Raw genomic sequence first — 51,292 nt, 5'->3', positions numbered from 1 at the left:
ATCTTTAGTTTACTAGACTAAAGATATATAAATAATTTTTTTTAACTTATATACTTGACATTAATAAACTAAAGTTGTATAATCTGCTTAGCAATTAAAAAGAAAGAGTGCTAAAAGTGAGTAAAACAAATAAACGCGATTTGATACTAAACTCTATTATTGAAGCTTATTTGCAAGATAATATGCCAATTGGCTCAAATGAGCTAGGCTCTCGGATGAGTGTGGCTATACCAGCTTCAACAATACGTGTTTATTTTAAAAAGCTCTCAGATGAAGGCGAGATTACAAAGCTTCATATTAGTGGCGGAAGGATCCCAACTATCTCTACAATGAGAAGATACTGGAGCGAAATTTTTGCTTTAAGTGATATAAATTTAGAGATAAATGATCCTGATAGTTTAAAGATGTTGTGTGATAAATTTGAGCTTTATTGTATGATTTTTGGCACAATAGATAAAGAGTTGCTAGAAATTTTAAATTTAAATGATAGGTATTTGGTTTTAAATTTTGGAGAAGATGAGATTGTCATCAAATTTGATGCCAGAATGTATAAATTTTTAAGCAATCTAATCGGAGTTAGTTTGGATAAGCTTGAGCTAATTTGCTCACAAGTCGGTATAGGCGAGTTAAAAAACAAGATAAGAGAGCTTAAAAGGACCAAAGTTTATTTTCAAGAAAATGAAATTTTGGCCTTTAATATGTTTAAAGATAGTCGTTTTAAGATGATTTTTGACCCTAGCTTTAGTTTGCAAATGGATGACAAGTTGGCATTTTCTCCACTGTTTGATGAAAATTTTATGGGTCTTAAATTTAATGCAAACTACCTTGGTAGCGAAGCTCAGATGATCTGTGCTGGCAGTATTTATACTGACTATGTGAAATTTATAAATCTAATAAAGGAGGCCGCGTGAGCGAGGAAGTAAAAGAACAAAACACACCGGAAACTGAATCTGTGCAAGAGCTAGCTAGTGATAGCGTAAATTTTGATGCACTTGGTGATATTTCAAAGGTGGAAAAGCTCGAAAAAGAACTTGGCGAGATCACTGATAAATATTATAGAGCAAATGCTGAGTTTGAAAACATGAAAAAGCGCTATGAAAAAGAGAAGGCAGACATTGCAAATTTTGCAAATGAGAAATTTGCCAGGGACTTGCTTCCGGTTATTGATGCGCTCGAAATGGCAGCAAATTTTGACCCAGAGGATGATGAATTTGCCAAAAAGATAAAAGAAGGTGTTTTGATAACTATAAATCAATTTAAAAAATGTTTTGAAAAGCATGGTGTGGTCGAGATCTCAACTGACACCGAGTTTGATCCAAACGTTCATAATGCGGTTTTAAGGGTCGATAGCGAGGAGAAAGAGAGTGGTCAGATCGTGCAGGCTTTGCAAAAAGGCTATTTGATAAATGGTAGGGTTTTGCGCCCAGCTATGGTCAGTGTAGCAAACTAAATTTATAAAAATAAAATCTAATAAAAAGGAAAGAGATGTCAAAAGTTATAGGTATAGACTTAGGTACAACAAACTCTTGTGTGAGCGTTTTTGAACGTGGCGAGAGTAAGGTGATCCCAAACAAAGAGGGTAAAAACACGACTCCATCGGTCGTAGCTTTTACAGACAAGGGCGAAATTTTAGTAGGTGACGTAGCAAAACGTCAAGCGGTTACGAACCCTGAGAAAACGATCTACTCGATCAAACGTATCATGGGCTTAATGAGTAGTGAGAAAAACGCTGAAGAGGCAAAAAGCCGCTTGCCATATCACGTTGTAGACAGAAATGGTGCTTGCGCAGTTGAGATCGCTGGTAAGGTTTATACTCCACAAGAAATTTCAGCAAAAATTCTTATCAAACTAAAAGAAGATGCTGAAGCATATCTTGGCGAGAAGGTAACAGATGCTGTTATTACTGTGCCAGCTTACTTTAACGATAGCCAAAGAAAAGCTACAAAAGAGGCTGGAACGATCGCTGGACTAAACGTGCTTCGTATTATCAACGAGCCAACAGCTGCAGCGCTTGCTTATGGTCTTGATAAAAAAGAGGCTGAGAAAATTTTAGTTTACGACCTAGGTGGTGGTACATTTGACGTTACAGTGCTAGAGACTGGTGATAATATCGTTGAAGTTTTGGCAACTGGCGGTAACGCATTCTTGGGCGGCGATGACTTTGATAACAAGATCATTGACTGGCTAGTAAGCGAGTTTAAAAACGAAAATGGTATCGATCTAAAAGGCGATATCATGGCACTTCAACGCTTAAAAGAAGCTGCAGAAAATGCTAAAAAAGAGCTAAGCTCAGCTCAAGAGACTGAGATAAATTTACCATTTATCACAGCTGATGCAACTGGTCCAAAACACCTTGTTAAAAAGCTAACTCGTGCTAAATTTGAAGGCATGATCGACTCACTTGTAGGCGAGACTATCACTAAGATAAATGAGGTAACAAAAGACGCTGGTTTAAATAAAAGCGACATCAAAGAGGTCGTAATGGTCGGTGGTTCAACTCGTGTGCCACTAGTTCAAGAAGAGGTTAAAAAGGCATTTGGTAAAGAGCTAAATAAGAGTGTTAATCCAGATGAAGTCGTAGCTATCGGTGCTGCTATCCAAGGTGCGGTTATAAAAGGTGACGTAAAAGATGTGCTACTTCTTGACGTAACTCCACTTAGTCTTGGTATCGAAACACTTGGCGGCGTGATGACCAAGATCATCGAAAAAGGCACAACCATACCAACTAAGAAAAGTCAAGTTTTCTCAACTGCTGAAGATAACCAAAGTGCCGTTACTATCATGGTTTTACAAGGCGAGCGTGAGTTTGCAAGGGATAATAAATCACTTGGAAATTTTAACCTCGAAGGCATCCCAGCAGCTCCAAGAGGCGTACCTCAAATCGAAGTTGAGTTTGACATCGACGCAAACGGAATTTTAACCGTTTCAGCAAAAGATAAAGCAACTGGCAAAGCCCAAAATATCACCATTTCTGGATCAAGCGGCTTAAGCGAAGAAGAGATAAACAACATGGTAAAAGACGCCGAGCTTCATAAAGAAGAGGATAAAAAACGCAAAGACGCAGTTGAGGCTAGAAACCAAGCTGACGCACTAGTTCATCAAACTGAAAAGAGCATGAGCGAGCTTGGCGAGAAGGTCCCAGCTGAGGATAGAAGCAACATCGAAGCTGCGCTAAACGATCTAAAAGAGGTCTTAAAAGATGAAAATTCTTCAAAAGAGCAAATTGATGCTAAAGTAGAAGCTCTAAGCAAAGCTAGTCACAAACTAGCAGAAGCTATGTATAAAAAAGATGAAAACGCTGGTGCAAATGGCGGAAATAATAAAAAAGACGACGACGTTATAGACGCTGAAGTCGAGTAAAACTCCTAGAGCAGGGCACTTGCCTTGCTCTTTTATAAATTTATCTTCATAAATTCTTAAAATTGATTCAAAATAAGTATTTTAAATAGTTAAAATTTATATAATGCCAAACAAAAAGGCAAAAAATGTACTTATTTTTTCTGATTACTCATTTAATTTGTGCCATTGTATTTATAGGATACGTATTTTTTGATGTTTGCATATATCCGTTTGCTAAAAAAACGGTTGATACTAAAATCCTTGAAATAGTTAAAAAGGCCTACACAAAAGGCAGTGCAAAGGTTTTTGGCACGGCATTTTTATTGCTTTTAATAAGTGGCACTTATATGGCAAAAGACTATTTTGGAGGCGAGCTTGGCTGGTGGCAAAGCAACTTTCAAAAGCTACTGCTTATAAAAATTTTTGTCTTACTCATAATGTGCCTTGTAACTTTTATATCTGTTTTTAATGTCGTTATTTTAAAAAAGCCTGATCCATTTGGTAAATTTTCACATTTAATAGCTCTAGTACTTTGCCTGATAATGGTCGTTTTAGCAAAAGTAATGTGGTGGGCTTAAAAATTTAGCTAGCAAATCTAAGCAAATCGCTAGCTAGAAGTTAAAAGTATTCTAATCGATACTCTTTAACTTATCTTTATTTAGCCCTTCTTCTATGCGCTTTATCTCTTCACTTCCATCTCTTACGACATTGTTGTCAAATTCCAAGTAGTCATTTATCTTTTTTGGATATTCAACGTGACTTAGGATAAATTTAAAGACATTTAGCCTAGCTTCTTTTTTGTTATCACTTGAGACAATGACCCATGGTGAAATGCTATTGTGAGAGGCAAGAAGCATCGAATATTTAGCGATAGAGTATTGATCCCAAAGTTCTTGTGCTTTTTGATCAACGGGTGAAATTTTAAACTGCTTTAACGGATCATTTTGCCTCTCTTTGAAGCGTTTTTTCTGCTCATCTTTTGTGATTGAAAGATAAATTTTAAAGAAAATTATGCCGGAGTTTATGATCATCTCTTCAAATTTTGGCACTTCACGTAAAAATTCCTTATGCTCTTCTTGCGTGCAAAAGCCCATCACTGGCTCAACGCCAGCTCTATTGTACCAGCTTCTATCAAAGATCACGATCTCTCCGGCACTTGGCAGATGAGTCACATATCTTTGAAAATACCACTGCGTTTTTTCGACATCACTTGGCTTAGCAAGCGCTACTATACGGCAACCCCTTGGATTTAGATGCTCGGTTAAGCGTTTTATCGTTCCTCCTTTACCGGCTGCGTCGCGCCCTTCCATTAGCATGAGCACTCTAAGGCCTTTTTCTTTTACGTAATTTTGAAATTTTAAAAGTTCAATTTGAAGCAGCCTAAGCTCTTCCTCATAGCCAAGCTTCTCGCCTTTTTGGTGTTTTTTGTCTTTTGACATCTTTACTCCTTTAAAATTTCACATATTTTCACGATTTTACAATAAAATAGAATAAATTTAGGAATTTAGACTAAAATCACCTTTTTTAATTTAGCAAGGATTAGTATGTTTTTAAAATTTCTTTTTTCGATTATTTTATTTGCAGGCTCGCTTTTTGCCGAGGTTTTAGATGTTAGTAAAGCCTTTGTTTTAACTCCAAGCGTTGATAGTCAAAATGTTGAAGTGAAGTTTAACTTTGGTGAAAATATCTATCTTTATAAAGAGAGTTTCGAGATTAAACTAGCTGGCAAAAAGATAAATGAGCTATTAAATTTGCCAAGTAGTGAAAATACGGGAGAATATGAAATCTATCCAAAAGATTTTTCTATTTTTATCCCATTAAATTTAGTAAAAGAAAATCTTTCAAATGGCAAAGCGATACTTGACATTAACTATCAAGGCTGTGCTAAAAACGGCATTTGCTACCGCCCGCAAAGTAAAATTTATGAGATAACTGACCAAGCTGGAAAATTTAGCATCGTCACTTTTAAAAAAGAGCAAAAAAACGATACCGACAGCTTTGCTGAAAAATTTTCTAGCGAGCAAGATATTGCAAATGGGCTTGGAGATAAAAATTTCTTTATCTCGCTTCTTACTTTTTTTGGTTATGGTCTCTTGCTTTCACTAACACCTTGCGTCTTTCCGATGATACCGATACTTTCAAGCATAATCGTATCAAAAGGCGCTAATTTAAATGCAAAAAAAGGCTTTTTGCTATCATTTATCTATGTTGTCGCGATGAGCCTAGCTTATGCACTAGCTGGAGTGGCAGCTAGCCTACTTGGCTTTGGTATCGCAGGAGCTTTGCAAAACATCTATGTACTTGGCACTTTTGCAGCCATTTTTGTTATTCTAAGCTTTAGTATGTTTGGATTTTATGATATAAAATTGCCAGCGAAATTTGAAAATTTGATAAGTAAAAAATCGCAAAATAGTTCAGGCTATGTTGGAATTTTTATTATGGGCTTTGCCTCAGCTCTCATCGTATCGCCTTGTGTAGCAGCACCATTAGCTGGCGCACTTCTTTATATTGCCCAAAGTGGAAATATCTTTTATGGTGGCATTATGCTTTTTGTCATGGGGCTTGGCATGGGCGTACCGCTACTTATTATCGGGCTAAGCTCTGGAAAGCTCTTACCAAAACCTGGTAGTTGGATGGATGAAGTGAAAAAAATCTTTGGTTTTTTGATGCTCATCATGGCGGTTTGGATCCTTGCACGTGTACTTGGAGAATTTTTTGAGCTATTAGGATATGGCATTATAGGCGTTTTTATAGCAGTTTATTTTGGGGCATTTGAAGTAGCAGAGCAAAGCTGGGCTAAGTTTAAAAAAGCGTTTTTTATCCTAGTTTTTATATATTCAGTTATGCTAATAGTTGGTTCATTTTTAGGCTCAAAGGAGGCTTTTTCTCCACTTTCTGGACTAAATTTGGCAAAAAGTGATAGTGCGTTAAAATTTAATTCCGTTAAAAATTTAGATGAACTAAATGAGGTAATAAAAAACTCAACCAAACCCGTTTTAGTAGATTTTTATGCTGATTGGTGTGTAAGCTGCAAAGAGATAGAAAAGATCACTTTTAAAGATATTGACGTTATGAATGCTTTGGCAAATTTTGCACTTATTCGTATCGATGTAACAAATGGCGGATCACAAAATGATGAGATGCTAAGAAATTTTGGACTTATTGATCCGCCTGCACTCTTACTATTTAATGGTGGCGATGAGCTAAAATTTCTTAGAACTATCGGTTTTATAGATGCTAAAAATTTTCTAGCAAAGCTTGAGAAAATTAAATAACCTTGTCCTTGCTGTTACAAAGATCATTTAAGATACACTCATGGCAAAGCGGTTTTTTGGCTTTACAGGTGTAGCGCCCAAAGAGCACCATGGCTTGATGAAGCTTACCAAGATCTGTTTTAAAGGCATGGCTAAGATCAGCTTCAGTAGCTTCTGGTGTCTTTGCATGGCTAAGATCAAGTCTGTGCGCCACTCTAAAAACGTGCGTATCAACAGCCATAACATTTGCATTTGTAGCTTCTAAAAGTACGACATGAGCGGTCTTTTGTCCAACTCCAGCAAGCGCTTTTAGCTTCTCTTCATCAAGCGGAATTTCTCCATTATAAAGTTCAACCACGCTGTTTGCCATTTTGATCAAATTTAGAGCCTTGTTATTAAAAAAGCTGCACGAGTTTATCATGAGTTTTAGACTTGCTAAATTTGCGCTAGCTAGCTCATAGACATCTTTATACGCTTCAAATAAAGCTGGAGTTATTAAATTTACTCTTTTATCAGTGCACTGGGCTGAGAGCATGACACAGACAAGTAGCTCATATAAATTTCTAAATTTAAGCTCGCTTTTGGCGTCTTTAAACTCTTCTAAAAGTCTTCTTTTTATCTCTAAAATATCTTTTTTTGTTCTCATTTTCGTATTTTACCTTATTTTCTTAAGTTAAATGAAAAGTTATCGCTTTATTTGATATAATCTTGCCCATAAAATCAATTTTTTAAAGGATTTATATGAAAAAATTTTTGTTTCCAGCAGTTTTAAGTTTAGCAGCAGCTGTTACTCTAAATGCAGCAGTAGTTGCAACAGTTGATGGTGATGCTATAAGCGATAGCGATATTTCAAGCCTTTTATCAGCAGCTATGCCAGGATTTGACGCTAGCAAGCTTCAACCAAATGAGAAAAAACGTATAATCGATGATCTAATAAATAGAAAACTTCTTTTAAAAGATGCTAAGTCAAGCGGTATCGAAAAAGATGTAGAGTACATCAAAGCTGTAAAAGCAGCACAAGAAGGCATCGCAGTTGAGCTTTATATGAGAAAGCTTTTTGACGGCATAAAAGTAAGTGATAACGAGCTAAAAGATTTTTACAATAAAAATAAAGCAAGTATGAACCAACCAGCTCAAGCAAAAGCAAGACATATCTTAGTTGAAGATGAAAAAACAGCAAACGACATCATCGCTCAACTTAAAAATTTAAAAGGTGAGGCGCTAACTAAGAAATTTGCAGAGCTAGCAAGCCAAAAATCAATCGACAAAGGCTCAGCAGCACACGGTGGAGAGCTTGGCTGGTTTGGTCAAAGCCAAATGGTAAAACCTTTTGCAGACGCAGCATTTTCAATGGCTAATGGCACAGTTTCAACTAAACCAGTTAAAACTCAGTTTGGATACCATGTTATCTTAAAAGAAGATGGTAAAGCTGCTGGTACTGTAAGCTTTGAGCAAGCAAAAGCGGAGATCGAGCAAGCTGTTAAAATGGAGAAATTCCAAGCTGCTGTTAGACAAAAAAGTGAAGCTCTACGCCAAAAAGCCAAGATAGAATATAAGTAAAATTTGGAGGATAAAATGGGCGTTTTAGATATCGTAAAACCTGGTGTTTTAAGCGGAGATGATGTAACAAAACTTTATGCTTATGCCAAAGAGCAAGGTTTTGCAATACCTGCTGTAAATGTCGTAGGCAGCAACTCAGTAAATGCTGTTTTAGAAGCGGCAAAGGTTGCTAACTCGCCTGTTATCGTTCAGTTTAGTAATGGCGGTGCAGGTTTTTACGCTGGTAAAGCCTGCGAAAACGCAGCCGTTCTTGGTGCGATCGCTGGAGCAAAGCATGTTCATCTGCTTGCCAAGGCTTACGGTGTACCAGTCATTTTACACACAGACCATGCCGCAAGAAAGCTTTTGCCTTGGATAGATGAGCTAGTAAAAGCAAGTCATGAATATAAAAAAGCTCACGGCGTGCCGCTTTTTAGCTCTCATATGCTTGACCTTAGTGAAGAGAATATCAACGAAAATTTAAGCACTTGCGAGAAGTATCTAAAAGAGCTTAGCGAGCTTGGAATAAGTCTAGAGATCGAGCTTGGCGTTACAGGTGGTGAAGAAGATGGCGTAGATAATACAAGCGTTGATAATGCGCTTCTTTACACTCAGCCAGAAGATGTCGCGCTTGCTTATGAAAGACTAAGTAAGATAAGCGATAAATTTAGCATCGCAGCTAGTTTTGGCAACGTTCACGGCGTTTATAAACCGGGCAATGTCGTGCTAAGACCAGAAATTCTTAAAAACTCACAAGCCTATGTCGCTAAGAAATTTAATACAAAAAGCGACAAGCCAGTAAATTTTGTATTTCATGGTGGTAGTGGTAGCGAGCTAAAAGATATTAAAAATGCTGTGAGCTACGGTGTTATCAAGATGAACATTGATACTGATACTCAGTGGGCTTTCTGGGACGGCGTGCGTGAGTATGAGGCTAAAAATAGAGCATACTTGCAAGGTCAGATCGGCAACCCAGAGGGCGATGATAAGCCAAATAAAAAATACTACGATCCAAGGAAATGGCTAAGAAGTGGCGAGGAGAGCATGGTTAAGCGTCTTCAGACTGCTTTTAGTGACTTAAACTGCCTAAATAGGAACTAATCCTATGCAAAATCAAAATGATTTTAGTGAGCTAAGCGTGCCAAAAGAGCGCCAAGCTCACTCTTTCTTTGTCTTTTTTAAAGTTATCTTTATCCCTTTAGCTATCTACATCTTGGCAATACTAGCGTATCTTGGCGTTATAAATTTTCAGATGAAGCTTCACACCATCGTGATGATGGGCGTTATACTCTTTGTCGCTTTTATCTTTTCACGTCACAGCGCTTTGGTCGCTTACTCAAATTTCTTAGCAAATGCCAAAGAGTATAAGATAAGGCTAAAAGAATTTATCATCGCTCACCTTTTTGAAATCTCAAGCGTCAAAAAGGCAAACGCTAAATTTGAAGATTTTTTCGAGAGCTACACAAGAAATTTTAGAAATGACAACCTAGCAAATATCGGCCAAGCAGTCTTTCCTATGCTTGGAATTTTGGGTACATTTATTAGTATCGCTATCTCCATGCCAAGCTTTAGCTCAAGCACTGCAAACGGCCTTGAAAAAGAGATCGCTATACTGTTAAATGGCGTAGCTACGGCGTTTTATGTATCGATATATGGCATATTTTTAGCGCTTTGGTGGATGTTTTTTGAAAAGATCGGCATTAGTAAATTTGAGAAATTTTACAGCGAGCAAAAAGAGCTAAGCCGTGAGTTTTTTTGGCAGGACAATGAGCTAAATGCAAATTTCATGAAAGCCTCTGTTAGCTACTTTAAAGATAGTCACGACGCCTTTAAAATGGTGCTTGATGATAAATTTTTAAGAAATTTAAACGATCAGGTAAATGAAAAATTTGACAAACTAAAAGAGCTTTGCGAGGTTGAAAAAAATATCATCAATCAAAGCAAAGCAGAGTTTAGTGCAAGTTTAAAAATGTTAAATGAATCTAGCCTAAAACAAGATGAATTTGTAAAAATCCACTCTGATATGCTAAAGGCAGTAAGCGCGTTTTCTAATGCCTTTAAAGATATGGAGGTTAAAATTTTAACCGAGCATGCAAAACTTGGCGAAATTTTTAGTAGAAATTTAAACGCCACAAAAGAGAGCCAGCTTAAATTTGAGCAGACCATAAAGAGCTTTGACAAGGTTTTAAGGGAATTTTCTTACTCGCTCATGAAAGAACAAAATGACGCACTAAAGGAATTTAGAGCCTCGCTCGTGGAGAGTGCGACGATATTTAAAGCCGCGTATGAGCAAGAGGGCAGGAGCTTGGAGCGTGAAAAAGAGCGTGAGAGCCTCATCGCTGAGCTTAAGAAGAACATAGACGAGATCGATAAAGAAGCAAATTCTGTAATAGAAAAAATCGAAAATCTAGTGCAATGAAAATAAACAAAAATAACGAAGATCAATCGAGCTTTTGGGTTTCGTACGCGGACTTGATGGCGGGTCTGCTCTTTGTTTTTATGCTGCTAATCGGCGCTGTCGTCGTAAAATACGTCCTAACTCAAAACACACTTGAAAATAAAGAGCAAGCTATCATCACAGCTTTAGCAAATTTAAAAGACGCCCAGGGCAAGAATTTTACCCTTGAAGAGCTAAATGACGCCCTAAAAAGCGAGCTTTCAAAGATAAGTGACGAAAACATAAATTTAAAAAAGTCAAATGAAATTTTTGTCATTCAAATAGACGCCCTAAAAGAAAAACTAGCCCAGCTTATAGAGCAAAACAAAGACGCAAATGCGAGCATAAAAGAGCTAAATGCTAGCATTTTTGATCTAAATCAAAAGATGATCGTGCTAAATGATGAAATTTCATCAAAAGATAGAGCGCTTAGCGACGCAAACGAAAGCAGTGAGAAAAATTTAGCCAAGATCGCCTTTTTGCTTGAGCAAGTGAGCCAAAGAGAGGCTAGATATGACGAGCTTTTAAGGGATCTAAACGTCACTCGTGACAGGGTAAAAAATTTAACTGGTATCAGAGTAAAAGTGATCTCAGCCTTAAAGGATAGGCTAGGCTCAAGCATCGAGATCGATCCAAACTCAGGCGCGCTAAAGCTTAGCTCCTCAGTACTTTTTGATAAAGGAAGTGCGGTCTTAAAAGAAGAGGTCAAAGATGAGTTAAAGGCTACGCTTAGTAAGTATTTTGACGTGCTTTTAAATGACAAAGATATCTCCTCAAACATCGATCAAATCATAATCGAAGGCTTTACAGATAGCGATGGAAGCTATATTTATAACCTAGAGCTTTCACAAAAAAGAGCATACGCTGTGATGGAATTTATAAATTCATTTAGTGACGATACTCGACTTAGAAAGCTGCTTGTTGCAAGCGGGCGAAGCTACAACGAGCTAATTTTTAAAGACGGAGCCGAGGACAAGGACGCTTCAAGGCGCATCGAGATCAAATTTTCACTCTCAAACAAAGAGGCTATCAACGAGATAGAGAAATTTTTGGAGTTTAAGGGTGATTAATAAAATTTGCTTAAGAGGGCGAGAATTTTGGCTTTTAAGAGATGATTTGCTAGGCGAGTTTAACGGCAATAAAGCAAGAAAGCTAGAGTATTTTCTAAAGGCCGATCTTAGCGGCATCAAAGCCATCGTATCTCACGGCTCAAGCCAGTCAAACGCGATGTATAGTCTAAGCCTTTTTGCAAAGCTAAAAGGGCTTAAATTTTACTACGTCGTCTCTCATCTTAGCTCAAATTTAGAGCAAGATCCAGTTGGAAATTTCAAATTTGCACTTGAAAATGGCATGGAAATTTTTGTAAAAGAGGAGCGTGAGAAATTTGCTAAAGAGCTAGCAAAGAGTAAAAACGCGCTTTTTATAAACGAGGGCGTGGCGCAGAGCGAGGCTGAGCTTGGCTTTATCACGCAGGCACGCGAGATAAATGAGTGGAGTAAAAAAAGTGGCATAAGACCTGATATCTTTTTGCCATCAGGCACTGGCACAAGCGCATGCTACCTAGCAAAGCATACCGATCTTAGGGTCTTTACAGCCCCTTGCGTAGGAGATAGTGACTATCTAAAAAAGCAAATTTATGAGCTAGACAAAAATAGCAAGGTGCAAATTTTAAATCCGCCAAAGAAGTATCATTTTGGAAATTTATACCCAGAGCTTTATGAAATTTGGCTAGAGGTTTGCAAAAGCGGCGTGGAATTTGACCTAGTGTATGACCCTGTTGGCTTTATCACGCTTTTTGCAAATTTAGATAAGCTTGGAGCTGAAATTTTATATATCCACCAGGGTGGAATTTTAGGTAACATTACACAAAGACAAAGATATGATAGAAAAATAAAATTAAAGGAGCATAAATGAAATTTTTTCATAGTAGTGACGCTGATTTTGAGAGTAAATTTTTACAGCTTGTTAAACGAAGTGATAATGACATGAGTGCTGTAATGCCGGTGGTTGCAGGCATAATAGATGAGATAAGAAAAGATGGCGATAGCGCACTTTTTGCGCAGATAGCTAAATTTGATAAATTTAACGTTACAAGTAAAAGCGACATAATAATCGATGTAAAAGAGATGGAAGCTGCCTATAATTCGCTAGATAATGCTTTAAGAGTAGCTTTAAATTTAGCTCACGATAGGATAAAAAGCTATCATGAACGCACAAAGCCAAGCAACTGGACATATAAAGATGAGCATGACATCTTGCTAGGCGCAAAATACACAGCGGTTGACCGTGCTGGCCTTTATATCCCAGGTGGCAAAGCGGCTTATCCTAGCTCGCTTCTTATGAATGTGATCCCAGCGATAGTAGCCGGCGTAAAAGAGATTGTAGTGTGCACTCCAGCGCCAAATGGCAAGGTAAATACCTTACTTCTTGCTGCAATGCACCTTTGTGGCATAAAGACAGCCTTTAAAGTAGGCGGTGCAAGTGCCATTGCGGCGATGGCATACGGAACTGAAACGGTGCCAAAAGTAGATGTCATCACAGGACCTGGCAATATCTACGTAGCGACTGCTAAAAAGCTAGTTTATGGCGACGTAAATATCGATATGATCGCAGGTCCAAGCGAGATAGGCGTCGTCGCTGATGATAGTGCCGATTCTCGCCACATAGCTATCGATATGCTCTCTCAAGCTGAGCACGATGAGATCGCAAGTGCCTTTTTGATAACGCCAGTAGAAGCTTTTGCAAGGGCAGTACAAAGACACATCGAAGATGAGCTAAAGACACTAAAACGTGAGCCAATCGCAAGTGCAAGCATAAGAAATAAAGCTGCAATAATAGTGGCAAAAGATTTAAAAGAGTGTTTTGCCCTCATGAATGAGCTTGCTGTTGAGCACCTAGAGATCGCTACAAACGATGCTTTAAGTTATATTGATGATGTGACTCATGCGGGTGCTATATTTTTTGGACACTTTACGCCTGAAGCGATGGGAGATTATATCGCTGGACCAAATCACACATTACCAACTGGCGGAAGTGCGAGATTTTACTCGCCGCTTGGAGTTGAAAATTTCATGAAGCGAAGTTCGATCATTTCAGTGAGTAGAAAAGGTATCATGCATCTTGGCAAATCATGCATGCAGCTAGCTGAAGCTGAGGGGCTAACCGCTCATAAAAAATCAGTTGCAGTGAGGCTGGAAGAGTAAAGAAAAATGAATTTTATAGAGATTTTGCAACTTTTTATAGAATTTATAGTAGAATCCATAGCGAATTATTAAAAAGGAGTTGTTATGAAGTTAGGAACTTATACTGCAAACCAGGCTTCAGGAAACTATTATTTAGATCAAGCAAAAAATAGCGAGAAGAAAGCGCTAAATGCTATCTCTGCAAACAGCGAGATCAAAGCTTCAGGTGCAAATTTGCAAATCGCAGAGAGTTTGCTTTCGCAAACAAATGTCTTGAACGAAGGTTTGGCAAATGCAAACGATATGATCGGTATGCTTCAAATCGCTGACTCAACGCTTTTAAATTTAAGTAAAAGTACGGATAGAATAGGTGAGCTTTCAAGTAAGCTTACAAATCCTACTCTCTCGGCAAATGAACAAAAAGGCATAAAGAGCGAAATCAACGCACTAAGAAATGCTATGAATGATAGCGTAAAAGAGGCTAAATTTAATGGCAAAAACGTATTTGATGCTGAGCTTGGATTTTTCACAGGCGAGAGTACAAAAAATATAAATTTGGGCACAAATGCTCTTTTAAATGTAAAAGATGACGGCTCAAATACAGGTGAAATTTTAAAAAATATAAATTCACTTCGCTCAGAGATCGGATCAACACAAAATGCTGTATTTAGAGGTATAAATGCTCTAGCCGCAAGAAGTGTGGCGAATGCTAATAGTGTAGAAAATCTTGATAGCAGCGACATCGCAAAGAGCTTGGAAGAAAATTTACAAGCAAATTTAAAACTTCATGCTGCGAGCTTAGCCAAAGCTCATGATACTACGAGCTTGGCCGCAAAACTAGATAAACTTCTAGCTGAATAAATTTTTACCGGTCTTGCACCGGTAAATTCTTTTTTAGTTTCTAATAAATTTTTATAATGATTCTATCTTGTTTGGATGAAATATGTTTATAGTTTAGATTATAGGTATAGGCATATTGAGGAATTTTGATGCTAGATTTTCTCGAGTTCAGGCAAACCCAAACCATTTTTATGATAACAAGCAAAAATATCACGGCTTGTATCTTTTAAAATTTTACAGCAACGCAAAAAATAAATTTTATGAGGTATAAATTTGTAAGACCAAACGGTCTTACAAAAGTGACTATTTTTTAGTGTGAGGGTTGTTTACTCTACCACTATCGACAACTTGGAGTCCTACTGTGTCATATGCTGCGCCAAAGCCTTTTACATATCTACCTTTTGTTGGGGTAAGTTTTACTATATAGAAGTCTTTCATCTCTTTAATAAATGCAAGTGCTGATTCATTTGCAAAGGCACTCTCAAATTTTGATATAAATTCATCTCTTGCACTGTCGCTCATAAACTCAGCTTTAGCTTCAAAGCTTACTCTTACACGAGCAAATAGACTTTTTGCGTCTTTTTCATCCTGAATAAAAAGGAGTGAAATTTTATCCGGGTTTTGTTTTATTGAGTGGTAGTGATCTGCTACTGATGATATGCAGATATAAAACTCATCGTTTTCTTTTATGAAAGGTGAATACGACGAAACCGCTTGTCCGTCAAGAATGCTTGAGATCACAACAGTCTTAAAGCTATTTATAAATTTCATCATTCCGCCTTGCACATTAGAGCTGTTTGTATCGCCCTTGATGCTCATATAAAGCTCGATGATCGACTCTCTAAAACCATCTCCACCTGCTTTGCTTAAAAATGGTACAAATGTTTTTGCCTGATCACATGTTATTTCCATACCATCTTCGTTTATATCAGTCATTTTGACATTTGTAGGCTCAGCTACACCGCTAAATTTCTTACAAAACTCGATCACTATATCCAAATGATCCTTATTCATGTGGTTTAATGCTCTTTGTTTCAAAACCGTTCTCCTTAAAAAATAAAATTAAAAATCGCAAAATCATACTAAAAAAAACTTAAAATTGATTAAAATTATCATTAATATTTTTAAAGCGAGAATTAAGCTTATTTTTTTAAAATTACGAGTTAAAAATAATATTTTAGAAAATTTATATCTTTTATTTAAAATTATATTTTCTGCTTATTTTTGTATCTTTTTGTTGTTTTTAGCCATTTGTATTAAAAGGAAATTTATGCAAGATAGTACCAAGCTTGCCGTTTTGCTTATTATGCTCATTGTTTTGCTCTCTTTTATCTCGCTTAGCATAGGCGGTTCTGACATAAGTATGAGTGAGATTTTAAATTTTATATTTAATAACAAAATAGACGAAATGAAAGAGACCATTTTGTTTGACATTAGACTACCAAGACTTGTAATGGCTCTGCTTATAGGTATGCTTTTGGCTAGCTCGGGTGTTGTAACACAAAGCGTCTTTTTAAATCCGCTTGCAGACCCATATATCATCGGTATAGCCGCATCTGCGACATTTGGAGCAGTAGTGGCATATCTTCTTGGCATATCTGAAATTTATTATGGCATCTTTGCTTTTTTGTCTTCGAGCTTGCTTACACTTGCTATTTTTGGAGTTTACAACCGTAGTCGCTCTATTGCTACACTTCTTATAATTGGTATCGCTTTTTCATCATTTCTAGGCGCATTTACGAGTTTTGCGACATATCTTATAGGTGAAGATAGTTTTAAGATAGTGGCATGGATGATGGGTTATTTAGGTTCTGCCACGTGGCAAAAGGTCGGTATCATCGCTGTTCCGCTTATCTTTTGCATGATATATTTTTATCTAAAACGCTTTGAGTTAACGATACTTTTAAGCGGGGAAGACGAGGCAAAAAGCCTTGGTATAGATGTCGATGCACTTAAAAAGCGTCTGCTTGTCATAGCTTCGCTCACGGTTGCTTTTTCAGTTGCATTTACCGGCATGATAGGCTTTGTTGGGCTTATCATTCCACACTCTTTTAGAATGCTTTTAAACACCTCAAACAACGCTATTTTACTGCCGCTTTCTACTCTTGGAGGAGGAGCGTTTTTACTAGCTTGTGACGTGGTGGGAAAGAGTGTTTTAAGTCCGGTCGAAGTGCCAGTTGGCGTTATTAGTGCGTTTTTTGGAGCGCCATTTTTTCTATTTTTAGCACTTTATCTAAAAAGGAGTGTGCATTGAGTGTAGAAGTTTCAAACTTAAGCTTTTCATATGCGCAAACAAGTGTGCTAAAAAATATAAGCTTTACCGCTAAAAGTGGAAAATTTATAGGTCTTTTGGGCTCTAATGGATGTGGCAAATCAACACTTTTAAAATGTATCTTAAATTTGCTTTCTCCAAGCGCTGGAAGTGTCAAAATTTTCGAAAAAGATGTACAAAGCTACAGCACAAAGGAGCTTGCGAGAACGACTAGTTTTGTACCTCAAAAAAGCGCACTTACGATGCCATTAAGCGTTTTTGAGCTTGTTTTGATGGGTAGATATGCTCATCTAAAAAGCTCTTTTAGTGGTTATAGCTCTCAAGATATTGCCCTAGTTGATGAGGCTTTGCAGACTTTCGGGCTGGCTAAATTTAAAGACCGAGTGGCAAACTCACTAAGCGGCGGCGAATTTGCTAGAGCTTTACTTGCTCGTGCAATAGTTAGCGAGCCTAAAGTTTTGCTTCTTGATGAGCCTACATCAGCCCTTGATCTAAGCCATGCCATAGAGGTGTTAAAGCTTTGCTCGCGTCTTACTCGTGAGCTAAATTTAGTCACCATAGCAGTGCTTCATGATCTAAATTTAACCTCACTGATATGCGATGAAATTTTAATGCTAAAAGGTGGTGTGATAGCTCATAAAGGGAGTGTCAGAGAGCTTTATAATCCAGAAATTTTAGATGAAATTTACGGTCTTAAGGCAGATATCATATATAAAAATGATATGCCATTTGTTTTACCAAAATGATAATTTTAAAGGAGATTTTATGAAAAAATTATTTTTAGTTTTTGCTTTTTTGCTTGGTTTTGGCGGTGTTAGCCTAAGTGCTAAAAATATCGTTGTACTCGATCCTGCAGTGGTTGAGATGATGTATATGCTGGAGGCTGAAGACCAGATTGCAGCTATTTCTACTCTTGAGTTTGGTAAGATCTGGCCTGAGGATAAGACGGAAAAGCTAAAGAGCGTTGGCACTTATACAAAGCCAAATTTAGAGCGTATAGTTGAGCTAAAGCCTGATCTTGTAGTTACTAGCTTTCACTCTGATGGTGTAAACGCCAACCTTGCTAAATTTGGTATAAAGACACTTACGATGCAGGCAAATAGTGTAGACGATATTTGCAATAATATAGAAAAAATGGGCGATATCACAGGTAAAAAAGAGCGTGCCAGCGAGCTTGTGGCTAAGATAAAGCAGGATTTTTTAAAATTTCAAAACTCAAATTTAAGCGGTAAGAAAATTTTAGGCGTTTATGCAGCTACCCCATTAGTTGCTTTTAACGATGCTAGCTTGCCTGGGGATATGTTTAATAAATTTGGTATGAAAAACGTAGCAGGTGGCCTAGCTGGAGCGATGCCGATCGTTCAAAATGAATTTATCCTAGCGCAAAACCCGGACTTCATAATAGTTGTAGGCATGAAAGATGGTAGTGATTTTTTATCACAAAATCCAGTGCTAAAAGCAACCAGTGCAGCTAAGAACTCTAAAATTTTAAACGTCCCATCAAGTCTTGTCTTGCGCGGTACGCCTCGCATAAATGAGGCCGCAAATGAGCTATTTAACATGCTTAATAAGTGAGTATAAATGTTTAACAAACGTATAAAAGGCCATAGCGTAGCTCCTTCAAAAAGACCTGATATGGTGAGTGAAGATGAGCTATGGGAATTTTTAGAGAGTGCGCCAGATGAGAATGAAGGGGTGATCTATATTCATGTGCCGTTTTGTGATAACATATGCTCATTTTGCTCGATGAATAGGACAAAGCTTGAGGATGAGCTTGATGAGTATACAAAATTTCTACTAAGCGAGATAGAAAAATACTCCGCCACGAACTACTTAAAAAGCAAGAAAATAGGTAGTGTCTATTTTGGTGGTGGCACCCCAACGATATTAAAAGAGAGACACTTAGAGCAGGTGATAAACGCACTTAAGGGCAGCTTTAATATCTTACCTGAGTGTGAATTTAGCTTAGAAAGTACGCTTCATAATCTAAATATAAGTAAGCTTCGTCTTTTAAACGAGCTTGGTGTAAATAGATACAGTATCGGCGTACAAACATTTAGTGAGACTGGCAGAAAGCTGCTAAATCGCACACATAGTTCTGATGGGGCCGTAAAGCATCTACGTGATCTGCGTGAGAAATTTAGTGGAATGCTTTGTGTTGATATTATATATAACTATCCTAATGAAAGCATAGACGAGGTAGTAAGAGATGCTAAGCTAGTGCGTGAGCTCGGCATTGACAGTGCGAGTTTTTATTCGCTTCAGTTTTTAGATGGCTCAGTGCTTAGTAAGACCATAAGCGAGGATTACTATGACGTAGAAGTCGATAAAAGCTTGCACCACGCATTTTTAGACGAAATTTTAAGCCAAGATGACTATGAAATTTTAGAATATACAAAGGTGGCCAAAAAGAGTAGGGACCAATATAAATATATAAGACTATCTCATGCAGGTGCTGATGTCTTGCCTCTTGGAAAAGGAGCTGGTGGCAGGCTAGGGGAGTTTGGTATATATAACATGAGCCAAAAGATGAAAGTTATGGGTCGCATGACTGCTAGACAGATGGAGTTTGATAGATTTGTAAATCTTTTTCAGTATCCGCAAATAAGCCTTGAGCATGTTTTTAAATTTGTAAGCCAGACGTGTGCCAATGAGCTTATGGATCTTTTTAAAAAATGCGAAGAAAATGGATATTTGAAAATAGAAAACGGCTTTCTAAATTTTACAAAAGATGGCGTATTTTGGGGAAATTCTATCGCAAATGCAGTGATGGAAATTTCTAAGAAGGAGTTTTTATGAAAAGTATTGTGATATACACATCAAAAAGTGGAAATACAAAAAAGATAGCAGAGGCTGTTGCTAGTGAGCTTAGCTGTAAGGCAATAAATTTTGTCGATGCTAGTGAGCTAAATTTGAGTGAGTTTGACTTTATTGCACTTGGTTACTACATAGATCAGGGCTCTCCGGAGAAGGAATTTAAGAAATTTATAACTCAAAATGTAAAAGATAAAAAAATGGGCTTTTTTATAACACTTGGTGCTGATGTACCAAGTGCACATGCTACGCAAGCGATAGAGCAGGGTAGGGAGCTCTTTGCGCAAAATGGCAATGAAGTCTTACGCACGTTTATCTGTCAAGGCGCGATTGCTACTGAGGTGATAGAACAGCTAAAAAAACTCGGTAAAGCTATGCCTGATGATCCGAGATTTGCTCTAACGCCTGAGCGACTAGAGCGATGGGAGCGAGCCAAAACGCACCCAGATGAGACAGATATAAAAGCTGCAAAAGGGGCGTTTAGAGGAGTTGAAATTTAAACTCAAGTAAATAGGAAGCTAAAATTTACTGCAACAGTACGTTTTAAAAGTCAACTAACTTTGTAGTTTTTAGCTTTGTTGCTCTTATAGCTAAAATTTATGTGAGAGATATTTGCTTTAATGTGAGTATAAATTTTTGACTTTAGGGTACTGGCTCAAATTTGTACAAAATCTGAGCCAGGTAAAAAGGGCTTAGCCTTCGATGTAGTTTTTGAGTTTTCTACCAACTTTTGGGTGTTTTAGCTTTTTGATAGCTGAGCTTTCTATTTGGCGGACACGCTCACGAGTGACATTTAGGGCCTTGCCGATCTCTTCAAGTGTGCGGTCGCTCTCATCTTCTAGTAGACCAAATCTCATTGAGATGACAGCTTTCTCGCGCTCATTTAGCTGTGAAAGTACGTCATCTATCTGCTCTCTGAGGTCACTTTTTAAAATTTGCTCTATCGGAGAAAGTGAGCTTTTGTCCTCAACAAAATCTCCAAATTTACCGTCTTCTTCATTTGCGATTGGAGCTTCGAGGCTGATAGGTTCTTTTGTTATTTTGATGACTTGCTTTACCTTATCAACGCTTAGCCCAACCTCTTTTGCGATAACGCTTACATCAGGCTCTTTTCCTTCTTCTTGGAGGTATTTGCGGTTTATTTTGTTGATACGATTTATCGTCTCTATCATGTGGATAGGTATCCTAATCGTCCTTGCCTGATCGGCGATCGCACGCGAAATAGCCTGGCGGATCCACCATGTGGCGTAGGTTGAAAATTTATAACCTTTTCTGTATTCAAATTTATCAACCGCCTTCATAAGGCCGATGTTGCCCTCTTGGATGAGATCTAAAAATGGTAAGCCTCTATTTGTATAGCGTTTCGCGATACTTACAACTAGACGGAGATTTGACTTAGCCATTCTAGCTTTTGCCTCGTCAGAAATTTTCTTTCCGCGTTTGATCTGCTCTAAAATCTCTTTTAACCTTGTTGGCTCAAGATCAAAGCCTTGCTTGCTCGCCTCTTTTGTAGTAAATAGCTTTTTGATCTCGACATAAGTTGAGACCATTGTAGCTTCTGGCACGCGAGCCGCGATTTCTTCCTTACTAAGCTTGATGATATCTTTTAAGATACTTTTGTGATTTTTCTTAAGCTCGTCGCTAAACATCGGTAGGCGATACTCCAAGCGTTTTAGCTCTCTATCAAATTCGTCGTCGCTTTTTAGCGCTGTTTCCATTGATTTTACGATTTCGCTAATTAGCTTGCTTGTTGGACCAAGGTCCATCAGCTTCTCTTTTAAAATTTTCTTTTTAAATGCAAGAGTCATCTTTGAAGCTGTGTCATCGCTCTCAACTTTATCTTGTTTGTTTGCAGTCTTTAGCCACTCTTTTTTGGCTTTTTCGAGGGCCTTAAAGCTCTCTATAACTTTTTCAGCGCGTTTATCGTTTTTGGCTGATTTTTTAGGAGCTTCGTTCTCTTCGTTTTCTTCATCTTCCTCGTCTATATCGTCTTCGCTATCTTCATTCTCTTCGTTTTCACTCTCGTCCTCAAAGCTCTTAAAAAGCTCTTTTACACGGCGTTCTCTGTTGATAAGCGGCTCTTTATAGTCAAGTATGAAGTCAATCAAAAATGGCACAGAACAAAATGCATCGATAATGATATCTTCGCCAAGCTCGATCCTTTTGCTGATCTCTACCTCTTCATCTTTTGTAAGAAGTGCGATCTGACCCATCTCTCTTAGATACATCCTTACTGGACTATCAGATCTTGACCACTCTAAAAGGTCACTTTCGCCTGAAAGATCGAGGTCTTCGTCGATATCTTGATCACTTTTTTGAGCATTTTCTTGGCGTTTTTTAGCATCGGCTAAATTTCTAAGCTTTGCAGCCTCAGCAGATGTGATGAGCTGGACTTTATTTGTTTTTGCTAGTTGTTCTATCTTTTTTACTATCGTAGCAGTCGGAGCTTTGTCTAATAATTTTACTAATTTTTCGTATGTCAAAAAGCCTTTTGCATTTTCAACAAAAAGCTCTTCTATCTGAGAAAAAGAGTCTTTTGCGGCGCTCATAAATTTCCTTTCAAATCGTGTGATTGTGATTAAGTATTGTTTAAAAGAAAGTGGATTATACCCAAATTTTGTAAAAAGTATATAAAAGCAATGAAATTTTGTCTATACAAAGCTACCGCAAAAGTCTAAAATTGCGGCAGCTATAAATTTATTAAAATGTCATCTCAAATGTCAGCTTGAAATTTCTACCAGGTGAGTAAAATCTAGCAAGACCTCTGCCTGTTTCTTTGTCAACCATATTGTTTGTACCAAAAGTCCTTATACTTCTTGCGCTATCCCAGCTTGTGTATTTTCTATCTGTGATGTTATACACACCTGCTGTAAATGTGAAATTTTTCATAGGTCTATAAAACGTTACAAAATCAAATAAACTGTATGTATTGCTGACATATCTAACATATGTATTTTTTGCGTCTGGATCGTCTTGTGCATAGATATTGTAAGTATCTTCTGGACGTTTTGCTTTTACGTGCGTCATATATAGATTTGCTCCAAATTTATTATTTTTGGTGTGATATCCGACGTTATAGACAAATTTTGCTGGCTGGATGGCATTCATTGGAGCGTCTAGCTTGCCGCTCTCATCTACTGACATTCTACCTTTTTGATATATGTATTTATAGCCGACATTAAAGCCACTTAAGCCGTTATAAACTTGCTCTAGGTCTAGATTTGCACTTAGCTCAACACCTCTTACGCGAGCCTTTGCCCTATTTACGTTCTGGTATTTTTCTACTGGCATTCTACTACCGGCGTTGCCGTATGTTAGCGTGCCGCGACCGATATACTTTAGATCGATGAAATTTTTATAATCGGTCTGAAAGAGATTTATCGTAAAAAAACTAGGTGAGTTGTGAAGAGTTACGGCAAACTCTTTTGTTTTTGCGATCTCGGGCTGAAGGGCTAAATTTGGAAATATCGTAAAATCAGGATGCTGAAATGTAAAATAAATCTCATCAGATGTTGGAGCCCTAAAGCCATTTGCATATTTTGCCTGAAGTCTTATGTGATCAAATGGATCAAAATTTGTCGAAAGTGAATACGAATGATGTGTAAAATCCCTCTTTTGGCTTGCTAGATAACGTGCATTTTCTTCAGCATTTTTAGTTTTTATCCTTTTTACTTCTTCTGCACTAGAGCCAGGCGGTATAGTAAAAGGTATAAAAACACCAGCAAAAAGATCAGTTGGTAGCTTTGGTGTCTTACCTGGTATATAGCTTGGATTGTGTGTTATTTTGTCAAACCTGTAGTTTAAATCAACATTTAAAATTTCAGTCAAAGATATATCATCACCTAGATAAAATGCCTTTGTCTTCGTCTCAACAGGTATCAAAAAGCTAAATTTATCATCCTCATGTCTACAAAGCGTACTGTAGTCATTTCCGCCGTGAGGCATACACTTGTCTGGTTGAAAATTTGGCAGCAAGCCTGTGCCTTTGTTCGCCATGCCAAAGAAATATTTTGCCCACCATGCCTTGTTGTACGCCTCATAGCCTTGCTTATTTACCATGCTTTTATCTGTTTGATTATAAAGCCCACCGTATTTTAAGGCGTGATCCATTTTAAATAGGCTAAATTCCTTTGTTGCATCTAAATTTATTTGTTTTGTATTGGTATTTAGATCCCTATCTTTCCAGTTATTTTCAATGTATCCCGGAGCTCTTGGCAAAAGTAGTTCCTCAAATCTATTTTTTGGAGTAATCTCTGAATATTTTCCATTACCATCTGGCATGTTTTGTGGAGTTAGATTGTAGGTTTCATATTTTTTAGTTGTTTTATTAAAAAGTGTTAAAGGCTTAGAGCAGTCATACTGGTTACAATCAACAAGAAGTTTATCTGCTCCACGATTTGTTCTTCCATAAAAAGTATCATCTACTTCGTTTCCATGACTATCAAACACGATATCTTGAGGAAAAGTAAAGCCAGCTCCAGGCCAAGGCTCTTTTTCTACTTGTCTCATTTGTAGGTCGCCACCATATTTGTCCACTAGCTTACCTTCGTTGTTTAACTTTAATCCCGATGGATTTAGTAGGCCTTGACAGTCATTTTTATCGCAGTACTCATCAGTCCTTGCTTTTAGCTGGATCTTTTGCTTTGAATAAGTTATTTTCATACTATCCCAAAGTGGGTTTTCATCGTAGTTTTCATATGTATAAAAGATATTTTCACGTTTGTTTTTATCATTTACGTGCCTTACATCTGTGCTGTAACGTACGTTATTTAACATACCTCCAGTATAAAGAGCAAATTTATACGACCAGTCAGTACCTACTGTCTCTTTTGTACTTCTATCGATTCCTATGCTAAAACGGTTCGTTTCATTAAAATTTACACCAAATTTAAATAGCCTACTATCTGTATTTATGGTATAAGGATCTGGTTTTTCTCTCTCTTTGCCAAGCACATTATCATCGTATGTGTTGTAACCCCAGTTTTTCATCTCATGACCATCTCTTTTTGTAGTGATAAAGAGAATATCAAACCATTTTGCTCGTGCGGCCATCGTATGAGAAAATAGTTTTTCATCGTTGGCTGATGATTTTTGTGCTTTAAAGCCGTAAAACCAGTCTTTTTCTGTAAGATAGTCTCTAGCATCTTTTGTTTCAAACATTACAGAGCCACCAAGTGCACCTGAGCCAGTTTTTATACTATCTGCACCTTTTGTAATATTTACTTGTTGGATATTTTCTATCTCTACGCCATTTCTTGTGTTATTAAAATTTCCATATCCTTCAAAGAGATCCTTAAAACCCTGTGATGAAAGTGTCTCAGCTTGATTAAGTCCATCGATGCTGATAGCTACGCGGTTTTCATCAACGCCTCTTATAGCATATCCGCTAGAGCCAAAGCGACCGGTCTCAACTACGCTGACACCAGTGTCATAACGCACCATATCTCTAGTATCGCTTACTTGTTGTTTAGTAAGCTCACTTGCCGTCTTTTTTACTTCACTAATCTTTTTATTCTTTACGTTTTCTTCTTCCGCAGTTACCTCTACTCCGCCAAGTTCAACTTCTTTTATATTCTCACTTTCTTGGGCCAACAAATTTAAGCCAGCACAAAGCAAAACAACTAGTGAAGTCTTTTTCATAATAGTATGTATCCTTTTTTGTATTTTTATTGTTTTTAATAGTCATTATCTATATTAAAGCTGCGAATCTTAACATTAAATAAATAAATTATTTATTAAACTTTATGAAATATTTAATAATTAAAAAATTAAAATTTTGGAACAGCTATTGCTTTAAAAACCATGACAATAATTAATTTTAGGAAAATGCATGCAAAATGGTTATTATCAAGCCACTGCTGGCATGGTAACGCAGTTTAACAGACTAAACGTAATCTCAAACAACCTTGCAAATGTAAATACGATCGGCTACAAGCGAAATGACGTAGTTATCGGCGACTTTGCGAGAATTTTTAAAGAGACGCAAGATGAGCTCCCGCTTAAAAATCACACAAAAGATGGAGCTAAATTTCTAAATAGAACGCTTGACCGCGTGCCACAAGTAAGTGAAGAATACACCGACTTTAGCGCTGGTGGCTTTAAATACAGCTCAAACACGCTTGATTTTGCGATAAAAAGAGATGACGCATTTTTCTTAGTTGATACTCCAAATGGCGTAAAACTTAGTAAAAATGGCTCTTTTAGTCTTGACGGCGACGGCTACATCGTCACAAAGGAGGGCTATAAGGTGCTGCCAAGTGGCTACGAGGCACAAAATCCTGGCCAAAGAGGTATCCAAGTGCCACAAGGTGAGGTGCTAACTGCTGATAAAAATGGAAATTTATACTCAAATAACAATCAATTTTCTAAATTTTTTATCGCTCAGCCAAGAGAGATAAGAGATCTTAAAAAGGTCGGAGATAATCTCTTTGAGAGTAGAAATTTTGACGACATCACGGAACTTGACGAGGCTGACAGCGTGATGCAAGGATATGCCCAGATGTCAAACGTAAATCCAGTCTTAGAAATGGTTGGTCTAATAGAAACCCAGCGCTTAGTTGATATGTATCAAAAGGTTATGACAAGCCACATGAGCGACCTTAACCAAGATGCTGTTCAAAAACTAGCTCTAAAAGCTTAATAAAAGGATAAAACTATGATGAGATCACTTTACACTGCGGCCACTGGCATGATAGCTCAGCAGACGCAGATAGATGTAACCTCACACAACATCGCAAACGTAAATACTTATGGATACAAGAAAAATAGGGCTGAATTTGCTGATCTTATGTATCAAGTCATGGAGTATGCAGGTACGGCTACAAGCCAGACTACCACAAGCCCAACAGGCATCGAAGTGGGCCTTGGTGTGCGTCCAACGGCGGTAAATAAAATTTTCTCTCAGGGTTATTTTAAAGAGACTAGCAACAACCTAGATATGGTAATAGCTGGCAATGGATTTTTTCAGATTCAACTTCCTGACGGCACGACAGCCTATACTAGAAATGGCGCATTTAAGCTTGATGCAAACGGTACGATCGTAAATAGCGATGGCTATCAGCTAATCCCTCAGATTACCGTGCCTGCGAATGCGACGCAAATTTCTATCGGCACAGATGGCACCGTGTCAGTGCTTCAAGCAGGCGAGAGAGAGATGGCTCAGATAGGTCAGATCGAGCTAGCAAATTTCATAAACCCAGCTGGCCTTCACTCAATGGGCGACAACAACTACCTAGAAACAAGCGCTAGCGGTAATGTTGTGGTAGGTGTGGCAGGACTTGACGGACTTGGTACGATCAGACAAGGATTTGTCGAGATGAGTAACGTTCAGCTAGTTGAAGAGATGACCGATCTTATCACTGGTCAGCGCGCATACGAGGCAAACTCAAAGGCGATAACTACGAGCGATTCGATGCTTGAAATAGTAAATGGGCTTAAAAGGTAGGTAGTATGAACGCGACTCTAGCTATCGTTGGGCTTATACTGCTTTCTTTTACGCTTGAGGTATTTTGCTTTTTAAATAAAACGACAAAAGGTAAGGACTCGATAAAATAGACTCATTAATTTGGGCTAAATTAAAATTTGGCACATCTTGTCTAAAATTTCTGCTTTTCAAAGCAAGAGTAAAAGCATCTTTTGCTTAATTAAAAATTTTTAAGCGTACTGCATGCTTCTTCCAAATCAAGCTCGCAGGCTCTTTTGTAGTAGTTTTTTGCTCTATTTTTATCTTGCAGTATACCAGCATCTCCAGCTTCGTAGATGAGTGCAAGGGTGTAGCAAGCAAATGCATTTTTTAGTTCGCAAGCCTTATTATAAAGCTTAAGCCCTTCTTCTTTTTCTTGTGCTAGGGTGTCTCTTTGTAGATATGTATTTCCTAAAAATAGACAGCTATGTGGATTGCCTAGCTCACAGGCCTTGTTTGCCATAGCTGCCATTTTATCGCGCTCATTTTTGTCAAGGTAGATATATATAAGATCGGTGCAGCTTTCTACGTTATTTAAAGCGCACTCACTTTCAAGCTTAGTGGCATCAAAATTTTTACCCCAAGAAAAAAGAATATAAAATAAAATTAAAATTACCTTTTTCATCTTTTAACTCCAAAAATTTCTATCATTTTATAAAATTTAACTCTATTTTTACTCTAAATTTTTCAAATTTTGCTAACATTTCGGCTTTTATCAAGGCAAAAATTTGACATTTAACTACGTTTTTAAACTATCCATTCCTATCTTTATGGGATATTTTCCGCTTGGCGTCGCCTTTGGCGTGCTGGCAAAGAGCATGGGAGTGAGCGCATTTATCGCCATGGCGCTTAGCATGCTTGGATACGGCGGAGCAGCGCAGTTTATGATGCTCTCACTTTTTAGCGTGGGCACGAGCTACGTTGAGGTCTTTATCGTGAGCTATCTTGTAAATTTGCGTCACACTTTTTATGGAATTTCACTTTTAAAAGAGTATAGCGGGATCAAATTTAAGCTCTTAAACATCGCTTTGCTAACAGATGAGACCTTTGCGATATTTAAAAATTTGGGGCTAAAAGATGCAAGTGATCGAAGTTTTGTCTTTACCTGGCTAAATGTGCTTTCTTGGTCATACTGGGCGGCTGGAACGCTGCTTGGAGCGATACTTGGTGACTTTATCAAGGCCGATACGAAGGGGCTTGAGTTTAGCTTAACAGCGCTTTTTATAGTGGTCGTCATCGAGATGTTTAAAAATGATAAAAACTACCGCGTGCTCTTTGCGGCGGTCTTTTTTGGCGTGCTTGGAGTGAGCCTATTTCCGGCTAAATTTGTGCTTGTTGGCTCGATGACGCTTTGTTTTGTATTTTTGCTTTTGTTTAAGGATAAAATTTGATAAGTGTAAGCTCAAGCGAGATGGTGCTTTTTGTGGCGGTGCTTTTAAGCGCCATAGCTACTTTTATAACGAGGGCAACGCCATTTTATGCATTAAGAAACTATAAGCCAAACCCTTATTTAGATGCCATTGAGAAGCATATGGGTATGATGATAATGGTCGTTTTGGTCTGCTACGGCTTAAAAGATACGAAATTTAGCGAGTTTCCGTACGGCTTAAGCGAGATAGTAGCAGTTTTTACAGCTATTTTGATGCATTTAAAATTTAAAAATACCCTTCTTAGCATAGTTATTTCAACCGGAATTTATATGTTTTTGATAAGAATTTTTTAAATAAATATAAAATTTAGAAGTTAATAATTTTTTTAAATAAATGGCATTATAATGACTTTGCAAATTTTAATGCAAAGGAGCTAAAATGCGTTTAATCTTTAAGGCGGTGTTACTCATGATTTTAGGTGCTACTTTAGCGGTTGCAAAGCCAACCATCTACATACTAGCTACTGGTGGAACGATAGCAGGAAGCGGTTCAGGTTCGCTTGATTCGAGCTATACGTCAGGAACTGTTACGGTCGATAAACTAATTGCAGCTGTGCCAGATATCAACAAGATCGCTACCATAAAAGGCGAGCAAATTTCAAATATCGGCTCACAAGATATGAACAACGAAGTTTGGCTTAAGCTTGCAAATAGAATCAACGAACTTCTAAATAGCGGCAAAGCCGATGGTATCGTCGTTACTCACGGCACAGACACTATGGAAGAGACAGCTTACTTTCTAAATTTAGTCGTTAAAAGCGACAAGCCAGTCGTGCTTGTAGGTGCGATGAGAAATAGCGGCTCACTAAGCGCAGACGGTCCACTAAATTTATTTAACGCTGTAAACGTAGCTATTAGTAAAGATAGCGTAGGCAAGGGTGTTGTGGTCACTATGAATGACGAAATTCACGCTGCTAGAGAGGTAACCAAAACCAACACAACAGGCGTTGATACATTTAAATCACCAAACAGTGGCAAAATCGGCACAGTCTTTTATGGTAACGTAAAATACTATATGAATCCGATCAGAAAACACACAGCAAAATCAGCATTTGACCTAGAGGGCGTAAAAGAACTTCCAAGAGTCGATATCATCTACTCTCATGCAAATGATAACCCTGACTTTGTAAACATAGCTGTTAAAAACGGCGCAAAAGGCATAGTTAGCGCTGGCCTTGGCAATGGCAACCCTTATTTTAGCGTGCTTGATGCACTTGGTGAGGCTTCAAAAGCTGGCATAGTGGTAGTTCGTGACTCACGTGTAGGAAGCGGCGAAACAACTATGAACGGCGAGGTGGACGACGGCAAATACGGCTTTTTAACAAGCGATAATCTAAATGCGCAAAAAGCCAGAGTGCTTTTGATGCTTGCGCTTACAAAAACAAGCGACAAAGCCAGAATTCAAGAGTATTTCTTAACTCACTAAAAAGAGGCGGCTTGGTCCGCCTTTTAAATTTAAGCTATAAATTTGATCGCTGGATCTGATCTATAGCTTAAAATTTTATATTTGTTAGCTAAATTTCAAGGCTTTTTATGGACTTCTTACTCTTTTTCGTCACGCTTGCTCCTATCTCGCTAATGCCCGGTATTAACATGACCTATGCGATGAGTATCGGTATGAGCTTTGGTTATAAGTACTCGCTTATTATGATGACCGGACAGCTTCTTTCGCTTGCTTTCGTGGCATTTTGCTGTATGCTTGGCGTGGGCGCGGTGCTTCATCATTTTGAGTACGCATTTAAGGCGCTAAACATCATCGCAGGGCTTTATATGCTCTATCTTGGCGCGATGCTTCTTTTTGGCAAGGGCGAGCTTAGCGTAACAAACGTCTCAAATTTACCAAGCAAAAAGCAGATGTTTATAAACGGTCTCATCGTTTGCGTCACAAATCCAAAGGCATGGATATTTTTCTCGGCTTTACTGCCTACATTTTTGGATAAAGACGATCCCTTTAGCCTAACTCGTATGTGCTTGATTACGGTAACGCTCGTTTTCATCGAGTTTTGCTCGCTAAATATCTACGCACTTGGCGGAGCTATGCTGAAGAAATTTTTACAAACGCACCTAAGGCTACTTGAAATTTGCACCGCCATTATCGTTTGCACGATCGGCGTACTTTTACTTTTTAGATAAATTTAGCCTCTTTTTATATATCTTGACTAAAATTTGCTCGGTTTGCGCTACATTTTTGGCAAAAGGAGAAAAAGATGAAAAAATTTCTATTTATACTTACAAATCAACCATACAACGGTACCGACAATGCTTACAACGCATTAAGGCTAGCTAAAACGCTAAAAGAAAAAGGCGAAGAGGTTAGAATTTTTCTAATGAACGACGCGGTCGATCTTGCGCGAAATAGCACCAAAAAGCCGGAAAACTACGACGTAGATCTAGTAGCGATGTTAAAAGAGCTTTACGCTAGCGGCGCTATGCTAAAGGTTTGCGGTAGCTGCCAAACGAGGTGCGGTTTGCATGCAGGAGAGCCTTATTTCGAGGCTGAGGTGAAAGGCAGCATGGATATCTTGTCCGAGTGGGTTAGGCAGTGCGATCAAGTGATGACGTTTTAGAGTAGGCAAAAGAGAATTTATGAGCGTAACATTCAAGGTAAAAAACAAAAAGAAGCTTTTTGGCGGATATGAAAAGGCGCTAAGCGAGTGTGAAATTTCAGAGTTTATAGAGGGATTTTGCTTTTTTAATAGCCAAAACAACGAGCCGAGCGAGCTTTCGCTAAACGAAAACGTGATGATTGCTGGCGTATGGCAAAAGAGTGCTCGCGGCTTTGAGCTAAGCTACGAAGACGGCAAATATATCGTTCGAGTCTGTACTCCAAGCGGCGTTGGCGACTGGCAGACGGCGATTTTGTTTCTTTCTAAAATTTCAACCAAAACCGGCTCGAAAATAGAGCGCGACAACGAGGAAATTTACGATGAAAAGCAAATTTTAAAATTTGATTATGAAGCTGACATAATGTGGGGGCTTGAAGCTCTAAAGGACGCAAAAGAGAAAAATCAAACGCTTTATATCTATGGCGTGGAGCGCGACGTGGCGTTTGACGCGGTTATGATAGGTGAAATTTTTGCAAGTGCCAGCCCTGCGGCTAGATTTGATGAGATGATGAGGCGGGTGCAGTATCTTGACGCTTATAGCGCAAGAGAGAATTTATACAAAGATAAAGACGGCAACGAAATTTTTGGCGCGTATACGCTTAGCGAAAATTTACCGACTATCTTGCCTTACGCCCCTTCTCCGTCGTGGCAGGCGCAAGAAGTTCTAGGAGAGCGCAAGGTCTCGCGCTGGATACTTACGCTAGTAGTCGGCGTAGACGATAGGGACGCGCACGTGCTCGGCGAATGCGAATATGGCGCTTTTATGGCAAATCTGCCAAAAGAAAAATATCGCTTTATAGACGCCGCAAATATACTGGTTGAGCCGCTTAGCGAAGAAGAGATGAGAGAAATTTTTAAAAAGGCAAACGAAGCTTAAGTTAATAAACTGCCGAAATGAAAATTCGCCTCTTCAAGCGCGGATTTAAACTCGTAAAAGATAGAATTTTACTGGTATTGTCGCTTTTTGGGCTAAATTAGGCGAAATTTAACCTAAATTAATCTAGGCTTTGCGTGATTTGAAAAAGGATAAAAATGAAAATTTTAAAGACTATTTTAGCGGCGGCATCGGCGGTTTGCTATCTAAACTCGGCCGTTTTACCGCAAAGTGATTGGAGTAAAAGAGAGCTAAAAGGCGAGGTCAAAAGCATGACGGCTACGGAGTACGAATACTCTATAGACGGCTCTGGCGCGCTAGAAAATACGCGCGTAAAGCGGACGGAGTTTAACGAAAACGGCTATATAGTGCAAGAAACCGAACACATAAACGGCGTACCGAACGGCTCGGTTTTGTTTGAGTACGGCAAAGACGGGCTAGTGCGCAAAAAATATCAAGATAGCGCCGTTTATCTCTACGAATACGAATTTGACGGCGAAAATTTAGTCGCAACGGCCAAAGAACAGCATGTGGAGGATAAATTTTACCCCCGCACGGAGAAAACTACTTACGGCAAGGACGGCAAAATGATCGCTAGGGCGGCGTATTCGGGCGGGACGCCAGTGACGGACGATAGCTACGTCTACGACGAAAATGGCGTTTTAACGCGGATAGAAAATAATATGGAGCCGCGGCACGGCATAGAGATAAGCTTCGAGCGCAAGCCAAACGGCGAATACGAAAAAATCACGCAAGCTCCGGGCTCAAAATGGGTTTATTACTACGCCGCAAACGGCGACGAGATGGAGTATACGTCGGTAAATTACTTCGGCTCCGAGGCAAAAATCTGGCAAATCTTGCAGTTTAAAGACATAACGAGGGACGAGCGGGGTAATTTGACGCGTAAAACCTCGGTCAAATTTAAGCCCGCGGACAAATACTACGAAAACGGCGACATAACGGAAATCGGCCTATATAAAAAGCTGGAAATCAGCTACGAATACTACTAAAGTAAATTTTGAGCTAAGGCTATTTTTCCGAAAAAATTTCGCCGTTTATTATGGATTTAACCGTTAAAAATCCGACTATCAAAATCGAAGCGACTAGAACCGCAAAAGCGCCGACGCCTAAAACTAAATAAAAATCGCTTTGCATAATTTCGTAAGCTTTTAAAAACGCTATGGAGCTAGCGGCCGTCGGAAAGGTAAAAGCCCACCACGATAGGGCGAATTTGAGTTCAATAAATCTTTTATACGAAAAAAGTATAAGCGCCGCGAAAAATACGTTTATATTAAGCAGTATCGCCGCAAAAGCGTCGAATCGCTCGGTTAATTTTACGTATCCCAAAAACGCCATAGCCGGCGGCGCTAGCGTAATGACTAGCGTCGGGACGAATTTGTCGGCTAGCTTATCGCAAAAAACTAACCTATAAAATATAACGGCGAATAAAATAATCCAGAAAAATAACCCCAAACTAAAATAATACCAGATCGCTTGAGATTTTTCGGCTATGATCGGGATTAGCAAGTTGCCTACTACGGGGATAAACCATGCCGGATTTAGCGTCGCGATATCGAATTTTTCGTCGATCCAAAAAGAAATTACGTAAAGCGTAAAAATCGTTTGTAAGCCTAAAGCCGCGTAAAAAAGCGAGTAGTATAATCGCGGCGCGTCTTTGTAGGCTAGAGCTAAAAGAAAAAGCGAGATGATAAATCCGCCGAAAAAATTTACCTTTATGGGGTGCGAAAATTCGGCCTTTACCTCTTCTTTAAATTTTAAAAGCTTAAAGAAGTAAAACGCCGAAAGCAGGCAAAATACCGTGCAGTCTAGCGCTCTAAGCGCCGAGAATATCTCGCTCGGTAAATCAAATATCTCGCTTAATTTCTTATAAGCCGCGCAAAGCCCTCCAAGCCCCATAGTACCGGCAAAAAGCATAATCGGAAGCGATTTTATTTTGCTTTGCGAGTCGTTTTGCTTAACGTCGTGCATTGTTTTTCTTTTCGTATTAAATTTTTATGCAATATTACCTATAATAAGGTTAAATTTTTGTAACGAAGTCACGAAAGGGCAAAATGCTAAGCGAAGAGTTAAAAGAAATTTTGCGCGAGAGATTTACGAATAATTTCGATCTAGCAAGCGAGGATCTAAATGCGATCTTTGCTAACGCGTATCTAAAAACCGTAAAAAAGGGCGATATATTTTACTCCGGAAACGATTGCTTCGGATTTATCCTTATACTAAAAGGCGTTTTAAGGGCGTTCGTGTCGTCTAGCGCAAAGGAAATAACGATATTTAGGCTAACTAAAGACGAGAGTTGCGTGCTGTGCGATACGTGTTCTATAAATTCGCTAGAAAATAAAGTAAGCGTCGAAATCGAGCAAGATAGCGAGATCATCGTTATTCCGGCGCGAATTTACAAACCTCTTAAAGAAAAATATCCGAGCATTTTAAATTTTACTCTAAAAATCGTAGCCGATCGGTTTGCCAGAACGATAAACGTTATGGAACAGGCTTTGTTTTCGCCGCTTTCGGCGCGGATTATGAATTTTTTATCCCAAAACATCGAAAATCTAAACGAGAATTTTATAAAAATAACTCACGAAGAACTGGCGAATCATCTAGGAAGCGCTAGAGAGGCGGTATCTAGGGTGCTAAAAGAGCTTGAGAGAAGCGGACAAATAACGCAAAGCCGCGGCGAAATAAGGCTAGTTTCTTAAAATTCTCGTTTTAAGGTAACTTTGTTACGGAGAGAGCGGCCTTTTTTAGGTAGCATTTCATAAACTCGTTTAAAAGGAGAATTTATGAAAGGACTGCAAAGAAGAGACGCTTTAAAGCTAATGGGGGCCGCGGGACTAGCCGCGAGTATTAGCGGTTGCTCGGCAACGGGCGGCGAAAACGACGATATAAATTCTAAAATCGTCATAATGGGCGCGGGACTTAGCGGTATCGCGTTGGCGGCTAAACTTAGAAGAGATATGCCTAACGCCAAGGTAATTCTCGTGGATAAAGACGAGAAATTTTACTATCAGCCGGGCTTTACGCTAATCGCCGTCGGAATTTACGAAGCTAGCGACGTCGTTTACGAAAAAGCGGATTATATTCCGCAAGGAGCCGAGTGGATACGCAAAAACGTATCGGAGATAAAGCCCGAAGCCAATCTACTCGTCTTAGATGACGGGAGCGAGATGGGGTATGATTATCTAATCGTAGCAAGCGGCGTGGAATACGACTTTGAAGCCGTTAAGGGGCTAAGCTTAGAGGATATTAACGATACGAGCGGCAATATATCCTCCGTCTACACTCTACAAGGCGCCGTAAAGAGCAACGAGCTGATGAAAAATTTCTCTCAAAACGGCGGCTCGGCGGTATTTTGCGATCAAAAAACCCCGATGAAATGTAGCGGCGCTAATAAAAAAGTAATATGCATGAGCGAAGATAGGCTGAGGTTGGCCGGCAACCGCGATAAAGGCAGCGTTAATCTTTACGTCGGCGGCGGCAAGCTTTTTGGCGATCCGACTTATGCCGCGGCGATGACTCAAATAATGATAAAAAGAAAGATAAAATTTAATCTTCGCCACCAAATCGTAGCCGTCGATAAAAGCTCAAATACCGCTACTTTCGAGTTTTGGACGGCGTATAGACAAAACGGCGAAGATAAAATCGCGTCTGAGCTAATCGACGTAAAATACGACTGGCTTCACTTGCCGCCTAAGCAAAAAGGAAGCGAAATTTTAGCTCGCGCCGGCCTAACCAAAGAGGGCAACAAACTAAATTTTCTAGCCGTCGATAAATACAGCCTGCAAAGTACAAAATTTAAAAATATATTCGGTATCGGCGATATTTGCGGATTTGCGGCCGGTAAAACGGGGGCTAGCGTTAGGAAAATGTATCCGATCTTAGCTAAAAATTTAGCCGATACGATAAAAGGACGAGAACCTAGCGAGAAATTTACCGGATATACGGCTTGCCCTTTTATTACCAAATACGGCAAGGCTATAATGGTAGAGTTCGACTGGGAGGGAACGGCTCCGACGTTAGAGTGCTTCGGCGCTACCAGGGAGAGCTATATGAGTTGGCTGGTTAAAATTTACGGATTTAAACCTATGGTTATGAACGGAATGCTAAAAGCTTTGGCTTAAAGGAGATAAAATGAGCGTTTTAGATAAAACTATACGTTTGATTATAGCGGCGATTTGGTTTTTTATTTTCGGATTTATTTGCGACTGCTGGTTGTGGACGGTCGGGCTAATTCCGCTTTTAACGGGATATTATGGCTACTGCCCGCTTTATAAAATTTTTAAGAAAAGGTAAAAATATGGTAAGCGTAAAAAGTAGAATTATTAGGGTCGTACTGGGGCTAATTTTTACGGTAGCGGTTTGGTATTTTTACGAGAGCTACTGGGCGTTAATCGGGTTAATCCCGATTATCGTCGGCGTTACGGGTTTTTGCCCGGCGTGTAAATTCCTAGGCAGGTGTTCTTTAAATTTAAAAAAATAAAAAGGGGCGTTTAGCGCCCTTTGCCTTGCCCTTTAGCCGTTTGGGCCACAAATTTTATTCGCCGTTTGATGAATTATTTAGCTACTTTTGGCTAAAATCTCGAAAATTTAAAAAAGGCGAAACGATGAATAAAGTTTGGAAATTCGGCGACAATATCGATACCGATATAATTATCGCCGCCAGATACTTAAATACTTCCGACGAAAATATCTTAGCAAAACATATAATGGAGGATGCCGATCCTAATTTTAGCTCCAAGATAGATAAGGGCGATATTATCGTAGCGGGCGAAAATTTCGGCTGCGGTAGCTCTCGCGAGCACGCTCCTATTGCGCTTAAAGCCGCCGGTATAGGCGCAGTGATAGCTAAAAGTTATGCGAGAATTTTTTATAGAAATAGCTTTAATACGGGACTTTTGATACTGGAAATCAAAGAAACGGACGAGATAAACGAGGGCGACGAACTAAAAATAGACGTAGATAACGGCGCGATCGTAAATTTAACCAGCGGCAAAGAGTATAAATTTAGCCCTATACCGCCGTTTATGCAAGAGCTTCTAAACGCCGGCGGACTTATAGAATACGCAAAAGTAAAGTTGGATTAAATAATGAGAGAATATAAAATTTGTGTTATAAAAGGCGATGGCATCGGTCCTGAGATCATAGATGAAGCTATAAAAATTTTAGATGTCGTTAGCGCTGAGTTTGGGATAAAATTTGAGTACGACTACAAGCTTATGGGCGGTGCAGCTTATGATGTATTTGGCGTGCCTTTGCCAGATGAGACGCTTAGCTCTGCTCTAAACTCTGATGCTGTGCTTTTTGGAGCGATCGGTGGCGAGAAGTGGGATAATTTGCCAAGACATCTAAGGCCAGAGAGCGGGCTTTTAAAGATTAGAAAAGAGCTTGAAGCTTATGCAAATTTACGTCCAGCTATTGTTTTTGATGAGCTAGTGGATGCTAGCACGCTAAAGCCAGAGGTTTTAAGAGGCGTTGATTTTGTCGTGGTTCGTGAGCTAACTGGAGGACTTTATTTTGGGCAGCCACGTGAAAAAGGCGAAGATAGAGCGTTTAATACGATGGTTTATTCTAAAATGGAGATAGAGCGCATCGCAAAGATCGCCTTTGAAACAGCAATTCTTCGCAAGAAAAAGGTCTGCATGGTCGATAAGGCAAATGTGCTTGAGACAAGTCAGCTTTGGCGTGAGGTGACTAGCGAAGTGGCTAAAAATTACCCTGAAGTAGAGCTTAGCTTTATGTATGTGGATAATGCGGCGATGCAGTTAGTAAGAGCGCCAGCAAATTTTGATGTCATACTTACTGAAAATTTATTCGGCGACATCTTAAGTGACGAAGCGAGTATGGTCTGTGGCTCGATAGGACTTTTGCCAAGCGCTAGCATGGGCGGTAAAGTGGGAATTTATGAGCCAATACACGGCTCAGCACCAGATATCGCAGGGCAGGGCATAGCAAATCCAATCGCAACAATTTTAAGTGCAGCTATGATGCTAAGATATGCATTTAGTGAAAATGAAGCCGCAGATGCGATAGAAAATGCTGTGAAAGAGGCGCTTGCAAAAGGCTATAGAACAAAAGATATCGCTGCTTTTAACGCAGTTGAGGTTTGCTCAACTAGCGAGATAGGCGATGTTATCGCAGGATTTATTAAAAAATGAAAAACACAATCACTGAAGCACTGATCTACGAAGCTCAGGGGCTAAAAGATGATGCACTTGAAATTTATAAAAATATCTTAAAGCAAGATCCGTCAAATAAAGACGCTCTTAGCGCGATAAACCGCCTGAGCGGACTTCGTAAAGAGCGAGCGATAAAAAACGAGCAAATGAAAGAGTTTTTTATAGCGATGAAAAGTGATGAAGAGATAAATGAATTTAAAAGGTGGTTGATAAGATTATGAAACTTGATGATATCGCTAGAATGGCAATCAGCGAGGTTAGCGCTGAGCTTGAGAAAATAGAAGCATTGCAAAGTAAAAAGCAAGAAGAGCTTGAGCGAGAGAATTTAAAAAAAGAGCTTTTGGCTATAGAGTCTAATGAAAATGCACTAAATAACGAGCTAAAAGTTGAGACAAATTTACAAAATGAGCAAGCATTTGAGGTAAAAGAGGAGCCAGTAAGTCCAATAAAAAATAGAGAGGTGAGCGAAGAGAAAATTTTCTTGGCAAATCTTGCTGAACGCATAGAAGTGCTTTTTGAAGGGCTTAAACAAACTAGTGAACAAAATCTTGCTTCAAGGCTTGAGCTAACGACAAAATTTTTAGAATTTACCCTTGCAAATATCGAAAATAGACTCCAAAATCTCTCAAAATAAGCCATTGGACGGCTCAAAAAATGAGATAAAAATCAAAAATGAAATTTATAAAAATAGTGAGCTAGACTTTTTTAGATCGCTATTTGCCCCATTTACTTCACGTGTTTATCTTGTGGGTGGCTGCGTGAGAGATGCGTTCTTGGGACGAGAAATTTACGATTATGACATCGAAGTTTATGACATAAAGCCCGCTAAATTTAATGAGCTAATGGCTAGCATAGGCGCTAGCGGTGTTGGTAAAAGCTACTTCATTTACAAATACAAAAACTACGACATTGGGCTTCCAAGAAGCGAGAGCAAAACTGGAAATTCACACAAAGACTTTGCAGTAAGCTATATTAATGATCCCAAAATGGCGAGCCTTAGGCGAGATTTCACGATAAATGCCATGATGATGAATATCTTTAATGGAGAAATTTTAGACTTTTACGGCGGAAAGCAAGATCTAGCAAACAAGACATTAAGGCACATTGATAGTGAAAAATTTAAAGAAGATCCACTGAGGGTGCTTCGTGGTGTGCAATTTAGCTCTAGGCTTGATTTTAGCATAGCTGATGAGACGCTAGCTCTTATGAAAAGCCTTAGTTTAGAGCATCTAAGTAGAGATAGGATAAATACTGAGCTTATTAAATTTTTTCGTGCAAAGTATCTAGAAAAGGGAGCTTGCTATCTTTTTGAGCTTGGACTTTTTAAAGAAATTTTTAGTATGCAAATTTATAAAGATGATGGGTTTTTAAGCGATCTTAAGAGTGCTAGAGAATTTGTGGATGATGAGAGATTATTTTTGTATCTTTTGTTTGGCAAATTTGAGCTTGACGCAAAGGAAATTTTAGAGAAAATGCGTCTGCCAAAAAGCTACTTTTCTATCTTAAAGCAGCCTTATTTTAAGGACATGCCAAGCGATAAAGAGCTAATGCAAATTGCCCTAAATATGCCTATAAAATCATGGCTTGGAGCTTATAATAAAGAGCGGATAGAGCGTGCTGTGAAGCTTGGAATTTATGAGGCAAAATTTGATGCGAAAGTTGATGTGGCAGAAATTTTATCAGCTGGTTTTAAAAACGAAGAGATCGCAAAAGAGATAAAACGTAAAAAAGAGCTTGCGATCTCAAAATATCTTAATGAGCAAAAATTTTAAATCCTTAAATTTTAAAACTCTTAAAAGCCCATTTTGGCTAAAATAGGCTAGTTTATAACACTTTTAAGGCAAAGAAAGCTTATGTTTAACATAGTCTTAGTTCATCCTCAGATACCGCAAAATACTGGAGCTATCGGTAGAATGTGTGTTAATGCAAATTTAAAGCTACATATCGTTAAACCCACCGTGTTTGATCTGAGTGAAAAGGCTGTTAGACGAGCAGGGCTTGACTACTGGAAAATTTTAAATCCAAAAATTTGGGATAGTTTGGAAGAATTTTTAGAAGCAAACTTAAGCCACAAGGATAGATTTTTCTTCGCTACCACAAAGACAAATAGGCTTTACTACGAGGCCGAGTTTAAGCCAGGAGATTTTATATTTTTTGGTGGCGAGAGTACTGGGCTGCCAAGAGAATTTATGGATATAAATTTTAAAAATGCCATAACCATACCTATGGGAAAAGAGGGCAGAAGTCTAAATCTAGCTATGAGTGCTGGTATCATCGCGTATGAGGCGATCAGGCAAAATATCACTGAATTTGACTTTAGGAGTGAGATTTGAGAGTAGTTTTTGCTTTAATTTTTACCATTTTAGTGGCATTTGCGAGTGAAATTAGCATCGCAACTTATAATGTGCAAAATTTATTTGATTGCAAAGATGATGGTAGCGAGTATCTTGATTTTAAAGTAGGCGTATCAAAGTGGGACTGCGAGGCGGCTGATTCAAAACTACAAAGAACAAGACAAGTCATAAATGCACTAAATACTGACATTATCGCACTTCAAGAGATCGAAAATGAGCAGGTTTTAAAAGCTCTAGTAAGTGATAGCGAGTATAAATTTGTTAGTTTTACAAAGGAGAAAAACTCGCCTGTTGGGCTTGGGCTTATTTCAAAATTGCAGCCAAGTGGCAGTGAAATTTTTAAAGTTCCAAACGTAAAGACAAGAAATATTTTAAAGGTTGTTTTTGAGACGGAAGGTAAGAAATTTAGCATATTTGTAAATCACTTTCCAACTTATAAAAATGGTATAAATATGCAAAAAAAGGCTGAAAAAACGTTAAGAACGGCTCTAGGCAAAGAGAAAAACGCAATTATTTTGGGTGATTTTAACTCGCCCTTTGGACAAAAGTCCATCTTAAATGACATCATTGCAACGAGAAATTTTTATGATCTTTATAAAGAGCTTGAGCCAAAAGATAGATATTCTCACGCAGTGCATGGCAAAAAAAGAGCGATCGATCATGTTTTACTTTCACCTAGTTTTATGGAAAATGGTGATCTAAGCTATGTTAGTGGCAGTTTTGAAGTCTTTAAACCAAGCTTTGCAATCGATGAAAAAGGCTTTGCAAAGAGCGACCTTTACTCGGATCACTTTGCATTAAAGTTTAAAATTTCAACTGATCCAAGTCCAATAAAAAAGGGCTTTGTGAGTAAAATTTTTAAAAAAGATGAAAACAAAGCCAATAAAAAAATAAGCGAACAAGACTATAAGACGGCTGATGTAGATACGCTTTTTGATCATCCAGAGGCAGTACCAGCAGTGATTGAAAAAGCGGTTGTTATCTTAAAAGATAAGCATGGCTTTATTATCTCGAAAAATCACCGTGGAATTTATGTTTATGATCCTAAAAATAGTGTTATCGTAGGCGAAGAGCTAGATGTTTTAGTAAGGCGAATGAAAATTTATAAAGATGCGCTTGAAGTCAGCTCTTATGAGATCATAAATGAGCATGGCACAAAAGATATTAGCGAAAATTTACTAGATGCATCGCAATTAAGCGAAGCTAGAAGCGGCGATGTCTTTGCTAAAATTTCGGGCAGGCTTGAGAGAGGTTACCTGCATACACCATACGGTAAGATCAGGGTTTATAGCAAGAAAAAGCTAAAAGATGGCGAGTATAATTTTGAAAACGCGAGAGTTAAAATTTACAAGAGAGAAAACCAAATCGTTGTGGAGTAGAGAGTGCAAATTTTAGATATTTTTATGATTACGGCGTTTGTTTTATTTCTTATTTTTATGATAAGAGGCGTCATTTTGCAGTCACAGGAGAAGGAGAGGGCAAGAAAAATGGTAAGAGAAAAAAGAGAAAATTTTAATAAAAAGAGTGAAATATGAAAGAGTTATTATTAGAAATTGGAGTTGAGGAGCTTCCAGCGATACCGTTTTTAAGGGAGCTACCAAATATCAATGCTAAATGGCAGGCTGTTCTTGAAAAATATAATCTTGTAAGTCCTTTTAAATTTTATTATACGCCGCGTCGCTTGGTCTTTTTCCATGAGAAATTTCCACAATCTCAGCCTGACAGCGTAGCTAGCTTTATCGGTGCACCAAAGCAAGTGGCACTAAAAGACGGAGCTTTCACAAAGGCTGCGCTTAGCTTTGCAAATAAATGCGGTATAAGCGAGAGCGAGCTTAAATTTAAAGAGATAGACGGCAAAGAGGTGCTTTACTACGAAAAAGAGGTAAAAGGTGAGCCGGTTGCTAGGATAATGGGCGAGATGGTTGAGGAGTTTTTAAAGAGTCTTAACTTTGGCAAGTCTATGCGCTGGGGCAACGGAGAGTTTGAATTTATCCGCCCGATAAGATCGTTTTTGTGTTTACTTGGCGATGAGGTTATAAATTTTAATAAATTTGGCGTTGAGAGTGGTGATTCAACCTATCCACACAGAAGTATCAGCTATGACAAGATAAAAATTTCAAACATAAAAGAGTATTTTGAAGGCTCAAAGAGCCGTGGCATCGTGCTTGAGGCAGATGAGAGAGAAAAAACAATCCTTGATGAGTTTGAAAAAATTAGCCAAAAAAGTGGGCTAAAGATCGAAATCGATAAAGACTTGTTAGCTGAAGTCGTGGCGATCACCGAGTATCCGACAGCACTTCTTGGCTCGTTTGAAGAGGAATTTTTGGAGGTGCCAAGCGAGGTCATCATCACTTCCATGAAAGAAAATCAGCGCTACTTCCCAGTCTTTAAAAATGGCAAGCTAGCAAACGGCTTCGTTGTCGTTAGCAACGCCATAACGCAGGACTATTCGCTCATCATCAAGGGCAACGAAAAGGTGCTAAGAGCAAGACTAAGTGATGCGATGTTCTTTTGGCAAAGTGACCTAGCGCACGAATTTGGCCCAGAAAAACTAAAAAATATAACTTATCTAAAAGAGCTTGGAAGTATCTACGAAAAAGAGCTTAGAGAGCTACAAGTGGCTAAAAAGCTTGCTAGCAACTATGACGAGCTACTCAAAAAAGAAGCTGGCGAGTACGAAGCTAAGCTTGAGCGAGCTGTGATGTTAAGCAAGGCTGATCTTACAACGCAGATGGTTTATGAGTTTACCGAGCTTCAAGGTATCATGGGCGCTTACTACGCAAAGGCAAAAAACGAGGATGAAGACGTCGTTTTAGCCATAAAAGAGCAATATCTGCCAGATGGCGAGGAGGCACAGTGCCCAAGCAAGGTATTTAGCTCGGTTGTAGCGCTTTCAAATAAGCTTGATACACTAATGGGACTCTTTAGTATCGGCAAAATCCCAAGTGGCACCAAAGACCCATACGCTCTAAGGCGTGCGGCAAATGGCGTGATAAAGATCGTTTTGGCGCATAATTTGAAATTTAACGTAAAAGAAATTTTAGAAGATATCGCAAAAGATTATAAGAAATTTGACGTTGAAGTGCTTATAAATTTCATCCTTGATAGGCTCTACACCTTTTTTGATGCAAATGCTTCTATCGTAAAAGCGTGCATAAAAAGCGGCGAAAAGGATATCTTGGAGCTAACAAAGATGATAGAGGTACTTGCTAAAATTTCTAGCAAGCCAAGCTTTAGAGAGAATTTCTCGACATTTAAACGCCTTGCAAACATTATAAAAGATGATAAATTTAGCAAGGTCGATGAGAACCTCTTTGAGATAGATGCTGAAAAAGTCCTAAATGATGCGTTTAAAGCGGTCGATAAGAGCCTGGCGTATGAGCCAAGGCTAAAAGCGCTATTTGCTCTAAAACCGCAGATCGATGAGTTTTTTGACAAAGTTATGATAAATGTTGAAAACGAGAAAGTGCGAAACAACCGCATCGCGGTCATCGGTCAAATTTATAGTGAGATACTAAAAGTAGCTGATATAAAAGAGATCAGCTTTTAAATTTACGCCAGCTTCAGGCTTTGCCTAGGCTGGCTTTAAATTTACTTCCTAAAGATATCAAATTCTGGCTCATAGGCCTTAGTCTTAACACCAAAATATCCAAGAACTGAGCTAAATATAAAATCATGTGAAAGGCTCTCATCTTTTCTAGTTTTTAGCCTTTTTAAAAGTTCTCTATCGCTTGAAAGACGATGGCTGGGATGTGTTTTTTGCTCATCTGGGGCGATGGAGTAAGGTAGATCATGTAAATATATGTCATTTTCGCCTAAGTTCTCTCCGTGATCTGAGAAAAAGAACATGGTGACTTCAAATTCGTCTTTTCTTGCTTCAAGAGCGTTTATCAGCTCACTTTGTAGATAGTCCTCATATAAAATGGTGTTGTCGTAGGTATTTGCTATCTCATCTGGCGTGCATTTATTTAGCTCGGCAGTATCGCAAGTTGGGGTAAATTCTTTAAATTTGCTTGGGTAGTCTTTGTAGTAGATAGGGCCGTGCGAGCCTTGAAGATGTAGCACGATAAAGGTGGTGGAATTTGCATCTTCGATGACCTTTTTTGTTTCATTAAATATCACTTCGTCAAAGCTTTCTGCTCTATGATCTGAAGTATGGTTTTGATCAAGATTGTCACAAACACCCTTGCAACCGCCGCTATTGTTGCCAAAAAAGTATGTTTTTATGCCAAGTTTATTGATGATATCAACTAAATTTTCACGAGCTTTTGCTTCGCGGTTGCTAAAATTTTCTCGCTTTAAGTCTGAAAATAGGCAAGGCACACTAGTCTCTGTGGCTGTTCCACATGAGTAGAAATTTGTAAAACTTACCACATCATTTTGCTTGGTAAATTTGTTTGTATTGTTTTTAGCATAGCCATTTAGTGAGTAGTTTTTACTTCTTTGCGTCTCGCCAACTATCAAAGCTAAAATTTTCTTTTTATCATCAGCTAGTACCGCATCATCTGCTACATAGGTAAAAGGTAGTGATTTTTGTGTGATCGATTTTACTAGTTTTGTAGCCGAGTAGATGGGATAGTATGGGAGCAATGCGGTCCTTAAATTCGAATGCTCTCTAAAAAATGGTATAAAAATTTTAGACGTTAATAAAAATATGGTAGCTATCGCAACTATAGAAAATGAGATAATTTTTGCTCTTAATTTAAGCTCATTAAATGCTAGCAAAAACTAAGATAAAGACGATGGCAAATATAAGAAAAAGAGTGGATTATTTTATAAAAAGCCATAATAATAGGACTCAAATGTAAATGGCTAGAAATTTCAAATAAAAAAATAAGATTATTTTTTCTTGCCTTTGGAGTTTTTTGCTTCAGATTTTTTGACTTTTGCGTTCTCTTTTATGTTAAGTTTTGCCTTAACTTTTTGCATATCGTTAAAGCCAATACCTTGGACTTTTTCAAGCTCATCGATGCTTTTAAATTTATGGGCTTTTCTGTATTTTATAATGTTTAACGCTTGGCCTTTGCTTAGCCCAAGCTCCATCAACTCATTTTTGCTGGCTGTATTTAGGTTGGCGCCATATGCAATGCTTGCAACTACCAAACAAAGTAAAATTTTAATCCTCATCTTATCTTCCTAAAATAATAATCCATCATTTTCTTGATCTTGTATGATGTCATTTGCCGGTATATTTTGAGGTAGCGGTGAGTCGTTTGTGTAGTATTCGTCACTGCCACCATAATAGCCTTTATAAACACCGTCTGGCTGCTCAAATGCACGTCTTAAAGTAGGATAAAGCTTAATGTAGCCTTCCATAAATTTCTTAAACACAGGTGCGGCTGTTCTACCACCGCCTTCAATCTTTTTCATAGGGCTGTTGTCATCATTTCCGTACCAGATGATGGCCTCGATATCAGGCGAATAGCCACAAAACCAAGCATCGATGCTGTTGTTTGATGTGCCAGTTTTGCCAGCGATCTGGATGCCATTTACCTTTGCGTTGCGTCCAGTGCCGTTATTTACGACATTCTGAAGAAGTGTCGTCATCAAAAATGCTTGTTCTGGTTTTAGCACCTGCTTTCTTTGTGGTTCATAATCCATCGACGCACCAAAACTATTTTCTATATGCTTAATAAGTGTTGGCTCGACCACTTCGCCATCGTTTGGAAACATCGAGTAAAATTTTGCAAAGTCAAGTGGTGAAATTCCAAAGCTTCCAAGTGCGATTGATAAATTTTCAGGGATATCGTTAAAGCCCATATCCGTAAGCTGTTTGCGAACTGAGCTAAGACCAAGATCGTTTAGTAAATTTATGGTTGCGAGGTTGCGAGACTGGGTTAAGGCTGATTTTATCGTGATGTAGCCCTGAAAGCCGCCGCTATAGTTTTTTGGCGTCCATTCTTTGCCATTACCCATGTCAAATGTCCTGGCGATATCAGCCACTTGAGAAACGACTGAGTAGCCACTGTCAAGTGCTATTTGATAGATAAATGGCTTAAAGCTAGATCCTGGCTGGCGCTTGCTTTGAGTGGCGCGGTTATAGCTACTTTTCGCATAGTCGATACCGCCAATTAGTGCCAAAATTTGACCACTTTGTGGATGAGTGACTACTATAGCACCATTTAGCATCTCTGGATTTGCCTTTTTATCTCTTTTTAAAATTTCATTGTAGCCATAGACTAGAGCGTCCTGAGCGATCTTTTGCACGTTTAGATCAACTGTGCTTTGTATCTTGTAACCGCCAGTTTTTATATCGTCAAATTTCTTTGAAGCCTCTTTTATGATCTCATCGACCACGTAAGGGGCTTTATTTCTTGTGAGCGTATCGTCAAAGACTGCTGGCTCTTCAAGCACGCCCTTGCGGTACTCGTCTTCGTTTATCCAGCCGATGCTATACATCCTCTCAAGGACCCTGTTTGCACGGCTAAGTGAGAGGTCAAGGTGCTTTGTAGGATCATAGGTGCTTGGCGCTTTTGGCATGCCAACTAGCATCGCTATCTCTTTTATGCTTAGCTCATTTAGCTCTTTTCTAAAGTATCCCTCCGCAGCCGTTTTGATGCCGTAGTAGCCGTGTCCAAAATATACATGATTTAGGTATCTTTCGATGATATCTTCTTTGCTAAGCTCGCTTTCAAGCTTCATAGCAAGCACGATCTCTTTTATCTTTCTTGTAAATTTCTTCTCACGGCTTAGAGCCAAATTTTTAATGAGCTGTTGTGTTAGTGTTGAAGCTCCCTCGACTAGTTTTCTGGCCTTGATATCTTTTATGGCAGCCCTTGCCATAGCTTCTACGTTTATGCCACCATGCTCAAAGTAGCTCGTATCTTCGATAGCTACTAGTGCTTCGATGACACGTGGCGGGATGTCGTTATATTTTACGTAAATTCTATTTTCTTCAAAGATATTTGCGATGAGTTCGTTGTTTCTATCAAAAATTTGCGTTGTAAGCTTTGGTTTATAATCAATAATAGCGTAAGCATCAAATCTAACTTGCGAATAAAAATATAAAAATGCTCCGCCAAGCGAAATGGCAACTATAAAGATAAATGCCAGGATATATTTCATAAAAATGCCTTTAATATTTTTAAATTTAGCCCCATAGCGGTGCTGGTTTCGCCGTGTTGGGAGATGATATATTTTTTATTAAAATTTTCTATCGTCATGGCTCCAGCCTTGCCTTGCCACTCATTATTTTTTATGTATTCATTAAGGTCATGCTCGTCAAATTTTTTAAATTTATACGTAGTCTTACTTACGTTTATAAGCTCAAATTCGCCTAAAAATATCATCGCTGTATAGACACTGCATTCGTTGCCACTTTGTAAATTTAGCATGGCAATCGCTTCTTTTTCGTCCTTTGCTTTACCTAAAATTTTATCTCCACACGCCACACAGCTATCTGCAAAGAGCAAATTTTTAAGACCCATGTTTTCTTTTAAAAATTGCTCTTTTTTAGCTTTTACGACGTTTTGGACATAAATTTCAGGCTTTACGTTCTTTTCTATCTTGCTCTCGTCAAACTGGAAAGAAATTTGAGTGAAATTTATGCCAGCATCTTTTAATAAATTTGCCCTTGTTGGCGAGCTTGAAGCGAGTATTATCATAAAAATACCTTATAGCTTATGCCAAGATAAATGGCTGCTAGAGAAGCTAATAAATTTAGCGGTGTGAAGTAATAAATTATAACGATCAAACTCTCATTTAGCTCGATCATTTCATGCGATCTTAGTGCTTTTAAGGCCTTTTTGTATCTATAAAATATATAGCTTAAATTTAATAGTAAAAATAGTTCTATTGCGCATTTTGTTGCTACCATTGCACTTGCCATAGGATTTGTCAAATTTGCATCATAAAATCCAAAAATTATAACCACACTTGTCGCTATCACGCAAAGGATTAGTATGAAAATCGCAATGCCAAAGCGTCTTATAATGTGAAGTAAGATGTGATAGCGTTCCTTGTCTTCAAATTTATTTTTTATAAAGTAACTTCCAACAAGCACAAGACCGGCTTGTAGCCCCACAAAAAGAGCTACAAAACATACATGCAAAAATAGTACTACTTGGTCAAATTTTATAAAAGCTATATCGTAATGACTCATTTTTCTAAGGATTGCCTTGCGTACTCAAGTGAATCTTTTATCGCATCTTCTATCATTGATGCATCTTTGCCACCGGCTGTTGCAAAGTCATCTTTGCCACCGCCATTGCCACCTAGGATTTGCGCTGCAAATTTTACCCAAGCACCAGCTTTTAAAGGAGCATTTTTGACTCCAGCTGCAAGAGAAATTTTGCCACTCTCATCGGCTTGGATTAGCAAAATAGCAGCACTTTCATGCTCATTTTTAAACTCGTCTATCAAGGTTTTTATATCGCTATCATCGATACTAGCTACGCAAAGCTTGGTCTCATTTACGTTTAAAAAGGCTAGGGCGTGAGAATTTTTAGCATTTTTTAGCTTATCTTTTAGCGTTTTTAGCTCGCCTTTTAGCTTTTTAACAGCATTTATTGGCTCGGCACTCTTTAGCTCATCTTTTAGCTCATCAATCTCAGCTCTAAATGATTTTGCTAAATTTAGCGCAGCTCTTGAGCAAACAGCCTCGATACGCCTAACGCCAGCACTTACGCCACTCTCTTTTGTGATGAAAAACAATCCGATCTCATCTATATTTTTTACATGTGTGCCGCCGCAAAGCTCTTTGCTGACGTCGCCAAAGCTAACGACTCTTACATTATCAGCGTATTTTTCATTAAATAGTGCGATAGCTCCACTATTTTTAGCATCTTCAAGTTTCATAAGTTCTGTTTTTGAGTTAGCACCATTTAGTATCCACTCATTTACCAAATTTTCGACCTTTGAAATTTCTTCGCTAGTAAGTGCTTTTGGATGAGAGAAGTCGAACCTTAGCCTATCTGCTTCTACACTTGAGCCAGCTTGAGCGATATGCGTGCCAAGCACGTTTCTAAGGGCTGCGTGAAGTAAGTGTGTAGCACTGTGATGACGTGCGATCTGGGCTCTATCGCTGCCAACTTCAAGCTCTACTTCATCGCTAACTTTTAGCGTTGCATTAGTTTTTACTAAAGATAAATTTAGTCCATGAAATTTTTGCGTATCAAGCACATTTGCTTTACCAATTATCTTACCGCTATCGCCGCACTGACCGCCACTTTGAGCGTAAAATGGAGTGACATCAAGCATCACCCAGCCCTCTTTGCCAGCATCTAAACTATCTACATTTTTAAATTCTTCATCAAGCAGGGCTAAAATTTTACTTTTACTCTTAAGTTCTTCGTAACCTATAAATTTATTCTCGCCAAATTTTTCAAGTAGCTCTTTAAAATCGCCCTTCGCACTCTTATCGCCACTGCCTTTCCAAGCAGCTTTTGCACGTGCTTTTTGCTCGCTCATAAGCTCATCAAACCTAGCTTCATTGACCTTTAGACCCTTTTCTCTAAGCATATCAGCTGTTAGATCAAGCGGAAAGCCAAATGTGTCATAAAGCTTAAATGCAGCCTCTCCACTAAAAATTTCTTTTGTATTTTTAAGCTCGCTCTCAAATAGCTCCAAGCCACTAGCGATTGTCGCCAAAAATCTCTCTTCTTCAAGCTTTATCTGCTCTTTTACAGCCGCTTTTTTCTCATTTAAATAGGTGTAGTGCTCGCCCATAAGCTCGCAAACTTTATCGACAAGCTTATACATAAATGGCTCTTTTATGCCTAGCAAGTATCCGTGACGGATCGCACGGCGTAAGATGCGGCGAAGCACGTAGCCACGGCCTTCTTTATCAAATGTCGTACCTTGAGCTAGCAAAAATGTGACTGAGCGGATGTGATCGCTTATGACGCGGTAGCTAGCGCCACTTTCATAGACGTATGGCTTGCCACAAAGCTTTGCTACTTCGTTAATTAGCGGCATAAAAAGTGTGCTGTCGTAGTTGCTAAATTTACCCTGCAAGATAGCAGTAACGCGCTCAAGTCCCATGCCAGTATCGATGCTTGGCTTTGGTAGTGGGCTTAGTTTGCCATCAGCGCTTCTTTCATACTGCATAAAAACAAGATTCCAAATCTCTAAAAATCTATCGCCGTCGCCACCCATGTAGTCTTCAGGTGTGTTAAAGTGCTCAGCACCTTGATCGTAAAAAATTTCACTACAAGGGCCACATGGTCCAGTATCTCCCATTTGCCAGAAGTTATCATGATCGCCAAAGCGGTAAATTCTCTCTTTTGCGATGTGTGAGCTCCAAATTTCAAATGCTTCATCATCGCTTTCATGAACGGTTACATAAAGCTTATCTTTTGGTAGTTTTAGTACTTCTGTAACAAATTCCCAAGCGTAAGTGATCGCCTCTTTTTTGAAGTATTCGCCAAAGCTAAAATTTCCTAGCATTTCAAAAAATGTGTGGTGGCGTGCTGTATAGCCTACATTATCTAGGTCGTTGTGCTTTCCGCCAGCTCTTATGCAGGTCTGACAGCTAGTGCGAATAGGTGGTGTTGGGCGCGGCACTTCGCCTGTGAAAATGCTCTTAAATGGCACCATGCCAGCATTTGTGAAAAGTAGTGTTGCATCGTTTGGCACGAGTGGTGCAGAAGCTACGACTTCATGACCTTTTGATTTAAAAAAATCAAGATATGCCTTTCTTATATCTAAATTTTGCATTTTTATCCTCGTTAGTTTTAAATTTTGCTCGATTTTAGCT

At 38.6% G+C, this 51,292-nt stretch carries 51 protein-coding genes; 38 read left to right on the top strand and 13 right to left on the bottom strand.

The annotated features are described in order from the left end of the window. Positions 1–116 precede the first annotated feature (116 nt). From CVS92_RS02495 to CVS92_RS02480, 4 genes are all read left to right on the top strand, one after another. Entirely contained in the window at positions 117–911 is a 795-nt protein-coding gene (locus CVS92_RS02495) for an HrcA family transcriptional regulator (protein WP_107788406.1), read from the top strand. Then, positions 908–1,450 (top strand): nucleotide exchange factor GrpE, encoded by a 543-nt coding sequence (gene grpE, locus CVS92_RS02490; RefSeq protein WP_107788404.1) that lies wholly within the window; start codon positions 908–910, stop codon positions 1,448–1,450. The genes CVS92_RS02495 and grpE overlap by 4 nt, the downstream gene beginning before the upstream one ends. 35 nt (positions 1,451–1,485) lie before the next feature. Beyond that, positions 1,486–3,360 (top strand): molecular chaperone DnaK, encoded by a 1,875-nt coding sequence (dnaK, locus tag CVS92_RS02485; protein ID WP_107788403.1) that lies wholly within the window; start codon positions 1,486–1,488, stop codon positions 3,358–3,360. Positions 3,361–3,485: 125 nt separating this feature from the next. Further along, the gene (locus tag CVS92_RS02480; RefSeq protein ID WP_107788402.1) at positions 3,486–3,917 is read left to right on the top strand and encodes a trehalose-6-phosphate synthase; all 432 of its coding nucleotides are present in this window, start codon (positions 3,486–3,488) and stop codon (positions 3,915–3,917) included. A gap of 51 nt (positions 3,918–3,968) precedes the next feature. On the opposite strand, the gene ppk2 is transcribed toward CVS92_RS02480, so the two are convergent. Then, positions 3,969–4,778: a polyphosphate kinase 2 gene (ppk2, locus tag CVS92_RS02475; RefSeq protein WP_107788401.1), complete on the bottom strand. Its 810-nt coding sequence runs from the start codon at positions 4,776–4,778 to the stop codon at positions 3,969–3,971. A gap of 105 nt (positions 4,779–4,883) precedes the next feature. Between ppk2 and dsbD the strand changes: the two genes are divergently transcribed. Beyond that, positions 4,884–6,614, top strand: coding sequence for a protein-disulfide reductase DsbD (dsbD, locus tag CVS92_RS02470; RefSeq protein ID WP_107788400.1), 1,731 nt, complete (start codon positions 4,884–4,886; stop codon positions 6,612–6,614). Here dsbD and nth read toward each other — a convergent pair. Then, positions 6,607–7,239, bottom strand: coding sequence for an endonuclease III (nth, locus tag CVS92_RS02465; protein ID WP_107788399.1), 633 nt, complete (start codon positions 7,237–7,239; stop codon positions 6,607–6,609). The genes dsbD and nth overlap by 8 nt on opposite strands. Positions 7,240–7,334: 95 nt before the next feature. On the opposite strand from nth, the gene CVS92_RS02460 reads away from it, so the two are divergent. From CVS92_RS02460 to CVS92_RS02430, 7 genes are all read left to right on the top strand, one after another. Further along, complete coding sequence (locus CVS92_RS02460; RefSeq protein ID WP_107788398.1) at positions 7,335–8,153, top strand: peptidylprolyl isomerase; 819 nt, start codon at positions 7,335–7,337, stop codon at positions 8,151–8,153. Between the two features lie 15 nt (positions 8,154–8,168). Next, positions 8,169–9,233 (top strand): class II fructose-bisphosphate aldolase, encoded by a 1,065-nt coding sequence (fbaA, locus tag CVS92_RS02455; RefSeq protein ID WP_107788397.1) that lies wholly within the window; start codon positions 8,169–8,171, stop codon positions 9,231–9,233. A gap of 4 nt (positions 9,234–9,237) precedes the next feature. Beyond that, positions 9,238–10,551 carry a MotA/TolQ/ExbB proton channel family protein gene (locus tag CVS92_RS02450; RefSeq protein ID WP_107788396.1) on the top strand — a complete coding sequence of 438 codons (1,314 nt, stop codon included), beginning with the start codon at positions 9,238–9,240 and terminating at the stop codon, positions 10,549–10,551. Then, positions 10,548–11,639: an OmpA family protein gene (locus tag CVS92_RS02445; RefSeq protein ID WP_107788395.1), complete on the top strand. Its 1,092-nt coding sequence runs from the start codon at positions 10,548–10,550 to the stop codon at positions 11,637–11,639. Before CVS92_RS02450 ends, CVS92_RS02445 begins: the two co-directional genes overlap by 4 nt. Further along, complete coding sequence (locus tag CVS92_RS02440) at positions 11,632–12,483, top strand: pyridoxal-phosphate dependent enzyme (protein WP_107788394.1); 852 nt, start codon at positions 11,632–11,634, stop codon at positions 12,481–12,483. Before CVS92_RS02445 ends, CVS92_RS02440 begins: the two co-directional genes overlap by 8 nt. Continuing rightward, the gene (hisD, locus tag CVS92_RS02435) at positions 12,480–13,772 is read left to right on the top strand and encodes a histidinol dehydrogenase (RefSeq protein WP_107788393.1); all 1,293 of its coding nucleotides are present in this window, start codon (positions 12,480–12,482) and stop codon (positions 13,770–13,772) included. The genes CVS92_RS02440 and hisD overlap by 4 nt, the downstream gene beginning before the upstream one ends. Before the next feature lie 84 nt (positions 13,773–13,856). Beyond that, positions 13,857–14,612: a flagellin gene (locus CVS92_RS02430; RefSeq protein WP_188116648.1), complete on the top strand. Its 756-nt coding sequence runs from the start codon at positions 13,857–13,859 to the stop codon at positions 14,610–14,612. Positions 14,613–14,894: 282 nt separating this feature from the next. On the opposite strand, the gene CVS92_RS02425 is transcribed toward CVS92_RS02430, so the two are convergent. Further along, positions 14,895–15,629 carry a HugZ family heme oxygenase gene (locus tag CVS92_RS02425; protein ID WP_199906399.1) on the bottom strand — a complete coding sequence of 245 codons (735 nt, stop codon included), beginning with the start codon at positions 15,627–15,629 and terminating at the stop codon, positions 14,895–14,897. A gap of 232 nt (positions 15,630–15,861) precedes the next feature. On the opposite strand from CVS92_RS02425, the gene CVS92_RS02420 reads away from it, so the two are divergent. The 5 genes from CVS92_RS02420 to CVS92_RS02400 are packed head-to-tail and all read left to right on the top strand — an operon-like array spanning position 15,862 to position 20,177. Further along, a complete protein-coding gene (locus tag CVS92_RS02420; RefSeq protein ID WP_107788392.1) occupies positions 15,862–16,845 on the top strand; it encodes a FecCD family ABC transporter permease in 984 nt (327 codons plus the stop codon). Further along, complete coding sequence (locus CVS92_RS02415) at positions 16,842–17,609, top strand: ABC transporter ATP-binding protein (RefSeq protein ID WP_107788391.1); 768 nt, start codon at positions 16,842–16,844, stop codon at positions 17,607–17,609. The genes CVS92_RS02420 and CVS92_RS02415 overlap by 4 nt, the downstream gene beginning before the upstream one ends. Positions 17,610–17,628: 19 nt before the next feature. Further along, a complete protein-coding gene (locus CVS92_RS02410) occupies positions 17,629–18,438 on the top strand; it encodes an ABC transporter substrate-binding protein (protein WP_107788390.1) in 810 nt (269 codons plus the stop codon). Between the two features lie 6 nt (positions 18,439–18,444). Next, positions 18,445–19,662 (top strand): radical SAM protein, encoded by a 1,218-nt coding sequence (locus CVS92_RS02405; RefSeq protein WP_107788389.1) that lies wholly within the window; start codon positions 18,445–18,447, stop codon positions 19,660–19,662. Continuing rightward, on the top strand, positions 19,659–20,177 hold the full coding sequence (locus CVS92_RS02400; RefSeq protein WP_107788388.1) for a flavodoxin family protein: 519 nt from the start codon (positions 19,659–19,661) through the stop codon (positions 20,175–20,177). The genes CVS92_RS02405 and CVS92_RS02400 overlap by 4 nt, the downstream gene beginning before the upstream one ends. Positions 20,178–20,369: 192 nt before the next feature. Here the strand turns inward: CVS92_RS02400 and rpoD are convergent, their stop codons facing one another. After that, a complete protein-coding gene (rpoD, locus tag CVS92_RS02395) occupies positions 20,370–22,226 on the bottom strand; it encodes an RNA polymerase sigma factor RpoD (protein ID WP_107708090.1) in 1,857 nt (618 codons plus the stop codon). Between the two features lie 151 nt (positions 22,227–22,377). Continuing rightward, positions 22,378–25,317, bottom strand: a complete 2,940-nt coding sequence (locus tag CVS92_RS02390) for a TonB-dependent hemoglobin/transferrin/lactoferrin family receptor (protein WP_107788387.1) — start codon at positions 25,315–25,317, stop codon at positions 22,378–22,380. A 190-nt stretch (positions 25,318–25,507) separates the two neighbouring features. Between CVS92_RS02390 and CVS92_RS02385 the strand changes: the two genes are divergently transcribed. Both CVS92_RS02385 and flgG read left to right on the top strand, forming a co-directional pair. Beyond that, positions 25,508–26,317: a flagellar hook-basal body protein gene (locus CVS92_RS02385; protein ID WP_107788386.1), complete on the top strand. Its 810-nt coding sequence runs from the start codon at positions 25,508–25,510 to the stop codon at positions 26,315–26,317. A gap of 15 nt (positions 26,318–26,332) precedes the next feature. Further along, positions 26,333–27,121 (top strand): flagellar basal-body rod protein FlgG, encoded by a 789-nt coding sequence (flgG, locus tag CVS92_RS02380; RefSeq protein ID WP_107788385.1) that lies wholly within the window; start codon positions 26,333–26,335, stop codon positions 27,119–27,121. A 199-nt stretch (positions 27,122–27,320) separates the two neighbouring features. On the opposite strand, the gene CVS92_RS02370 is transcribed toward flgG, so the two are convergent. After that, complete coding sequence (locus tag CVS92_RS02370; RefSeq protein WP_107788383.1) at positions 27,321–27,764, bottom strand: tetratricopeptide repeat protein; 444 nt, start codon at positions 27,762–27,764, stop codon at positions 27,321–27,323. Between the two features lie 103 nt (positions 27,765–27,867). Here CVS92_RS02370 and CVS92_RS02365 point away from each other — a divergent pair, with 103 nt between their 5' ends. The 7 genes from CVS92_RS02365 (at position 27,868) to CVS92_RS02335 (ending at position 33,058) form a co-directional block, all read left to right on the top strand. Next, positions 27,868–28,530 (top strand): AzlC family ABC transporter permease, encoded by a 663-nt coding sequence (locus CVS92_RS02365; RefSeq protein ID WP_107788382.1) that lies wholly within the window; start codon positions 27,868–27,870, stop codon positions 28,528–28,530. Continuing rightward, the gene (locus tag CVS92_RS02360) at positions 28,527–28,862 is read left to right on the top strand and encodes a branched-chain amino acid transporter permease (protein ID WP_103626875.1); all 336 of its coding nucleotides are present in this window, start codon (positions 28,527–28,529) and stop codon (positions 28,860–28,862) included. Before CVS92_RS02365 ends, CVS92_RS02360 begins: the two co-directional genes overlap by 4 nt. 115 nt (positions 28,863–28,977) lie before the next feature. Then, positions 28,978–29,994: a type II asparaginase gene (locus CVS92_RS02355; protein WP_413784233.1), complete on the top strand. Its 1,017-nt coding sequence runs from the start codon at positions 28,978–28,980 to the stop codon at positions 29,992–29,994. 107 nt (positions 29,995–30,101) lie between these two features. Then, complete coding sequence (locus tag CVS92_RS02350) at positions 30,102–30,701, top strand: LysE family translocator (protein ID WP_107788380.1); 600 nt, start codon at positions 30,102–30,104, stop codon at positions 30,699–30,701. Positions 30,702–30,775: 74 nt separating this feature from the next. Then, the gene (locus tag CVS92_RS02345) at positions 30,776–31,135 is read left to right on the top strand and encodes a DsrE/DsrF/TusD sulfur relay family protein (protein ID WP_085658300.1); all 360 of its coding nucleotides are present in this window, start codon (positions 30,776–30,778) and stop codon (positions 31,133–31,135) included. A gap of 19 nt (positions 31,136–31,154) precedes the next feature. Continuing rightward, on the top strand, positions 31,155–32,051 hold the full coding sequence (locus CVS92_RS02340; RefSeq protein ID WP_107788379.1) for a DUF4299 family protein: 897 nt from the start codon (positions 31,155–31,157) through the stop codon (positions 32,049–32,051). Positions 32,052–32,206: 155 nt separating this feature from the next. Beyond that, positions 32,207–33,058: a hypothetical protein gene (locus tag CVS92_RS02335; protein WP_107788378.1), complete on the top strand. Its 852-nt coding sequence runs from the start codon at positions 32,207–32,209 to the stop codon at positions 33,056–33,058. 19 nt (positions 33,059–33,077) lie between these two features. On the opposite strand, the gene CVS92_RS02330 is transcribed toward CVS92_RS02335, so the two are convergent. Further along, entirely contained in the window at positions 33,078–34,037 is a 960-nt protein-coding gene (locus CVS92_RS02330) for an SLAC1 anion channel family protein (protein ID WP_107788377.1), read from the bottom strand. 83 nt (positions 34,038–34,120) lie between these two features. On the opposite strand from CVS92_RS02330, the gene CVS92_RS02325 reads away from it, so the two are divergent. The 12 genes from CVS92_RS02325 (at position 34,121) to glyS (ending at position 44,146) form a co-directional block, all read left to right on the top strand. Beyond that, the gene (locus CVS92_RS02325; RefSeq protein WP_107788376.1) at positions 34,121–34,765 is read left to right on the top strand and encodes a Crp/Fnr family transcriptional regulator; all 645 of its coding nucleotides are present in this window, start codon (positions 34,121–34,123) and stop codon (positions 34,763–34,765) included. 84 nt (positions 34,766–34,849) lie between these two features. Continuing rightward, positions 34,850–36,187 (top strand): NAD(P)/FAD-dependent oxidoreductase, encoded by a 1,338-nt coding sequence (locus CVS92_RS02320; protein WP_107788375.1) that lies wholly within the window; start codon positions 34,850–34,852, stop codon positions 36,185–36,187. 10 nt (positions 36,188–36,197) lie between these two features. Continuing rightward, complete coding sequence (locus tag CVS92_RS02315; RefSeq protein ID WP_021091464.1) at positions 36,198–36,359, top strand: DUF2892 domain-containing protein; 162 nt, start codon at positions 36,198–36,200, stop codon at positions 36,357–36,359. A gap of 4 nt (positions 36,360–36,363) precedes the next feature. Continuing rightward, positions 36,364–36,546 carry a DUF2892 domain-containing protein gene (locus CVS92_RS02310; RefSeq protein WP_072594653.1) on the top strand — a complete coding sequence of 61 codons (183 nt, stop codon included), beginning with the start codon at positions 36,364–36,366 and terminating at the stop codon, positions 36,544–36,546. A 124-nt stretch (positions 36,547–36,670) separates the two neighbouring features. Continuing rightward, entirely contained in the window at positions 36,671–37,150 is a 480-nt protein-coding gene (locus CVS92_RS02305; RefSeq protein WP_054196874.1) for a 3-isopropylmalate dehydratase small subunit, read from the top strand. A gap of 3 nt (positions 37,151–37,153) precedes the next feature. Continuing rightward, a complete protein-coding gene (gene leuB / locus CVS92_RS02300; RefSeq protein WP_107788374.1) occupies positions 37,154–38,221 on the top strand; it encodes a 3-isopropylmalate dehydrogenase in 1,068 nt (355 codons plus the stop codon). Further along, positions 38,218–38,463: a hypothetical protein gene (locus CVS92_RS02295; RefSeq protein WP_021091490.1), complete on the top strand. Its 246-nt coding sequence runs from the start codon at positions 38,218–38,220 to the stop codon at positions 38,461–38,463. The genes leuB and CVS92_RS02295 overlap by 4 nt, the downstream gene beginning before the upstream one ends. Beyond that, positions 38,460–38,876 (top strand): CiaD-like domain-containing protein, encoded by a 417-nt coding sequence (locus tag CVS92_RS02290; RefSeq protein ID WP_107788373.1) that lies wholly within the window; start codon positions 38,460–38,462, stop codon positions 38,874–38,876. The genes CVS92_RS02295 and CVS92_RS02290 overlap by 4 nt, the downstream gene beginning before the upstream one ends. Continuing rightward, the gene (locus tag CVS92_RS02285) at positions 38,836–40,014 is read left to right on the top strand and encodes a CCA tRNA nucleotidyltransferase (RefSeq protein WP_107788372.1); all 1,179 of its coding nucleotides are present in this window, start codon (positions 38,836–38,838) and stop codon (positions 40,012–40,014) included. The genes CVS92_RS02290 and CVS92_RS02285 overlap by 41 nt, the downstream gene beginning before the upstream one ends. An 81-nt stretch (positions 40,015–40,095) precedes the next feature. Further along, positions 40,096–40,575 (top strand): tRNA (cytidine(34)-2'-O)-methyltransferase, encoded by a 480-nt coding sequence (locus CVS92_RS02280; RefSeq protein WP_085658320.1) that lies wholly within the window; start codon positions 40,096–40,098, stop codon positions 40,573–40,575. Continuing rightward, positions 40,572–41,975 (top strand): endonuclease/exonuclease/phosphatase family protein, encoded by a 1,404-nt coding sequence (locus tag CVS92_RS02275; protein WP_107788371.1) that lies wholly within the window; start codon positions 40,572–40,574, stop codon positions 41,973–41,975. The genes CVS92_RS02280 and CVS92_RS02275 overlap by 4 nt, the downstream gene beginning before the upstream one ends. A 152-nt stretch (positions 41,976–42,127) precedes the next feature. After that, entirely contained in the window at positions 42,128–44,146 is a 2,019-nt protein-coding gene (gene glyS, locus CVS92_RS02270) for a glycine--tRNA ligase subunit beta (protein WP_107788370.1), read from the top strand. 41 nt (positions 44,147–44,187) lie between these two features. Here the strand turns inward: glyS and CVS92_RS02265 are convergent, their stop codons facing one another. From CVS92_RS02265 to alaS, 6 genes are all read right to left on the bottom strand, one after another. After that, positions 44,188–45,321 (bottom strand): phosphoethanolamine transferase, encoded by a 1,134-nt coding sequence (locus CVS92_RS02265; protein ID WP_265094450.1) that lies wholly within the window; start codon positions 45,319–45,321, stop codon positions 44,188–44,190. Between the two features lie 114 nt (positions 45,322–45,435). Next, a complete protein-coding gene (locus CVS92_RS02260) occupies positions 45,436–45,723 on the bottom strand; it encodes a ComEA family DNA-binding protein (protein WP_107708126.1) in 288 nt (95 codons plus the stop codon). 9 nt (positions 45,724–45,732) lie between these two features. Next, positions 45,733–47,661, bottom strand: a complete 1,929-nt coding sequence (locus CVS92_RS02255) for a transglycosylase domain-containing protein (protein ID WP_107788369.1) — start codon at positions 47,659–47,661, stop codon at positions 45,733–45,735. Then, positions 47,658–48,200 (bottom strand): septum formation inhibitor Maf, encoded by a 543-nt coding sequence (maf, locus tag CVS92_RS02250; protein ID WP_107686902.1) that lies wholly within the window; start codon positions 48,198–48,200, stop codon positions 47,658–47,660. The genes CVS92_RS02255 and maf overlap by 4 nt, the downstream gene beginning before the upstream one ends. Further along, positions 48,197–48,697: a 3-isopropylmalate dehydratase gene (locus CVS92_RS02245; protein WP_084042051.1), complete on the bottom strand. Its 501-nt coding sequence runs from the start codon at positions 48,695–48,697 to the stop codon at positions 48,197–48,199. Before CVS92_RS02245 ends, maf begins: the two co-directional genes overlap by 4 nt. Next, positions 48,694–51,252: an alanine--tRNA ligase gene (gene alaS / locus CVS92_RS02240; protein ID WP_107708129.1), complete on the bottom strand. Its 2,559-nt coding sequence runs from the start codon at positions 51,250–51,252 to the stop codon at positions 48,694–48,696. Before alaS ends, CVS92_RS02245 begins: the two co-directional genes overlap by 4 nt. Positions 51,253–51,292: the final 40 nt, after the last annotated feature.

This window comes from Campylobacter concisus (assembly GCF_003048555.1).
GTDB classification, from domain to species: domain Bacteria; phylum Campylobacterota; class Campylobacteria; order Campylobacterales; family Campylobacteraceae; genus Campylobacter_A; species Campylobacter_A concisus_AO.
Note: the sequence above shows the minus strand (reverse complement) of the source record. Positions and strands in the feature narration are given on the sequence as shown.

Excerpts from the sequence above, each read along its gene's own strand:
- dnaK (WP_107788403.1), top strand. The coding sequence starts at position 1,486 with ATGTCAAAAGTTATAGGTATAGACTTAGGTACAACAAACTCTTGTGTG.
- CVS92_RS02480 (WP_107788402.1), top strand. The coding sequence starts at position 3,486 with ATGTACTTATTTTTTCTGATTACTCATTTAATTTGTGCCATTGTATTT.
- ppk2 (WP_107788401.1), bottom strand. The coding sequence starts at position 4,778 with ATGTCAAAAGACAAAAAACACCAAAAAGGCGAGAAGCTTGGCTATGAG.
- dsbD (WP_107788400.1), top strand. The coding sequence starts at position 4,884 with ATGTTTTTAAAATTTCTTTTTTCGATTATTTTATTTGCAGGCTCGCTT.
- nth (WP_107788399.1), bottom strand. The coding sequence starts at position 7,239 with ATGAGAACAAAAAAAGATATTTTAGAGATAAAAAGAAGACTTTTAGAA.
- CVS92_RS02460 (WP_107788398.1), top strand. The coding sequence starts at position 7,335 with ATGAAAAAATTTTTGTTTCCAGCAGTTTTAAGTTTAGCAGCAGCTGTT.
- fbaA (WP_107788397.1), top strand. The coding sequence starts at position 8,169 with ATGGGCGTTTTAGATATCGTAAAACCTGGTGTTTTAAGCGGAGATGAT.
- CVS92_RS02450 (WP_107788396.1), top strand. The coding sequence starts at position 9,238 with ATGCAAAATCAAAATGATTTTAGTGAGCTAAGCGTGCCAAAAGAGCGC.
- CVS92_RS02445 (WP_107788395.1), top strand. The coding sequence starts at position 10,548 with ATGAAAATAAACAAAAATAACGAAGATCAATCGAGCTTTTGGGTTTCG.
- hisD (WP_107788393.1), top strand. The coding sequence starts at position 12,480 with ATGAAATTTTTTCATAGTAGTGACGCTGATTTTGAGAGTAAATTTTTA.
- CVS92_RS02430 (WP_188116648.1), top strand. The coding sequence starts at position 13,857 with ATGAAGTTAGGAACTTATACTGCAAACCAGGCTTCAGGAAACTATTAT.
- CVS92_RS02420 (WP_107788392.1), top strand. The coding sequence starts at position 15,862 with ATGCAAGATAGTACCAAGCTTGCCGTTTTGCTTATTATGCTCATTGTT.
- CVS92_RS02410 (WP_107788390.1), top strand. The coding sequence starts at position 17,629 with ATGAAAAAATTATTTTTAGTTTTTGCTTTTTTGCTTGGTTTTGGCGGT.
- CVS92_RS02405 (WP_107788389.1), top strand. The coding sequence starts at position 18,445 with ATGTTTAACAAACGTATAAAAGGCCATAGCGTAGCTCCTTCAAAAAGA.
- CVS92_RS02400 (WP_107788388.1), top strand. The coding sequence starts at position 19,659 with ATGAAAAGTATTGTGATATACACATCAAAAAGTGGAAATACAAAAAAG.
- rpoD (WP_107708090.1), bottom strand. The coding sequence starts at position 22,226 with ATGAGCGCCGCAAAAGACTCTTTTTCTCAGATAGAAGAGCTTTTTGTT.
- CVS92_RS02390 (WP_107788387.1), bottom strand. The coding sequence starts at position 25,317 with ATGAAAAAGACTTCACTAGTTGTTTTGCTTTGTGCTGGCTTAAATTTG.
- CVS92_RS02385 (WP_107788386.1), top strand. The coding sequence starts at position 25,508 with ATGCAAAATGGTTATTATCAAGCCACTGCTGGCATGGTAACGCAGTTT.
- flgG (WP_107788385.1), top strand. The coding sequence starts at position 26,333 with ATGATGAGATCACTTTACACTGCGGCCACTGGCATGATAGCTCAGCAG.
- CVS92_RS02370 (WP_107788383.1), bottom strand. The coding sequence starts at position 27,764 with ATGAAAAAGGTAATTTTAATTTTATTTTATATTCTTTTTTCTTGGGGT.
- CVS92_RS02355 (WP_413784233.1), top strand. The coding sequence starts at position 28,978 with ATGATTTTAGGTGCTACTTTAGCGGTTGCAAAGCCAACCATCTACATA.
- CVS92_RS02350 (WP_107788380.1), top strand. The coding sequence starts at position 30,102 with ATGGACTTCTTACTCTTTTTCGTCACGCTTGCTCCTATCTCGCTAATG.
- CVS92_RS02345 (WP_085658300.1), top strand. The coding sequence starts at position 30,776 with ATGAAAAAATTTCTATTTATACTTACAAATCAACCATACAACGGTACC.
- CVS92_RS02340 (WP_107788379.1), top strand. The coding sequence starts at position 31,155 with ATGAGCGTAACATTCAAGGTAAAAAACAAAAAGAAGCTTTTTGGCGGA.
- CVS92_RS02335 (WP_107788378.1), top strand. The coding sequence starts at position 32,207 with ATGAAAATTTTAAAGACTATTTTAGCGGCGGCATCGGCGGTTTGCTAT.
- CVS92_RS02330 (WP_107788377.1), bottom strand. The coding sequence starts at position 34,037 with ATGCACGACGTTAAGCAAAACGACTCGCAAAGCAAAATAAAATCGCTT.
- CVS92_RS02325 (WP_107788376.1), top strand. The coding sequence starts at position 34,121 with ATGCTAAGCGAAGAGTTAAAAGAAATTTTGCGCGAGAGATTTACGAAT.
- CVS92_RS02320 (WP_107788375.1), top strand. The coding sequence starts at position 34,850 with ATGAAAGGACTGCAAAGAAGAGACGCTTTAAAGCTAATGGGGGCCGCG.
- CVS92_RS02315 (WP_021091464.1), top strand. The coding sequence starts at position 36,198 with ATGAGCGTTTTAGATAAAACTATACGTTTGATTATAGCGGCGATTTGG.
- CVS92_RS02310 (WP_072594653.1), top strand. The coding sequence starts at position 36,364 with ATGGTAAGCGTAAAAAGTAGAATTATTAGGGTCGTACTGGGGCTAATT.
- CVS92_RS02305 (WP_054196874.1), top strand. The coding sequence starts at position 36,671 with ATGAATAAAGTTTGGAAATTCGGCGACAATATCGATACCGATATAATT.
- leuB (WP_107788374.1), top strand. The coding sequence starts at position 37,154 with ATGAGAGAATATAAAATTTGTGTTATAAAAGGCGATGGCATCGGTCCT.
- CVS92_RS02295 (WP_021091490.1), top strand. The coding sequence starts at position 38,218 with ATGAAAAACACAATCACTGAAGCACTGATCTACGAAGCTCAGGGGCTA.
- CVS92_RS02290 (WP_107788373.1), top strand. The coding sequence starts at position 38,460 with ATGAAACTTGATGATATCGCTAGAATGGCAATCAGCGAGGTTAGCGCT.
- CVS92_RS02280 (WP_085658320.1), top strand. The coding sequence starts at position 40,096 with ATGTTTAACATAGTCTTAGTTCATCCTCAGATACCGCAAAATACTGGA.
- glyS (WP_107788370.1), top strand. The coding sequence starts at position 42,128 with ATGAAAGAGTTATTATTAGAAATTGGAGTTGAGGAGCTTCCAGCGATA.
- CVS92_RS02260 (WP_107708126.1), bottom strand. The coding sequence starts at position 45,723 with ATGAGGATTAAAATTTTACTTTGTTTGGTAGTTGCAAGCATTGCATAT.
- CVS92_RS02255 (WP_107788369.1), bottom strand. The coding sequence starts at position 47,661 with ATGAAATATATCCTGGCATTTATCTTTATAGTTGCCATTTCGCTTGGC.
- maf (WP_107686902.1), bottom strand. The coding sequence starts at position 48,200 with ATGATAATACTCGCTTCAAGCTCGCCAACAAGGGCAAATTTATTAAAA.
- CVS92_RS02245 (WP_084042051.1), bottom strand. The coding sequence starts at position 48,697 with ATGAGTCATTACGATATAGCTTTTATAAAATTTGACCAAGTAGTACTA.
- alaS (WP_107708129.1), bottom strand. The coding sequence starts at position 51,252 with ATGCAAAATTTAGATATAAGAAAGGCATATCTTGATTTTTTTAAATCA.